The 57,671-nt window shown below is 51.8% G+C and carries 49 protein-coding genes and 2 tRNA genes (1 of these 51 cut by a window edge); 26 read left to right on the forward strand and 25 right to left on the reverse strand.

Features of this window, described 5'->3' with window-relative positions; genetic code table 11:
* Together kdsB and HV346_RS07550 are read left to right on the forward strand one after the other, a co-directional pair.
* Positions 1–276, forward strand: partial view of a 3-deoxy-manno-octulosonate cytidylyltransferase gene (gene kdsB / locus HV346_RS07545; protein ID WP_181622908.1) — the 3' end only. 471 nt of this gene lie to the left of the window's left edge; only the last 276 of its 747 coding nucleotides appear in the window; its start codon lies off the left edge, out of view; the stop codon is at positions 274–276.
* Positions 277–422: 146 nt separating this feature from the next.
* Entirely contained in the window at positions 423–1,316 is an 894-nt protein-coding gene (locus HV346_RS07550; RefSeq protein WP_181622909.1) for a YcbJ family phosphotransferase, read from the forward strand.
* Here HV346_RS07550 and elyC read toward each other — a convergent pair.
* Entirely contained in the window at positions 1,293–2,072 is a 780-nt protein-coding gene (elyC, locus tag HV346_RS07555; protein ID WP_181622910.1) for an envelope biogenesis factor ElyC, read from the reverse strand. The genes HV346_RS07550 and elyC overlap by 24 nt on opposite strands.
* 124 nt (positions 2,073–2,196) lie before the next feature.
* On the opposite strand from elyC, the gene cmoM reads away from it, so the two are divergent.
* The 7 genes from cmoM (at position 2,197) to HV346_RS07590 (ending at position 12,835) form a co-directional block, all read left to right on the forward strand.
* Positions 2,197–2,976, forward strand: a complete 780-nt coding sequence (cmoM, locus tag HV346_RS07560) for a tRNA uridine 5-oxyacetic acid(34) methyltransferase CmoM (protein ID WP_181622911.1) — start codon at positions 2,197–2,199, stop codon at positions 2,974–2,976.
* A 3-nt stretch (positions 2,977–2,979) separates the two neighbouring features.
* Positions 2,980–4,302, forward strand: a complete 1,323-nt coding sequence (mukF, locus tag HV346_RS07565) for a chromosome partition protein MukF (RefSeq protein WP_181622912.1) — start codon at positions 2,980–2,982, stop codon at positions 4,300–4,302.
* On the forward strand, positions 4,283–4,987 hold the full coding sequence (gene mukE / locus HV346_RS07570) for a chromosome partition protein MukE (RefSeq protein ID WP_181622913.1): 705 nt from the start codon (positions 4,283–4,285) through the stop codon (positions 4,985–4,987). Before mukF ends, mukE begins: the two co-directional genes overlap by 20 nt.
* Positions 4,987–9,435, forward strand: coding sequence for a chromosome partition protein MukB (mukB, locus tag HV346_RS07575; RefSeq protein ID WP_181622914.1), 4,449 nt, complete (start codon positions 4,987–4,989; stop codon positions 9,433–9,435). Before mukE ends, mukB begins: the two co-directional genes overlap by 1 nt.
* 181 nt (positions 9,436–9,616) lie before the next feature.
* Complete coding sequence (gene ldtD, locus HV346_RS07580; protein ID WP_181622915.1) at positions 9,617–11,440, forward strand: L,D-transpeptidase; 1,824 nt, start codon at positions 9,617–9,619, stop codon at positions 11,438–11,440.
* A gap of 175 nt (positions 11,441–11,615) precedes the next feature.
* Entirely contained in the window at positions 11,616–12,167 is a 552-nt protein-coding gene (locus HV346_RS07585; RefSeq protein WP_181622916.1) for a YcbK family protein, read from the forward strand.
* Between the two features lie 20 nt (positions 12,168–12,187).
* Positions 12,188–12,835, forward strand: coding sequence for an MBL fold metallo-hydrolase (locus tag HV346_RS07590; protein WP_181622917.1), 648 nt, complete (start codon positions 12,188–12,190; stop codon positions 12,833–12,835).
* Between the two features lie 50 nt (positions 12,836–12,885).
* Here HV346_RS07590 and HV346_RS07595 read toward each other — a convergent pair whose 3' ends face one another.
* The 4 genes from HV346_RS07595 to pncB all read right to left on the reverse strand — a co-directional run bounded on the left by HV346_RS07595 (position 12,886) and on the right by pncB (position 18,758).
* Positions 12,886–14,076, reverse strand: a complete 1,191-nt coding sequence (locus tag HV346_RS07595) for an amino acid aminotransferase (protein ID WP_181622918.1) — start codon at positions 14,074–14,076, stop codon at positions 12,886–12,888.
* 184 nt (positions 14,077–14,260) lie between these two features.
* Positions 14,261–15,379 (reverse strand): porin, encoded by a 1,119-nt coding sequence (locus HV346_RS07600; protein WP_275943330.1) that lies wholly within the window; start codon positions 15,377–15,379, stop codon positions 14,261–14,263.
* Between the two features lie 608 nt (positions 15,380–15,987).
* The gene (asnS, locus tag HV346_RS07605; protein ID WP_181622919.1) at positions 15,988–17,388 is read right to left on the reverse strand and encodes an asparagine--tRNA ligase; all 1,401 of its coding nucleotides are present in this window, start codon (positions 17,386–17,388) and stop codon (positions 15,988–15,990) included.
* A gap of 167 nt (positions 17,389–17,555) precedes the next feature.
* The gene (gene pncB, locus HV346_RS07610) at positions 17,556–18,758 is read right to left on the reverse strand and encodes a nicotinate phosphoribosyltransferase (protein WP_181622920.1); all 1,203 of its coding nucleotides are present in this window, start codon (positions 18,756–18,758) and stop codon (positions 17,556–17,558) included.
* A 265-nt stretch (positions 18,759–19,023) separates the two neighbouring features.
* Here pncB and pepN point away from each other — a divergent pair, with 265 nt between their 5' ends.
* Positions 19,024–21,636 (forward strand): aminopeptidase N, encoded by a 2,613-nt coding sequence (gene pepN / locus HV346_RS07615; protein WP_181622921.1) that lies wholly within the window; start codon positions 19,024–19,026, stop codon positions 21,634–21,636.
* 115 nt (positions 21,637–21,751) lie between these two features.
* Here the strand turns inward: pepN and ssuB are convergent, their stop codons facing one another.
* Genes ssuB through ssuE form a run of 5 tightly spaced genes read right to left on the reverse strand, consistent with a single transcriptional unit; the run spans position 21,752 to position 25,992 of the window.
* A complete protein-coding gene (gene ssuB, locus HV346_RS07620) occupies positions 21,752–22,522 on the reverse strand; it encodes an aliphatic sulfonates ABC transporter ATP-binding protein (RefSeq protein ID WP_181622922.1) in 771 nt (256 codons plus the stop codon).
* Positions 22,519–23,310 (reverse strand): aliphatic sulfonate ABC transporter permease SsuC, encoded by a 792-nt coding sequence (ssuC, locus tag HV346_RS07625; protein ID WP_181622923.1) that lies wholly within the window; start codon positions 23,308–23,310, stop codon positions 22,519–22,521. The genes ssuB and ssuC overlap by 4 nt, the downstream gene beginning before the upstream one ends.
* Before the next feature lie 9 nt (positions 23,311–23,319).
* On the reverse strand, positions 23,320–24,465 hold the full coding sequence (ssuD, locus tag HV346_RS07630; protein WP_181622924.1) for an FMNH2-dependent alkanesulfonate monooxygenase: 1,146 nt from the start codon (positions 24,463–24,465) through the stop codon (positions 23,320–23,322).
* Positions 24,462–25,424, reverse strand: a complete 963-nt coding sequence (locus tag HV346_RS07635) for a sulfonate ABC transporter substrate-binding protein (protein WP_181622925.1) — start codon at positions 25,422–25,424, stop codon at positions 24,462–24,464. Before HV346_RS07635 ends, ssuD begins: the two co-directional genes overlap by 4 nt.
* The gene (gene ssuE / locus HV346_RS07640) at positions 25,417–25,992 is read right to left on the reverse strand and encodes an NADPH-dependent FMN reductase (RefSeq protein WP_181622926.1); all 576 of its coding nucleotides are present in this window, start codon (positions 25,990–25,992) and stop codon (positions 25,417–25,419) included. The genes HV346_RS07635 and ssuE overlap by 8 nt, the downstream gene beginning before the upstream one ends.
* A 248-nt stretch (positions 25,993–26,240) precedes the next feature.
* Between ssuE and pyrD the strand changes: the two genes are divergently transcribed.
* Together pyrD and zapC are read left to right on the forward strand one after the other, a co-directional pair.
* Positions 26,241–27,251 carry a quinone-dependent dihydroorotate dehydrogenase gene (pyrD, locus tag HV346_RS07645; RefSeq protein ID WP_181622927.1) on the forward strand — a complete coding sequence of 337 codons (1,011 nt, stop codon included), beginning with the start codon at positions 26,241–26,243 and terminating at the stop codon, positions 27,249–27,251.
* 166 nt (positions 27,252–27,417) lie between these two features.
* Positions 27,418–27,960, forward strand: coding sequence for a cell division protein ZapC (gene zapC / locus HV346_RS07650; RefSeq protein WP_181622928.1), 543 nt, complete (start codon positions 27,418–27,420; stop codon positions 27,958–27,960).
* Here the strand turns inward: zapC and HV346_RS07655 are convergent.
* Entirely contained in the window at positions 27,957–29,066 is a 1,110-nt protein-coding gene (locus HV346_RS07655; RefSeq protein ID WP_181622929.1) for a YcbX family protein, read from the reverse strand. The two genes, zapC and HV346_RS07655, sit on opposite strands and share 4 nt — an antisense overlap.
* Positions 29,067–29,169: 103 nt before the next feature.
* On the opposite strand from HV346_RS07655, the gene rlmKL reads away from it, so the two are divergent.
* The 6 genes from rlmKL (at position 29,170) to rmf (ending at position 37,095) form a co-directional block, all read left to right on the forward strand.
* Complete coding sequence (rlmKL, locus tag HV346_RS07660) at positions 29,170–31,278, forward strand: bifunctional 23S rRNA (guanine(2069)-N(7))-methyltransferase RlmK/23S rRNA (guanine(2445)-N(2))-methyltransferase RlmL (protein ID WP_181622930.1); 2,109 nt, start codon at positions 29,170–29,172, stop codon at positions 31,276–31,278.
* A 12-nt stretch (positions 31,279–31,290) separates the two neighbouring features.
* A complete protein-coding gene (locus HV346_RS07665) occupies positions 31,291–33,198 on the forward strand; it encodes an ABC transporter ATP-binding protein (protein WP_181622931.1) in 1,908 nt (635 codons plus the stop codon).
* 13 nt (positions 33,199–33,211) lie between these two features.
* Positions 33,212–34,465, forward strand: a complete 1,254-nt coding sequence (pqiA, locus tag HV346_RS07670) for a membrane integrity-associated transporter subunit PqiA (RefSeq protein ID WP_181622932.1) — start codon at positions 33,212–33,214, stop codon at positions 34,463–34,465.
* 4 nt (positions 34,466–34,469) lie between these two features.
* The gene (pqiB, locus tag HV346_RS07675) at positions 34,470–36,110 is read left to right on the forward strand and encodes an intermembrane transport protein PqiB (RefSeq protein ID WP_181622933.1); all 1,641 of its coding nucleotides are present in this window, start codon (positions 34,470–34,472) and stop codon (positions 36,108–36,110) included.
* A complete protein-coding gene (pqiC, locus tag HV346_RS07680) occupies positions 36,107–36,673 on the forward strand; it encodes a membrane integrity-associated transporter subunit PqiC (RefSeq protein WP_181622934.1) in 567 nt (188 codons plus the stop codon). The genes pqiB and pqiC overlap by 4 nt, the downstream gene beginning before the upstream one ends.
* Positions 36,674–36,927: 254 nt before the next feature.
* Positions 36,928–37,095 carry a ribosome modulation factor gene (gene rmf / locus HV346_RS07685; protein ID WP_181622935.1) on the forward strand — a complete coding sequence of 56 codons (168 nt, stop codon included), beginning with the start codon at positions 36,928–36,930 and terminating at the stop codon, positions 37,093–37,095.
* A 76-nt stretch (positions 37,096–37,171) separates the two neighbouring features.
* On the opposite strand, the gene fabA is transcribed toward rmf, so the two are convergent.
* Both fabA and HV346_RS07695 read right to left on the reverse strand, forming a co-directional pair.
* Positions 37,172–37,690: a bifunctional 3-hydroxydecanoyl-ACP dehydratase/trans-2-decenoyl-ACP isomerase gene (gene fabA, locus HV346_RS07690; RefSeq protein ID WP_042319996.1), complete on the reverse strand. Its 519-nt coding sequence runs from the start codon at positions 37,688–37,690 to the stop codon at positions 37,172–37,174.
* A gap of 68 nt (positions 37,691–37,758) precedes the next feature.
* Complete coding sequence (locus HV346_RS07695; RefSeq protein WP_181622936.1) at positions 37,759–39,519, reverse strand: Lon protease family protein; 1,761 nt, start codon at positions 39,517–39,519, stop codon at positions 37,759–37,761.
* Positions 39,520–39,705: 186 nt separating this feature from the next.
* On the opposite strand from HV346_RS07695, the gene matP reads away from it, so the two are divergent.
* Positions 39,706–40,158: a macrodomain Ter protein MatP gene (matP, locus tag HV346_RS07700; protein WP_181622937.1), complete on the forward strand. Its 453-nt coding sequence runs from the start codon at positions 39,706–39,708 to the stop codon at positions 40,156–40,158.
* Positions 40,159–40,222: 64 nt separating this feature from the next.
* On the opposite strand, the gene ompA is transcribed toward matP, so the two are convergent.
* Together ompA and sulA are read right to left on the reverse strand one after the other, a co-directional pair.
* Complete coding sequence (gene ompA, locus HV346_RS07705; RefSeq protein ID WP_181622938.1) at positions 40,223–41,278, reverse strand: porin OmpA; 1,056 nt, start codon at positions 41,276–41,278, stop codon at positions 40,223–40,225.
* A 354-nt stretch (positions 41,279–41,632) separates the two neighbouring features.
* On the reverse strand, positions 41,633–42,142 hold the full coding sequence (gene sulA, locus HV346_RS07710) for an SOS-induced cell division inhibitor SulA (protein WP_181622939.1): 510 nt from the start codon (positions 42,140–42,142) through the stop codon (positions 41,633–41,635).
* 217 nt (positions 42,143–42,359) lie between these two features.
* Here sulA and HV346_RS07715 point away from each other — a divergent pair, with 217 nt between their 5' ends.
* Positions 42,360–42,986, forward strand: coding sequence for a TfoX/Sxy family DNA transformation protein (locus tag HV346_RS07715; RefSeq protein ID WP_181623718.1), 627 nt, complete (start codon positions 42,360–42,362; stop codon positions 42,984–42,986).
* Here HV346_RS07715 and yccS read toward each other — a convergent pair.
* Together yccS and HV346_RS07725 are read right to left on the reverse strand one after the other, a co-directional pair.
* Positions 42,943–45,105 carry a YccS family putative transporter gene (yccS, locus tag HV346_RS07720; RefSeq protein ID WP_181622940.1) on the reverse strand — a complete coding sequence of 721 codons (2,163 nt, stop codon included), beginning with the start codon at positions 45,103–45,105 and terminating at the stop codon, positions 42,943–42,945. The genes HV346_RS07715 and yccS overlap by 44 nt on opposite strands.
* 18 nt (positions 45,106–45,123) lie before the next feature.
* Entirely contained in the window at positions 45,124–45,570 is a 447-nt protein-coding gene (locus tag HV346_RS07725) for a YccF domain-containing protein (protein WP_181622941.1), read from the reverse strand.
* Positions 45,571–45,693: 123 nt separating this feature from the next.
* Here HV346_RS07725 and helD point away from each other — a divergent pair, with 123 nt between their 5' ends.
* Positions 45,694–47,748, forward strand: coding sequence for a DNA helicase IV (helD, locus tag HV346_RS07730; protein WP_181622942.1), 2,055 nt, complete (start codon positions 45,694–45,696; stop codon positions 47,746–47,748).
* A 41-nt stretch (positions 47,749–47,789) separates the two neighbouring features.
* On the opposite strand, the gene mgsA is transcribed toward helD, so the two are convergent.
* Both mgsA and HV346_RS07740 read right to left on the reverse strand, forming a co-directional pair.
* On the reverse strand, positions 47,790–48,248 hold the full coding sequence (mgsA, locus tag HV346_RS07735) for a methylglyoxal synthase (RefSeq protein WP_181622943.1): 459 nt from the start codon (positions 48,246–48,248) through the stop codon (positions 47,790–47,792).
* 80 nt (positions 48,249–48,328) lie between these two features.
* Positions 48,329–48,991: a DUF2057 family protein gene (locus tag HV346_RS07740; protein ID WP_181622944.1), complete on the reverse strand. Its 663-nt coding sequence runs from the start codon at positions 48,989–48,991 to the stop codon at positions 48,329–48,331.
* A 173-nt stretch (positions 48,992–49,164) separates the two neighbouring features.
* On the opposite strand from HV346_RS07740, the gene HV346_RS07745 reads away from it, so the two are divergent.
* Positions 49,165–49,578 carry a CoA-binding protein gene (locus HV346_RS07745; protein ID WP_181622945.1) on the forward strand — a complete coding sequence of 138 codons (414 nt, stop codon included), beginning with the start codon at positions 49,165–49,167 and terminating at the stop codon, positions 49,576–49,578.
* Positions 49,579–49,616: 38 nt separating this feature from the next.
* On the opposite strand, the gene hspQ is transcribed toward HV346_RS07745, so the two are convergent.
* Together hspQ and rlmI are read right to left on the reverse strand one after the other, a co-directional pair.
* Positions 49,617–49,934: a heat shock protein HspQ gene (gene hspQ, locus HV346_RS07750; RefSeq protein WP_181622946.1), complete on the reverse strand. Its 318-nt coding sequence runs from the start codon at positions 49,932–49,934 to the stop codon at positions 49,617–49,619.
* A gap of 60 nt (positions 49,935–49,994) precedes the next feature.
* Positions 49,995–51,185, reverse strand: coding sequence for a 23S rRNA (cytosine(1962)-C(5))-methyltransferase RlmI (rlmI, locus tag HV346_RS07755; protein ID WP_181622947.1), 1,191 nt, complete (start codon positions 51,183–51,185; stop codon positions 49,995–49,997).
* Between the two features lie 95 nt (positions 51,186–51,280).
* Between rlmI and yccX the strand changes: the two genes are divergently transcribed.
* A complete protein-coding gene (yccX, locus tag HV346_RS07760; RefSeq protein WP_181622948.1) occupies positions 51,281–51,562 on the forward strand; it encodes an acylphosphatase in 282 nt (93 codons plus the stop codon).
* On the opposite strand, the gene tusE is transcribed toward yccX, so the two are convergent.
* Positions 51,559–51,888: a sulfurtransferase TusE gene (tusE, locus tag HV346_RS07765; RefSeq protein WP_181623719.1), complete on the reverse strand. Its 330-nt coding sequence runs from the start codon at positions 51,886–51,888 to the stop codon at positions 51,559–51,561. The two genes, yccX and tusE, sit on opposite strands and share 4 nt — an antisense overlap.
* 87 nt (positions 51,889–51,975) lie before the next feature.
* Complete coding sequence (gene yccA / locus HV346_RS07770) at positions 51,976–52,635, reverse strand: FtsH protease modulator YccA (RefSeq protein ID WP_154127877.1); 660 nt, start codon at positions 52,633–52,635, stop codon at positions 51,976–51,978.
* A gap of 270 nt (positions 52,636–52,905) precedes the next feature.
* Here yccA and HV346_RS07775 point away from each other — a divergent pair, with 270 nt between their 5' ends.
* The 3 genes from HV346_RS07775 to HV346_RS07785 all read left to right on the forward strand — a co-directional run bounded on the left by HV346_RS07775 (position 52,906) and on the right by HV346_RS07785 (position 54,987).
* Entirely contained in the window at positions 52,906–54,534 is a 1,629-nt protein-coding gene (locus HV346_RS07775; protein ID WP_181622949.1) for an ABC transporter substrate-binding protein, read from the forward strand.
* Between the two features lie 145 nt (positions 54,535–54,679).
* Positions 54,680–54,767, forward strand: a tRNA-Ser gene (locus HV346_RS07780).
* A 132-nt stretch (positions 54,768–54,899) separates the two neighbouring features.
* Positions 54,900–54,987, forward strand: a tRNA-Ser gene (locus tag HV346_RS07785).
* Between the two features lie 56 nt (positions 54,988–55,043).
* Here the strand turns inward: HV346_RS07785 and HV346_RS07790 are convergent.
* Together HV346_RS07790 and HV346_RS07795 are read right to left on the reverse strand one after the other, a co-directional pair.
* Entirely contained in the window at positions 55,044–56,477 is a 1,434-nt protein-coding gene (locus HV346_RS07790) for a DUF2272 domain-containing protein (protein WP_181622950.1), read from the reverse strand.
* A gap of 99 nt (positions 56,478–56,576) precedes the next feature.
* Positions 56,577–57,500 (reverse strand): hypothetical protein, encoded by a 924-nt coding sequence (locus HV346_RS07795; RefSeq protein WP_181622951.1) that lies wholly within the window; start codon positions 57,498–57,500, stop codon positions 56,577–56,579.
* Positions 57,501–57,671: the final 171 nt, after the last annotated feature.

The following is a 57,671-nucleotide window of genomic DNA, read 5'->3' on the forward strand; positions in this document are numbered from 1 at the left end:
GCGACAATTCCCTGGGATCGCGATCGCTTTGCCGTTTCAAAAGAGACTATTGGTGATACCTTCCTGCGCCATCTGGGGATCTACGGTTACCGTGCTGGCTTTATTCGCCGCTATGTGACCTGGACGCCAAGCCCGCTGGAACATATTGAGATGCTCGAACAGCTTCGTGTTCTGTGGTACGGCGAGAAGATTCACGTTGCCGTTGCACAGGAAGTCCCTGGTACAGGGGTGGACACACCTGAAGATCTTGAGCGCGTTCGCGCGGAGCTGCGTTAGTTTCATTTCTATCCCCTCTCGTCTGGGGGGATAGCCATTCCTCCGGTTTTTTCGCCACTTTCTTTTCTCTAATTGATCTCTTCGGGTGACATCTGCACCCCGCACGCTCATTATAAAAGCAGTAGTCTTGATGGGGGTAATCTCATATGGAACAACTGCGTGCCGAACTAAGCCATCTGCTCGGTGAGAAATTAAGCCGGGTTGAATGCGTGAACGAGAAGGCGGATACCGCACTGTGGGCGTTATATGACAGCCAGGGAAACCCGATGCCGTTGATGGCTCGAAGTTTTACCTCGCCTGGCGTTGCACGGCAACTGGCATGGAAAATGTCAATGTTGGCGCGGGAAGGGACGATCCGTATGCCCACGGTTTATGGTGTGATGACGCATGAGGAACACCCCGGTCCGGATGTGCTCCTGATTGAACGTTTACGGGGGGTATCAGTTGAAGCGCCAGCACGGACCCCCGATCGCTGGGAGCAACTGAAAGATCAGATTGTCGAGGCTCTGCTGAGCTGGCATCGTCAGGACAGTGGTGGGCTGGTGGGCCCGGTTGATAGCACGCAGGAGAATCTCTGGCCCCTCTGGTATCGCCAGCGGGTTGAGGTCCTGTGGGGAACACTCAACCAGTTTAATAACACCGGGTTAACGATGCAGGACAAACGCATCTTGTTCCGTACTCGGGAGTGTTTACCTGCACTGTTCGAGGGTTTTAACGACAACTGTGTATTGGTGCACGGTAACTTTACCTTGCGCAGTATGTTGAAGGACTCGCGCACTGACCAGTTGCTGGCAATGGTTGGGCCGGGCATTATGCTTTGGGCGCCGCGCGAGTATGAACTTTTCAGGCTCAGTGACAGCGCGTTAGCGGAAGGGCTACTGTGGCACTATCTGCAGCGTGCGCCGGTTGCAGAGGCATTTCTCTGGCGGCGCTGGCTCTACCTGCTCTGGGATGAAGTCGCGCAACTGGTGAATACGGGACGTTTTAATCGTAGCAACTTCGACCTTGCTGCAAAATCACTCATGCCCTGGCTCGCCTGACGAGCCTTTAATCCACTGCCAGAAACGCCCAAGCATCTCATAGCCCACGCGATCGCTGTGCATCAGCCACACTGGCGACGGAATAGCCCGCTCCCAGGGATTCAGGGGAGCGGTAACCGCCAGTTGATTCGCCGGAGCAGGGAGCGGGTGTAGCCCTTGATGCTCAAAGAAAATCATGGCGCGAGGAAGATGTGCGGCGGAGGTCACCAGCAAAAACGGTGCATCACCAATCGCGTGTTTTACGGCGATGGCTTCTTCCTCGGTATCTTTTGGGTTGTCCAGCGTAATAATGGCTGAGCGGGGGACTCCCAACGATTCAGCCACCCGCGCACCCGCTTCGGCAGTACTCACGGGGTTTGTTTTCGCTGCCGCTCCAGTGAAGATCAGTTTAGATCCCGGATTTGCCAGCCATAGTCGAATACCTTCGTTAAGCCGGGGCAGACTGTTACTGATTAAATTTGAGCTAGGGGCCCACTGCGGATCCCAGGTATACCCGCCACCAAGCACCACGATGTACTCTACTTTCTGATTTCCCTGCCAGGTCGGGTACTTATCTTCAACAGGACGTAATAACCCGTCCGCGACAGGCTGCAGACTCAACAAGAGTAAGACAACCCACCCTGTCGTGATAAGCGTTTTACCACTTCTCTGAAAGCGGGTGAACCATACCAGCAGCAGCCCCAGAGCAATGACCGAGAGCAACAGAGGAAGGGGAAGCATCATGCCGCCAATCACTTTCTTTAGGGTGAAAAGCATCCTTTTTGGTTCCTTTTTTAACCATACAGCAGGCGATTGATAGTGATATTACACCAGAGAGGTTCATTCTCCGCGTGGGTGTGACAAAATAGCGGTTTTGCTGTTAGCGGGTGGAGCTCTCCCAATGCGGGATCGCAATTTTGATGATATCGCGGAAAAGTTTTCGCGAAACATTTATGGCACGACCAAGGGGCAGTTACGTCAAACGATCCTTTGGCAGGATCTGGACAAACTGCTTGCCTCTTACGGAAGCCAAAAATTGCGTGTTCTTGATGCTGGCGGTGGGGAAGGCCAGACTGCGATTTTAATGGCAGAGCGCGGTCATCACGTCACACTGTGCGATCTTTCCGCCGAGATGGTCGGTCGCGCTAAGCGTGCAGCAGAAGAAAAAGGTGTGAGCGACAACATGCATTTTATACATTGCGCCGCTCAGGACATTGCGCAGCATTTGGAAACACAGGTTGATCTGATATTGTTTCACGCTGTGCTGGAGTGGGTTGCTGAACCACAAGACGTATTAAAAACACTGTGGTCGGTGCTGAACCCCGGCGGTGCGCTGTCGCTGATGTTCTACAATGCAAACGGTCTGTTGATGCGTAATGTGCTTGTAGGCAATTTTGGCTATGTGCAGCAGGGAATGTATAAAAAGAAACGGCGCACGTTATCTCCTGATTTTCCGCGCGATCCTCAGCAGGTCTATGGCTGGCTGGAAGAGATCGGATGGGAGATCACCGGGAAAACGGGTGTAAGAGTGTTTCATGATTATCTGCGTGATAAACAAAAACAGCATGACTGTTTTGACGCCTTAACAGAAATAGAAACGCGGTATTGCCGTCAGGAGCCCTATGTCAGCCTTGGCCGTTATATTCACGTCACTGCGCGCAAACCGCAGATGCAAGGATAACCTATGAGTGAGTTTTCCCAGACAGTCCCCGAACTGGTTGCCTGGGCCAGGAAAAATGATTTCTCTATTTCGCTGCCCGTCGATCGCCTCTCTTTCTTGCTGGCGGTAGCGACGCTGAACGGTGAGCGTCTGGATGGAGAGATGAGCGAGGGTGAACTGGTGGACGCGTTCCGCCATGTCAGTGATGCGTTTGAGCAAACCAGCGAAACCATTAGCGTGCGTGCCAACAACGCAATCAACGAGATGGTGCGTCAACGTCTGCTGAACCGCTTTACCAGCGAACAGGCGGAAGGAAACGCCATTTATCGCCTGACACCACTGGGCATTGGGATCACTGATTACTATATCCGCCAACGTGAATTCTCTACGCTGCGCTTGTCTATGCAGCTATCTATCGTGGCGGGTGAGTTGAAGCGAGCTGCCGACGCAGCAGATGAAAACGGTGATGAATTCCATTGGCATCGTAACGTCTATGCACCCCTTAAGTACTCGGTGGCGGAAATCTTCGACAGTATCGATCTGACTCAGCGTCTGATGGACGAGCAGCAGCAGCAGGTAAAAGATGATATTGCTCAGTTGCTGAATAAGGACTGGCGCGCAGCCATTTCTAGCTGTGAACTTTTACTGTCAGAAACGTCCGGTACGTTACGTGAACTGCAAGATACGCTGGAGGCTGCAGGAGATAAGCTGCAGGCCAACCTGTTACGTATTCAGGATGCCACACTGGCTCATGACGATCTGCATTTTGTCGACAGGCTTGTCTTTGATTTACAAAGTAAACTCGACCGCATTATCAGTTGGGGACAGCAGTCTATTGATCTGTGGATCGGCTACGACCGCCATGTGCACAAATTTATCCGTACGGCGATTGATATGGATAAAAACCGCGTGTTTGCTCAGCGCCTTCGCCAGTCTGTGCAGAGTTATTTTGATGCGCCGTGGGCGCTGACCTACGCGAATGCCGATCGCCTGCTGGATATGCGCGACGAAGAGATGACGTTGCGTGATGAAGAGGTGACGGGTGAGCTACCACCGGACCTGGAATATGAAGAGTTCAACGAAATTCGTGAACAACTTGCAGCAATGATCGAAGAGCAATTGGCCGTGTACAAATCCAGACAAGTGCCTCTGGATCTCGGCATCGTGGTGCGCGACTATCTGGCGCAATATCCCCGTGCGCGTCATTTCGATATTGCACGTATTGTTGTCGACCAGGCCGTACGCCTGGGCGTAGCGCAAGCAGATTTCACCGGCCTGCCGCCGAAGTGGCAGCCGATTAACGATTACGGAGCCAAGGTACAGGCGCATGTCATTGACAAATATTGAACAAGTGATGCCAGTGAAGCTGGCACAGGCGCTGGCGAATCCGTTGTTTCCGGCGCTGGACAGCCAGCTGCGTGCCGGTCGTCACATTGGCCTTGACGAGCTGGATAATCACGCCTTTTTGATGGATTTCCAGGAATATCTGGAAGAGTTTTATGCGCGTTATAACGTTGAGTTGATTCGTGCCCCGGAAGGTTTTTTCTACCTGCGCCCACGTTCCACAACGCTGATCCCACGTTCTGTGCTCTCTGAACTGGATATGATGGTAGGTAAAATACTTTGTTATCTCTATCTCAGCCCTGAGCGTCTGGCAAATGAAGGTATTTTCACCCAGCAGGAACTCTACGATGAGCTGTTAAGCCTGGCAGATGAATCCAAACTGCTTAAGCTGGTGAACAACCGTTCAACCGGATCGGATCTCGATCGTCAGAAGTTACAGGAAAAAGTTCGCTCTTCCCTGAACCGCTTACGCCGACTGGGGATGGTCTGGTTTATGGGCCATGACAGCAGCAAATTCCGCATCACCGAATCAGTCTTCCGCTTTGGCGCTGATGTGCGTGCAGGCGATGATGCGCGTGAAGCGCAACTGCGCATGATCCGTGATGGTGAAGCAATGCCGGTGGAAAACCATTTGCAGCTCAATGATGAGCATGAAGACAACCAGCCGGATAGCGGGGAGGAAGAGTAATGATTGAACGCGGTAAATTTCGCTCACTAACGCTGATTAACTGGAACGGCTTCTTTGCCCGAACCTTCGATCTGGATGAGCTGGTCACGACGCTTTCCGGCGGTAACGGTGCGGGTAAATCCACCACCATGGCGGCATTCGTTACGGCGTTGATCCCCGATCTGACTCTGTTGCACTTCCGTAATACCACCGAAGCGGGGGCGACAAGCGGTTCCCGCGACAAAGGCCTGCACGGTAAACTGAAAGCAGGCGTCTGCTATTCCGTGTTGGATGTGATCAACTCCCGCCATCAGCGTGTGGTTGTCGGGGTGCGCTTGCAGCAGGTCGCGGGGCGCGATCGTAAAGTTGACATCAAACCGTTTGCTATTCAGGGGTTACCAACTTCGGTTCAGCCAACCGCATTGTTAACGGAAACCCTGAATGAACGCCAGGCGCGTGTACTGTCGCTACAGGAGCTGAAAGACAAGCTCGAAACCATCGAAGGTGTGCAGTTCAAGCAGTTCAACTCGATTACTGACTATCACTCCCTGATGTTTGACCTGGGCGTGGTGGCGCGTCGTCTGCGTACCGCATCTGACCGTAGCAAATATTATCGTCTGATTGAAGCGTCCCTCTACGGGGGTATTTCCAGTGCCATCACCCGCTCATTGCGCGACTATCTGCTGCCAGAGAATAGCGGTGTGCGTAAGGCTTTCCAGGATATGGAAGCGGCGCTGCGTGAAAACCGCATGACGCTGGAAGCGATCCGGGTCACTCAATCTGATCGCGACCTGTTTAAACACCTGATCAGTGAAGCCACCAATTATGTGGCCGCAGACTATATGCGCCACGCCAACGAGCGCCGCATTCATCTGGATCAGGCGCTTGAGTTCCGTCGTGAACTGTTCACCTCCCGCAAACAACTGGTGGCAGAACAATATAAACACGTCGAAATGGCACGCGAACTCGGCGAACAGAATGGTGCGGAAGGTGATCTGGAGGCGGACTACCAGGCTGCCAGCGATCATCTGAATCTGGTGCAGACCGCACTGCGGCAGCAGGAAAAAATCGAGCGCTACGAAGCCGATCTTGATGAGCTGCAAATTCGCCTCGAAGAACAAAATGAAGTGGTGGCTGAAGCTGCCGACATGCAGGAAGAGAACGAGGCGCGTGCAGAAGCTGCTGAACTGGAAGTGGATGAGCTGAAGAACCAGCTTGCTGACTACCAGCAGGCGCTGGACGTACAGCAGACGCGTGCAATCCAGTACACCCAGGCGCTGCAGGCATTGCAGCGCGCAAAAGAGCTGTGTCATCTTCCGGATTTAACGCCTGATAGTGCTGAGGAGTGGCTGGAGACTTTCCAGGCAAAAGAGCAGGAAGCGACAGAAAAACTGCTTTCTCTTGACCAAAAAATGAGTGTGGCGCAAACCGCACACAGCCAGTTTGAACAGGCTTACCAGCTGGTGGTTGCCATTAATGGCCCTCTGGCGCGCAGTGAGGCCTGGAACGTGGCTCGCGAATTGCTCAGGGATAGCGTGAACCAGCGTCATTTGGCGGAGCAAGTTCAGCCGCTGCGTATGCGTCTGAATGAACTGGAACAGCGCCTGCGTGAACAGCAAGAAGCTGAGCGTTTACTGGCAGAGTTCTGCAAGCGCCAGGGGAAACAGATCGATATTGACGATCTCGAAACCCTGCATCAGGAACTGGAGGCGCGAATCGCTTCTCTGTCCGATAGTGTTTCAAACGCCAGCGAGCAGCGTATGGTTCTGCGCCAGGAGATGGAGCAACTCCAGTCGCGTTCGCAAACCTTGCTGCAGCGTGCGCCTGTCTGGCTGGCCGCGCAGAGCAGCCTGAATCAGCTCAGCGAGCAGTGCGGTGAAGAGTTCGAATCAAGCCAGCAAGTGACTGAATACCTGCAACAATTGCTGGAGCGTGAACGTGAAGCCATTGTTGAGCGCGATGAAGTCGGTGCGCGTAAACGTGACGTTGACGAAGAAATTGAACGCTTAAGCCAGCCGGGAGGTGCAGAAGATGCGCGCCTGAATACCCTGGCGGAGCGGTTTGGCGGCGTGCTGTTGTCTGAAATTTATGATGATGTTGGTCTGGATGATGCGCCTTACTTCTCAGCGCTGTATGGACCTTCACGTAACGCGATTGTGGTTCCGGACCTCTCGTTGATTGCCGATCAACTTGAGGGGCTGGAAGATTGCCCTGAAGATCTCTACCTGATCGAAGGCGATCCGCAGTCGTTCGATGACAGCGTATTTAGCGTCGACGAACTGGAAAAAGCGGTGGTGGTGAAAATCGCCGATCGCCAGTGGCGTTATTCCCGCTTCCCGTCTCTGCCATTGTTCGGCCGCGCGGCGCGTGAAAACCGTATCGAGACGCTTCACGCCGAACGTGAAACGCTTTCCGAACGTTTCGCAACATTGTCGTTTGACGTCCAGAAAACGCAGCGTCTGCACCAGGCCTTTAGCCGCTTTATCGGTAGCCATCTGGCAGTCGCATTTGACGCTGATCCAGAAGCGGAAATTCGCAAACTTAACACCCGTCGTGGTGAGCTGGAACGTGCCATTGCCAATCATGAAAATGATAACCAGCAAAGCCGCGTGCAGTTTGAGCAGGCAAAAGAGGGCGTTGCTGCTCTCAACCGTATCCTGCCGCGTCTGAACCTGCTGGCGGATGAGACGCTCGCCGATCGCGTGGATGAAATTCAGGAACGTCTGGACGAGGCTCAGGAAGCCGCGAGATTTGTTCAGCAACACGGTAATCAACTGGCAAAACTGGAGCCACTGCTTTCTGTCCTGCAAAGCGACCCGGAACAGTTTGAACAGTTAAAAGAAGATTACGCGTATTCGCAACAGGTTCAGCGTGATGCTCGCCAGCAGGCGTTTGCCCTGACAGAAGTGGTTCAGCGTCGTGCCCATTTCGGTTATTCCGATTCTGCTGACATGCTGAGTGGTAACAGCGATCTGAACGAGAAACTGCGCCAGCGTCTTGAACAGGCTGAAGCTGAACGTACTCGTGCGCGTGAGGCGATGCGCAGCCATGCCGCACAACTGAGTCAGTACAGCCAGGTAATGGCCTCGCTGAAAAGCTCGTTTGATACCAAGAAAGAGCTGCTGAACGATCTGCATAAAGAGCTGCAGGATATCGGTGTGCGTGCTGACAGTGGTGCGGAGGAGAGGGCGCGGATCCGTCGTGATGAGCTGCATAGCCAACTCAGCAATAACCGGGCGCGCCGCAACCAACTGGAAAAAGCGCTGACCTTCTGCGAAGCGGAAATGGATAACCTGACCCGGCGTCTGCGTAAGCTCGAACGTGATTATCACGAAATGCGTGAGCAAGTCGTGACCGCAAAGGCGGGCTGGTGTGCCGTGATGCGCATGGTGAAAGACAATGGTGTTGAACGCCGTCTGCATCGCCGTGAACTGGCCTATCTGTCTGCGGATGAACTGCGTTCGATGTCGGATAAGGCCCTGGGGGCGTTGCGTCTGGCCGTAGCGGATAACGAGCATCTGCGCGATGTGCTGCGTATGTCGGAAGATCCGAAGCGTCCTGAGCGTAAAATTCAGTTCTTCGTGGCTGTTTACCAGCACCTGCGTGAACGTATCCGTCAGGACATAATCCGTACCGACGATCCAGTTGAGGCCATCGAACAGATGGAAATCGAACTGGGTCGTCTGACGGAAGAGCTGACCTCGCGCGAGCAGAAGCTGGCGATCAGTTCACGTAGCGTGGCGAACATCATTCGTAAAACCATTCAGCGTGAACAGAACCGTATTCGCCAACTGAACCAGGGTCTGCAAAGCGTATCCTTTGGCCAGGTTAACAGCGTGCGTCTGAACGTGAATGTGCGTGAAGCGCACTCCACGCTGCTGGAGGTGCTGTCTGAGCAACATGAACAGCATCAGGATCTGTTCAACAGCAACCGTCTGACCTTCTCTGAAGCGCTGGCAAAACTGTATCAACGACTGAATCCACAGATTGATATGGGACAACGTACACCGCAAACCATCGGTGAAGAGCTGCTGGATTACCGTAACTATCTGGAAATGGAAGTTGAGGTTAACCGTGGTTCGGATGGCTGGCTGCGTGCGGAATCTGGCGCTTTGTCAACCGGTGAGGCGATCGGTACAGGGATGTCGATTCTGGTGATGGTGGTACAGAGCTGGGAAGATGAAGCACGCCGTTTGCGCGGAAAAGATATCTCTCCATGCCGTTTGTTGTTCCTTGATGAAGCCGCTCGTCTTGATGCTCGCTCCATTGCCACGCTGTTTGAGCTTTGCGATCGTCTCGATATGCAGTTGATCATTGCAGCGCCGGAGAACATCAGTCCGGAAAAAGGGACCACCTATAAGCTGGTGCGTAAAGTTTACCAGAACAGTGAACACGTCCACGTGGTTGGCCTGCGAGGTTTTGCGCCGCAACCTCCGGAGTCGTTACCTGGCACGGCTGACGCTTCGTAAAGCATTTTGTTACACAGAGCGGCGCAACAGCGCCGCTTTTTTTATTCACTTAACTTGTGTTTACGGCTGCGTTATCTTTAAACTTCTTTACATAAGGTAAGGCAACAGCGTCTGCGCCTTTCTATAATGAAGTAAAGCCCCAGAGTGATGGGCATGTCGTAAAGAAAACAGGGGGCAAGGGATGTTGCTAAAGAAAATGCGTGGTCGTCAACTGTCGGCGCTGAGTTTGTGCCTGGCAGTGATGTTTGCTCCACTGTTTACTGTGCAGGCCGATGAGCCTGAAATTGTTCCGACTGACAGTTCCGCAACAACGGGGGCACAGCCAACGTCGCTGTCGCAACCGTTGGATCAGTCTCCAGCCACGGCCATTATGGCGGGCATTAAGCCATTGCCTGAAGGCATCAACACGGAAACACTCCGTCAACAGCTGCAATCCGGGCTGCCATCCGGTTACACGCCTGCGTACATTAATCAATTGACGCTGCTGTATGCTGCGCGCGATATGAAACCGATGTGGGAAAATCGCGATGCTGTGCGTGCTTTCCAGCAGCAACTGGCAGAAGTCGCTATTGCCGGATTCCAGCCACAGTTTACAACTTGGGTTGAATTGCTTACCGATCCGACAGTGACAGGGCAGGCACGCGATGTGGTGCTTTCTGATGCCATGATGGGTTATCTCCAGTTCGTTGCAGGCATCCCGGTTAATGGCAACCGCTGGTTGTACAGCGACAAGCCTTACAAACTGGCAACCCCCGCGCTCTCGGTGATTAACCAGTGGCAATTGTCTCTGGATAACGGTGATTTGCCGCGTTTTATTACAAGCCTGGCGCCCGCACATCCGCAGTATGGCGCGATGCACCAATCACTGCTCGCGCTGGTTTCGGATACTCGCCCGTGGCCGCAATTACGCGCAGCAGGATCGCTGCGTCCTGGTCAGTGGAGCAGTGATGTTCCTGCTCTGCGTGAGATCCTCAAACGTTCCGGCATACTGGATGGAGGGCCTAAAATCGCGCTTCCTGGCGATGACCTGCAAAGTGTGGTCGTGAGCCCTTCTGCTCCTGTAAAAGAGAAGAAGACGCTGGCGATCAGTGACAAACCTGCTTCCTACGATCGTGAGCTGGTGGCCGCGGTTAAGCAGTTCCAGACGGCGCAAGGACTGGGGGCGGACGGTGTTATCGGGCAGTCAACGCGTGACTGGTTGAATGTTACACCCGCACAGCGAGCAGGCGTGCTGGCCTTAAATATCCAGCGTCTACGACTGCTGCCGGGTACGTTGTCGACCGGTATCATGGTGAATATCCCGGCATACTCGCTGGTCTATTATCAGAATGGCAGTGAAGTACTGGCATCACGCGTTATCGTCGGTCGCCCAGATCGTAAAACGCCAATGATGAGTAGCGCCCTGAATAATGTGGTGGTTAACCCTCCATGGAACGTTCCGCCGACGCTGGCACGCAAAGATATTCTGCCAAAAGTATGGAACGACCCCGGTTATCTGGAGCGTCATGGTTACACAGTGATGCGTGGCTGGAACAGCAAAGAGGCGATCGATCCGTATCAGGTTGACTGGGCGACGATTACCCCGTCGAATTTACCGTTCCGTTTCCAGCAAGCTCCGGGTGAACATAACTCGCTTGGTCGGTATAAGTTCAATATGCCGAGCTCAGATGCGATTTATCTGCACGATACGCCGAATCATAACCTGTTCCAGAAAGATACTCGCGCACTGAGCTCGGGTTGTGTGCGTGTGAATAAAGCCTCAGAACTGGCAAATATGTTGCTACAGGATGCTGGCTGGAATGACACACGGATTTCAGACGCATTGAAACAGGGTGATACCCGCTACGTTAATATCCGGAACAACATTCCAGTGAATCTTTACTATCTCACAGCGTTTGTTGGCGAAGATGGGCGTACGCAATATCGTACAGATATTTACAATTACGATCTCACCGCGCGATCGGGTGCACAAATTTTGCCAAAAGCTGAACAATTAATCAGGTAAATGAAGTAGTTCGGGAAAATTGGTTGTCGTAAGTGATGGTGAGTACGCAGCAATATGGCTACAAGCCGCGTATTTACTGGGGTCGGGCGCCTTGACGCAGGTTGTTTTGCCAGTTAAGGTGCCCTTCGTGCGCTAAGCATATATACGATAACATTGACCTGTAGACCTGATTATCATGGACAAATTTGACGCTAATCGCCGCAAACTGCTGGCGTTAGGTGGTGTTGCGCTTGGCGCGGCGGCCATCTTGCCTACGCCAGCATTTGCCACCCTCTCGACACCTCGTCCGCGTATTTTGACGCTCAACAATCTTCACACTGGAGAGTCGCTCAAAGCGGAGTTTTTCGATGGCAGAGGCTATATTCAGGATGAATTAGCAAAACTAAACCATTTTTTCCGTGACTTCCGCGCGAATAAAATAAAGACCATCGATCCAGGATTATTTGACCAACTCTTCCGCCTCCAGGGACTGCTTGGAACCAGCAGGCCTGTGCAGCTTGTTTCCGGTTATCGTTCAATTGATACCAATAATGAACTGCGTGCCCATAGCCGTGGCGTAGCCAAAAAAAGCTACCACACGAAAGGGCAGGCGATGGATTTCCATATTGAAGGTGTTTCGTTAGCCAATATTCGCAAAGCTGCGTTATCTATGCGCGCAGGTGGTGTAGGATATTACCCAAGTAGCAACTTTGTGCATATTGATACCGGGCCAGTTCGGCACTGGTAATAACAAAACACAGGAGCAGTATGAACTATCGTATTATTCCGGTTACCGCGTTTTCCCAGAACTGTTCGCTTATCTGGTGTGAACAAACCAAACTGGCCGCGCTTGTTGATCCCGGTGGTGACGCCGAGAAAATCAAGCAAGAAGTCGCCGCAAGTGGTGTGACGCTGATGCAAATCTTGCTGACCCATGGTCATCTTGATCATGTCGGAGCAGCGGCGGAGCTGGCGCAACACTACGGTGTGCCAATCATCGGCCCGGAAAAAGAAGATGAGTTCTGGCTGCAGGGGTTACCGGCCCAAAGCCGCATGTTTGGTCTTGATGAGTGTCTTCCCTTGACGCCCGATCGTTGGTTGAATGAAGGAGAGAACGTCAGCGTAGGGAATGTGGCCTTACAGGTACTGCATTGTCCGGGACATACGCCAGGACATATCGTCTTCTTTGATGATAAGTCGCGTTTGCTGATCTCCGGTGACGTGATTTTCAAAGGTGGCGTAGGACGCAGCGACTTCCCGCGTGGCGACCACGGCCAGTTGATCCAGTCGATTAAACAGAAGTTATTACCGTTAGGTGATGATGTCACGTTTATTCCGGGTCATGGCCCAATGTCGACGCTGGGATATGAACGTACACATAACCCGTTCCTTCAGGATGAAATGCCTGTCTGGTAACTCACATTAAAAAAGCCCGCATCAGCGGGCTTTGTTTTTTTATATCGTACTTACAGTACGGCGACAATGGCTTCGCACAGCGGCGCCATGTTGTCCGGCGTCATTCCTGCAACGTTAACACGGCCGGATGCGACAGCGTAAACACCAAACTCTTCACGCAGACGCAGAACCTGTTCTTTCGTCAGACCGCTGAATGAGAACATACCGTTCTGTTTGATAATAAAGCTGAAGTCGCGATCAGCGCCTTTCTCAGCCAGGGTACTTACAAACAGCAGGCGCATGCGTTGAATGCGTTGACGCATATCGTTCAGCTCCTGTTCCCAGATAGCACGTAATGCATCATTGCTCAAAATAGTGGCAACGACAGATGCACCGTGTGCTGGTGGGTTGGAGTAGTTTGCGCGGATCACGGATTTCATCTGGCTGAACGCACGATCAACGGTCTGCTCATCAGCGGCAACCAGAGTACAAGCACCAACACGCTCATTGTACAGACCGAAGTTCTTGGAGTACGAACTTGCCACAATCAGTTCCTGATGCACGGCAGCGAAGGCGCGCAGGCCTTCAGCATCTTCTTCCAGGCCACGGGCAAAGCCCTGATAAGCGAAGTCGAACAGCGGCAGCCAGCCTTTTTCAACGGACAGTTTGGCTAAGGTTTCCCACTGTTCCAGCGTTGGGTCGATACCTGTTGGGTTGTGGCAGCAGCCGTGGAACAGAACAACGTCTCCGGCCTGAGCGTCGTTCAGGCTCGCCAGCAGGCCGTCGAAGTCCAGTGCGTGTTTGGATGCGTCGTAGTACGCGTATTCACACACTTCCAGGCCCGCAGAGTTAAAGACACTTTTATGGTTTGGCCAGCTTGGGTTGCTTACCCATACGCGCTTAACGGAGGTGTTTTTCGCAAGGAAATCCGCCGCAACACGCAGCGCGCCAGTACCGCCAGGGGTTTGCGCTGTGCGGGCGCGTTTATCGCTAATGATCGCGCTGCCTTTTCCGAACAGCAACTCCTGAGTACAACGACCAAATTCCGGGATACCGTCGATACCGAGGTAGTTCTTGGTGGTTTCATTTTCCAGCAAATACTGCTCAGCTTTTTTAACGCTGGTCAGTACCGGTGTTTTGCCGGTTTCATCTTTATATACACCAATACCGAGGTTGATTTTTCCAGGGCGGTCATCGGCACGAAACAGATCGGCCAGGCCCAGAATAGGGTCGGCAGGGGCGGCGGTAATGTTCTCAAACATGACGAAGTTCCATTGTGATTACAGAAGTGAAATCCGCTATCAGGTTAACGGTAGATTTACAAAATGCCAACCGTTTGCGACAAAAAGCGTGCGCCTTTTCAAAAGTCGCCATTTTTTGCTTTCAGACATAAAAAAACAGGGCCGAAGCCCTGTTTTTTAAGCATATAACAAAGTGGTGTACTGATTAGAACTGGTACGTCACACCAACAGCAGCCATGTCGTCGTTGCCGTTCAGGCCGCCAACGGTTTCAGCGTATGCAGTGTCTTTATCCAGCAGGTTGATGTAGTAGTCAGCCCACACGTTGAAGTTTTTGTTGAAGTAGTAAGTTGCGCCAACCTGGATGAATTTAGCCAGATCTGCATCGCCACCTTTGAAAGTACCTTTAGAGTTGGTCACGCCAACCAGGTCTTTACCTTTGGTCTGAACATAGGAGATTGCTGGACGCAGGCCGAAGTCGAACTGGTACTGAGCAACAACTTCGAAGTTCTGGGTTTTGTTAGCAAAACCAGCATCACCGCTGCTACCGGTACGGGTAGTGTTGCGGGTTTCTGCATAGGTGGTTGCCAGGTAGATGTTGTTTGCGTCGTATTTCAGACCCAGACCCCATGCTTCAGCTTTGTCACCTTCGCCGTCTTTTTTCTGATCCAGAGTACGGTTAGCGTTGCTGTAAGATGCGATTGCACCGAAGCCTTCGCCGAAGTCATAACCCAGAGAGTAACCTACACCGTCACCGTTAGCGGTTTTAACGTCAGAGCGGTCGTTTTTGCCCTGATACTGTACGCCCAGGCTCAGACCATCAACCAGACCGAAGAAATCGCTGTTACGGTAGGTCAGCAGGCCGGTGCTACGGCTGGTCATAAAGTTATCAACGTAGTTACCGCCCCAGGTCATACCGGAGAAGGACGGAGCCATATCGGTGTAAGATTCTACGTCGTATACGATACCGTAGTTACGACCGTAGTCGATGCTACCAGCGTCGCCAGCTTTCAGACCTGCAAATGCCAGACGGTTTTTGTTAGTCTGGTTGCCACCTTCAGCCTGGTTAGCTGCAAAACGGTATTCCCATTGACCGTAACCGGTCAGTTGGTCGTTGATCTGAGTTTCGCCTTTGAAACCGATCTGCGCATAAGTTGCGTCGTTGTTGTTGGTTTCTTCACCAGACGTCACGAAGTCGTGCTCGGCGTTAACTTTGCCGTAGAAGTCCAGTTTGTTGCCGCTTTTGTTATAGATTTCTGCAGCGTTAGCTGCACCGGCTACCAGCAGAGCAGGGATTACCACTGCCAGAATATTGCGCTTCATCATCATTTATTACCCTCATTGGTTTTTTTTTATGACACTCGCCACTGCCGCCAATAAATTCTGTCAATAAATATTTCCGGAACTATTGATGAGAGTTTGGTGTCTTTATGTATCTGACAGGCATCTTTCCATTCATATAACCGTTTCGCTAGCCTGAAAGTGCTACAAAGATAAAGATTGGGTAACAAAAAGAAATAATGTGTAAGAATTTGTGTATTTTGAGGAACTTTGTGAACCATCTCATATTTCAGAACTGATTGGCGAATTAAAACGCTAACCCATTCCTATATATATGAATTGCTTATATTTAATTTCGATAAAGGCATTTCATATAAACAGAAGTTAAACAGCTCATTTTTTCTTATGTTGGCGTTCAGACTTCCAGACACCTGTTTTGTTGGTTGAAATTTGTGCTAAAGCTTAAGATTTGTATTAGGTGCAATAAAGGTGCGGTTTATTTTTTGTTCGTAGATATTTCGTGGAAACAAAACGTAACAGGTAGTGGTTATGACGGGGTTGTAGTTTAAAGATGCTGACTTTGAACTGACGAAAGCTGACAATGCAGAATAAAATAATGGCCAGCAGATGCTGGCCATTATGAATTATGTGGATTAGAAGCTTGCGTTACGTGGTGTACGTGGGAATGGAATAACATCACGCACGTTCTGAACACCGGTGACATAAGCGATCAGACGTTCGAAGCCCAAACCAAAACCGGAATGTGGGACCGTGCCGTAACGGCGTAGATCACGATACCAGCTGTAGTCGGCTGGGTTTAACCCCATCTCTTCCATACGGGCGTCAAGTACGTCCAGACGCTCTTCACGCTGAGAACCCCCGATGATTTCGCCAATACCAGGGGCAAGTACGTCCATCGCGGCAACGGTTTTACCGTCTTCGTTAAGGCGCATATAGAAGGCCTTAATGTCTTTCGGGTAGTTTTTCACGACAACTGGTGCTTTAAAGTGTTTCTCAGCCAGGTAGCGTTCATGCTCAGAAGAGAGATCAACACCCCAGTAAACCGGGTTCTCGAATTTCTCACCGCATTTTTCGAGGATCGCCACCGCATCGGTGTAGTCCACTTGTGCAAAGTCAGCAGAGACGAAACGCTCAAGACGAGCAATCGCATCGCTGTCTACACGCTCGGCGAAGAATTTCATGTCGTCGGCACGTTCTTCAAGCACAGTTTTAAACACGTATTTCAGCATTGCTTCCGCCAGACCTGCCACATCGTTCAGATTAGCGAAGGCAACTTCAGGCTCCAGCATCCAGAACTCAGCAAGGTGACGGCTGGTGTTGGAGTTTTCCGCACGGAACGTTGGACCAAAAGTATAAACTTTTGACAGCGCACAGGCGTAAGTTTCACCGTTAAGCTGGCCGGATACGGTCAGGAAGGCCTCTTTACCAAAGAAGTCTTTGTCATAATCCACTTTGCCTTCTGGCGTGCGCGGCAGGTTTTCCATATCCAGTGTGGATACACGGAACATCTCGCCTGCACCTTCAGTGTCTGATGCGGTAATAAGCGGAGTCGAAACCCAGAAATAGCCTTGCTCGTCGAAGAAACGATGCAGCGCCTGCGCCAGAGTATGGCGAACACGGGCAACAGCACCGATCAGGTTCGTACGTGGACGCAGGTGCGCAACTTCACGCAGATATTCGATGCTGTGGCGTTTAGCCGCCATTGGATAGGTATCTGGATCGTCAACCCAACCGGTGACTTCAATTGCCGTTGCCTGAATTTCGAAGCTTTGGCCCTGGCCCGGGGAAGCAACCACCACACCGGTCACGATAACGGAGCAACCGGTAGTCAGGTGCAGGACGTCGTCATTGTAATTGGGCAGAGAATTATTAATGACGGCCTGTACAGGATCAAAGCAGGAACCGTCATAGACGGCAAGGAAGGAGATGCCAGCTTTAGAATCTCGGCGAGTACGCACCCATCCGCGCACGGTGACTTCTTGGTCAACGGCGACACGGCCCTGGAGTACGTCGGCTACAGGCACAACGCTCATAATATTCTCTCTGTTAATAGTCGGAAAAAATAAACACTTGTCCGCCCTCATAGGGGGGATATCTATGTTACCTGGCATCCGCCGTCAGACAAGCAGATTTCGCAGTCAAAAGAGAAGAAATCGGAAATAAATAGGAAGGAGGGAGCTGGTCAGGCTCCCGAAAGCGGTTAACTGGCTTTTTTAACCTGCGGCAAATCGAAGGCTTTACGTAATGCACGCACAAACGCTTTGTCATGGCAGATGGTTTTGCCTGGGCTGTCAGAAAGTTTCGCGACCGGCTTACCGTTACATTCCACCAGTTTTATGACGATGTTCAGTGGTTTCACCTGAGGGATATCGCAGGTCAGTCGTGTCCCGATCCCAAAACTCAGGTTAACTCTGGAGGAAAACTGGCGATAGAGATCGACAGCTTTCGGCAGATCAAGGTTGTCAGAGAAGACCAGCACTTTGCTCAGCGGGTCGATACCCAGTTTTTCATAGTGCGCGATAGCTTTCTCACCCCATTCTCCTGGATCCCCTGAATCATGACGTAATCCCTGATAGCGTGTGGCGAATTCGGGCCCAAAGTCACGCAGGAAGGCATCCATGGTAATGCAGTCAGTCAGTGCGATACCGAGCTGATCTGGATATTCATCGAGCCAGGCGGCCAGAGCCGCACGCTGGCTGGTTGCCAGATCGGGGCTGATTTGTTGATGCGCCTGGAACCACTCGTGAGCCTGAGTGCCCATCGGGGTCAGATCCAGACGACGGGCCAGATCATAGTTACTCGTGCCGACAAACCAGGACTCTTTTTGCAGGCGCTCAACAATGGCCTGCTGTACTTCGCGGGAGAAACGACGGCGCGTGCCAAAGTCCATCAACCGGAAGTGAGACATATCCAGTGTTTCGGTCAACTGAGTAAATTCAGCCAGTTTATGTTCCAGTGACGCTACGGCCTGTTCGACACCGGTTTCCGGTGAGCGGTAGCGGTGAACCAGTTCGCTAATGACCGCCAGAAGCGGGACTTCCCACATGATCACTTCGCGCCACGGACCTTCCAGGCGGATATGCAGCTTACCGTTGTTGTTGGTAACGGTCACTTGTTCCGGGTTATAGCGGAAATCACGTAGCCAGTTCAGGTAGTCTTGTTTAAAGAAAGGTAGCCCTGAAAGCCACTGATATTCATCGTCTTGCAGCGTCAGATGCCGCATAGCATCGACCTGTTCGCGGATGGAATCTGCGTAGATACCCAGCAAGTCATCACCCCGGCAGCGAAACTCAGCCGCGACATGGACATCGTAATAGTGGTGAAAAACGGCTTGCTGCATATGCAGTTTATACGCATCGGTATCCAGCAACGTATGCAGAACCGGAGAAGCGAATTGAGTCATAGGTGCGCAGTAGCATCCTCTCACAGGAGCGTTTAGTACAATAAACAACTACAGAAACCGCTGGAGTATACCTTGTTTAGCGATTTATTGAACCCCGATCACAACATAAGCTCACGTTATGGTCGAGGGCATTTTGTGCCGCGTGTTATACAAATGTAGCGAAAAAGGTGTTTGTAACTGAAAAGATGAACATTCTGCATAGCGCGATCTACACAACAGGAATAGACTGGATTCGTTATTCGACAAACGATGCATAAGGTTTTCTATGACACAACAGCCACAAGCCAAATACCGCCACGACTATCGTGCGCCGGATTACCTGATTAGCGATATCGATCTGACTTTTGACCTGGATGCCACTAAAACCGTTGTGACGGCGGTGAGCCAGGTATCGCGCCAGAGCGCGACTGCAGTACCGCTGCGTCTTGATGGTGAAGACCTGACGCTGGTCTCCGTGCATATTAATGATGAAGTGTGGTCTGACTATAAAGAAGAAGGCAACCAACTGGTCATTAACAGCCTGCCTGAACACTTCACGCTGCGCATCGTGAACGAAATTAGTCCTGCGGCTAATACCGCGTTGGAAGGGCTTTACCTCTCTGGTGTTGCGCTTTGCACCCAGTGCGAAGCGGAAGGTTTTCGTCACATCACCTGGTATCTCGATCGTCCGGATGTTCTGGCTCGTTTCACCACCAGAATTATCGCTGATAAGGCCCTCTACCCATTCCTGCTCTCTAACGGCAACCGTGTAGGTGAAGGCGAGCTGGAAAATGGCCGTCATTGGGTGCAGTGGCAGGATCCGTTCCCGAAACCGTGCTATCTGTTTGCGCTGGTCGCGGGTGACTTTGATGTACTGCGCGATACCTTCAAAACCCGTTCAGGTCGTGAAGTCGCGCTGGAGCTGTTTGTTGACCGTGGCAACCTTGACCGTGCTCCGTGGGCAATGACCTCCCTTATCAATTCGATGAAGTGGGATGAAGAGCGCTTTGGTCTTGAATACGATCTCGACATTTATATGATCGTTGCAGTCGACTTCTTCAACATGGGCGCAATGGAGAACAAAGGCCTCAACGTCTTTAACTCCAAATACGTACTGGCGCGAACTGATACCGCAACCGATAAAGATTACCTCGACATTGAGCGCGTTATTGGTCACGAGTATTTCCATAACTGGACAGGTAACCGTGTGACCTGTCGTGACTGGTTCCAGTTGAGCCTCAAAGAGGGCTTAACGGTCTTCCGCGATCAGGAGTTCAGCTCCGATCTGGGTTCGCGCGCGGTTAACCGTATCAACAACGTGCGTACGATGCGTGGTCTGCAGTTTGCGGAAGATGCCAGCCCAATGGCACATCCGATCCGTCCGGATAAAGTGATTGAAATGAACAATTTCTACACCCTGACGGTGTATGAGAAAGGTGCTGAAATCATTCGCATGATCCATACGCTGCTCGGTGAAGAAAACTTCCAGAAGGGGATGCAGCTTTACTTTGAACGTCATGATGGCAGTGCGGCCACCTGTGATGATTTTGTGCAGGCAATGGAAGACGCCTCTAACGTCGACCTGTCCCATTTCCGTCGCTGGTACAGCCAGGCTGGTACGCCGGTTGTCACGGTCAAAGACGATTACAACCCGGAAACGGAGCAGTACACCCTGACCATCAGCCAGCGCACACCACCGACGGCTGAGCAGGAAGAAAAACATCCTCTGCATATTCCGTTCAGTATTGAACTGTATGATAACGAAGGAAAAGTGATCCCACTGCAAAAAGGCGGTCACCCGGTACATCATGTGCTGAACGTCACACAGGCCGAGCAGACGTTCATCTTCGATAACGTCTACTTCCAGCCGGTTCCTGCTCTGCTGTGTGAATTCTCTGCGCCAGTGAAGCTGGAATACAAATGGAGCGATCAGCAGCTCACGTTCCTGATGCGTCATGCGCGTAATGACTTCTCTCGCTGGGATGCCGCACAAAGCCTGCTGGCAACCTACATCAAGCTGAACGTTAATCGTCATCAGCAAGGACAACCGCTGTCTCTGCCGGTTCACGTGGCTGATGCGTTCCGCGCGATCCTGCTTGATGAAGCGATCGACCCCGCGTTGGCCGCAGAAATTCTGACGCTACCTTCGGCAAGCGAGATTGCTGAACTGTTCGATATCATCGATCCAATTGCTATCGTGGCGGTGCGCGAAGCGCTAACCCGCACACTGGCAACCGAGCTGGCGGATGAGTTCCTGGCCATATACAACGCCAACAAGCTTGACGCGTATCGTGTGGAACATGCGGATATCGGCAAACGCTCTCTGCGTAATACCTGCCTGCGCTATCTGGCCTTTGGCGAAGTGGAACTGGCCGACACGCTGGTTAGTACGCAGTATCACCAGGCTGACAACATGACGGATGCGCTCGCTGCGCTTGCCGCAAGCGTTGCCGCTGAACTGCCGTGTCGTGATGCGTTGATGCAAGAGTATGACGACAAATGGCATCAGGATGGTCTGGTTATGGATAAGTGGTTCATTTTGCAATCCACCAGCCCGTCTGCGGATGTGTTGAAAACTGTGCGTGGATTACTGACGCACCGCTCCTTTACCATGAGCAACCCGAACCGTGTTCGTTCGCTGATTGGTGCATTTGCCAGCAGCAACCCGGCGGCGTTCCATGCTGAAGATGGCAGTGGCTACCAGTTCATGGTTGAAATGCTGACTGAACTGAATAGCCGTAACCCGCAGGTGGCCTCACGCCTGATTGAGCCGCTGATTCGTCTGAAACGCTACGATGCGAAACGCCAGGCGAAAATGCGCGCCGCGCTCGAGCAGTTAAAAGGGCTGGAAAACTTGTCTGGCGATCTGTACGAGAAGATTGCTAAGGCGCTGGCGTAATATGAAAAAGCCCGGTAGCGCTATGCTTACCGGGCTACGATGTTCTCTCGCCCCGTGTTAGACCGGGTCATCGGTTTTTTCCCTTTCCCTTCAGGGGAGGGCCGGGATGAGGGCATCAGCCATTAGCTTTAATTAATGCTCTTTCACTCACATCACGCTTCATTACCCGATCCAGCACTTCCGCTTCCAGCTCTGCCAGTTTTGCAGAGCCGACACGTCTCGGGCGTGGAATATCAACCGTCAGATCAAGACCAATCTTACCTTCTTCTATGAGTAACACGCGATCGGCCATTGCCACGGCTTCGCTCACGTCATGAGTTACCAACAGTACCGTAAAGCCATGCTCCTGCCACAGGGTCTCGATGAGATCCTGCATCTCTATTCGTGTCAGGGCGTCGAGTGCACCGAGCGGTTCATCGAGCAGCAGCAATCCGGGGCGGTGAATCAGTGCCCTGGCCAGCGCCACGCGCTGTTTCTGTCCGCCTGAAAGCGCGGCAGGCCATTCACCGGCGCGGTTTTCCAGACCCACAGCTGCCAATGCCTGATGCGCGTTGCCCCGCCAGTTACCTTTCAGACCCAGGCCGACGTTATCAATCACCGTTTTCCAGGGCAGCAGGCGAGCGTCCTGAAACATCATGCGGGTATCATCCTGAATAGTTGCCAGCGGTGTTGTACCTGCCAGAATCTCGCCGCCACTGGGAGATTCCAGCCCTGCTAAAAGACGCAGGAGGGTACTCTTGCCGCCGCCGCTACGACCCACAACGGCCACAAATTGCCCGGCGGGGATATGCAGATCCAGCGCATTAAGAATGGTGTTTTTACTGTAGCGTTTAGTGACGCCGCTCAGTAGCAGCGGTGTCCCCTGGTTCAGTCGGGCGGTATTCATGCTTTAACCTCCTGAGTCGTGTAGGCCGGGTTCCATCGTAACCAGCTTCGTTCCAGCCACTGGGCGCTGACATCTGCCAGTTTACCGAGCAGGGCGTAAAGAATGATGGCCACCACCACCACGTCGGTTTGCAGAAATTCACGGGCATTCATGGCCAGATAACCAATTCCGGCGTTAGCTGAAATAGTCTCGGCGACAATTAATGTCAGCCACATCAGACCGAGAGCAAACCGGACGCCAACCATGATGGAGGGCAGGGCGCCCGGCAGGATCACATTGATAAAAAGAGAAAAGCCAGATAACCCGTAGCTGCGCGCCATCTCCACCAGACCACGATCGATGTTGCGGATCCCATGCCAGGTATTAATGTAAATCGGAAACAACGTTCCCAAAGCCACGAGGAAAATCTTGGCGCTTTCATCGATGCCAAACCACAAAATAACCAGCGGAATTAATGCCAGATGTGGCACGTTGCGTAGCATCTGAATTGAGGTATCCAGCAACCGCTCGCCCCAACGGGATAAGCCACTAATCAGGCCGAGCGTCAGGCCAATACTTCCGCCAATCGAAAAGCCAATCACTGCACGCCAGGAGCTGATCGCGAGATGTTGCCATAATTCACCGCTCACGCTGAGTGACCAGAATGCTTCAACGACCCCTTCCGGAGAGGGCAGAATGCGGCTCGACAGCCAGCCCGCAGAAGAGGCGAGTTGCCAGACGATGACGATCCCGACGGGTAAAAACCAGGGGGCAGCACGCAGCAGCCATTTTTGCGATGTGGCAGACATGGTGGCTCCTTAGCTTTGCGCGACTTTCCGGGGAATAAACTCGTTAGCCACGGCTTCGCCCTGTAGCTGTAATGTCCGGGGTTGTGGAATTTCCGGGATGGCAACATCCAGATGCGGGAATAACAGTTCACCCACTTTGTACGCTTCTTCCAGATGCGGATATCCGGACAAAATAAAGCTGTCGATCCCAAGCGCCGCATATTCATTAATACGCGCCGCGACGGTTGGACCATCCCCAACCAGTGCAGTCCCTGCGCCACCACGAACCAGGCCGACACCCGCCCACAGATTCGGGCTGATCTCCAGGTTTTCGCGTTTACCATTATGCAGTGAGGCCATCCGGTGTTGCCCAACGGAATCCGTTTTGGCAAACGCCGCCTGGGCTTTCGCGATGGTGTTATCATCCAGATGTGAAATCAGACGGTCAGCAGCCTGCCAGGCTTCTTCATTGGTTTCGCGCACAATGACATGCAAGCGAATGCCAAAACGCACGCTACGACCCAGTGCCGCAGCTTTGGCGCGCACCTGGGCAATCTTCTCTTTTACCAGCTCAGGCGGTTCGCCCCACGTCAGATAGAGGTCAACCTGTTCTGCGGCCAGATCCTGCGCGACATCGGATGACCCACCAAAATAGAGAGGGGGGCGTGGCTGCTGTACCGGAGGGAAATAGAGCTTCGCATCACGGACGTGAACATGTTTTCCTTCAAAGGTGACGGTTTCGCCTTCCAGCAAACGACGCCAGACGCGGGTGAATTCAGCAGAGGCTTCATAACGTTCTGTGTGATCAAGGAACACGCCATCGCCCGCTAATTCTTGTGGATCGCTGCCTGTCACCAGGTTAAACAGGGCTCGTCCGTTTGAAAGCCTGTCAAGGGTTGCCGCCTGGCGCGCAGCCACGGTAGGGGAGACAACGCTTGGGCGCAACGCCACGAGAAACTTCAGACGTTGGGTGACCGGGATCATCGACGCGGCCACCAGCCACGCATCTTCGCAGGAGCGTCCTGTTGGGATCAGTACTCCGGTAAAACCGATCCTGTCTGCAGCCTGCGCAATTTGTTGCAGATAGCCGTGGTCAACCGGGCGGGAACCTTCTTCTGTGCCAAGATAGTGTCCATCACCGTGGGTGGGTAAAAGCCAGAAAAGATTCAGACTCATGATTTCGTTCCTTCTTTGCTTGCGGGTTGCCAGATACGGTCACGAATGTTTACCTGCTTTGGTACAAGGCGATTTTGATAAAAGAGATCTGCAGTCTGTTGCTGAAGTGCCGCAACATGTTCATTCAGCGGGGTAATCGTGGTCGGTGGACGGTGATCGAGATAGCTGGCGATAACAGGCTCAGGTAACCCCATTGTTTTTGCCAGTAACGTAATGCTTTCCTGACGCTGGCTCTGGGTTAACGCATCTGCCTGAGTAAAGGTGTCGAGAACGCCCTGAATAAATGCTCCGTTTTTTTCCGCATATGGACGCGCTGCGAGATAGAACGAACCGGTCTGTTTCAGCGTTGTGCCATCTTTTAATACTCTTACGCCACCCTGTAGTAACGCTGCGGAGTAGTAAGGATCCCAGATAGCCCATGCGTCAACATTTCCTTGCTGGAACGCAGCTCGCGCATCCGCCGGAGTCAGATAAACAGGCTGAATATCAGTGAATTTAAGCCCCGCTTCCTGTAAGGCTCTCAGCAGCAGATTGTGTGAACTGGAGCCTTTCTGGAACGCCACTTTGTGACCTTTTAGCTCAGCCACGTTCTTAATGGCACTGTTTTCAGGAACAAGGATGACTTCGGCTTTGGGTTTTGCCGGTTCAACGCCAACGTAAACCAGATCCGCTCCGGCAGCCTGCGCGAAGATAGGTGGAATATCGCCAGTACTGCCGAGATCAATACTGCCGATATTGAGCGCTTCCAGCATTTGTGGTCCGGCAGGAAACTCTATCCATGAGAATTTTGTCTCCGGATAGCGTTTTTCCAGCAGCTGGTGGCTTTTTGCCAGAACCATACTGACGCTGCCTTTTTGGTAGCCAATTCGCAGGCTTTCTGGTGCATTCTCCGCCGCCTGAGCCAGGGCTGAAATCGCCATCAGCCCTGCCAGCCCAATACGGGTCAATGTTTTAAACATGTGCAACCCCCTGTGGTTGAGTCAATGTAGGAACCTGAGCATCTTTGCGGTGCAAGGCCTGCCAGAAGGTTTCCAGTGCGCTGTCGAGACGGGTTTGCAGATTCGGCGTGAAGTGCGGTTTATGCTGATAATCAATAACCTGCGAGTCATCAGCAAAGACGCCGTGCAGGATCTCCTGCGCCTTTAAGGCACTGAGGACAGGTTTCAGGGCGTAATCGACAGCCAGTAAATGGGCTACTGTACCGCCGGTTGCCAGCGGCAAAACCACTTTGCCGTCCAGAGCGCGTTCCGGTAACAGATCAAGCAAGGTTTTTAATGCGCCAGAAAAAGAAGCCTTATAGATGGGGGTCGCCACGATTAACCCGTCAGCCTCTTTGAGCTGTTCAATCAGGGTGTTGAGCGCCGGGCTATCGAATCGGGCGTAGAGCAGATCTTCCGGTTCAAAGTTGTGCAGATTCCAGTGGCACACTTCAATATCCAGAGCGTTAAGTTTTTCACGGGCATATTCCAGTAATGCGCTGGAACGAGAAGGGAAGCGTGGACTTCCAGCCAGAGTGATGACGCGCATGTATGCTCCTTATAACCAATTGTTTGCTTTTATCTAACATTAATAACAATTTTCAGGAGTGTGACATTGCGGTGTTATTCCACTAAATGATTTATCTGCAATTAAAATGCAGAAAATTGCATAAAGAGAGGGCTGCGAAGTAAACGATTGCGTTTTACGCGTCTTTTTTGCCGCAGGTCAATTCCCTTTCTTGAGACAATCGCAGATAATACGCCCCCGGTTTGCACACCGGGAATCCAGGAGAGTTCATGTACTACCCCTTCGTTCGTAAAGCCCTTTTCCAGCTCGATCCAGAGCGCGCTCATGAATTTACATTTCAGCAATTACGCCGTATCACGGGTACGCCACTGGAAGCACTGGTGCGTCAGAACGTGCCAGAAAAACCTGTGCAATGCATGGGACTGACCTTCAAAAACCCACTGGGTCTGGCGGCGGGTCTGGATAAAAATGGCGAGTGCATTGATGCACTGGGTGCGATGGGGTTCGGCTCCATCGAAATCGGGACGGTGACACCGCGTCCGCAACCAGGTAATGATAAACCGCGTTTGTTCCGTTTGGTGGAAGCCGAAGGGTTGATCAACCGGATGGGCTTTAATAACCTTGGTGTTGATCATCTGGTTGTGAACGTTAAAAAAGCACATTTTGACGGCGTGTTAGGCATCAATATTGGCAAGAATAAAGACACGCCAGTAGAGCAGGGCAAAGACGACTATCTGATTTGTATGGAAAAAGTCTACGCTTATGCCGGTTATATTGCGGTGAATATTTCCTCACCGAATACGCCGGGGCTGCGCTCTTTGCAATATGGTGAAGCACTGGACGATCTGCTGAGTGCCATTAAAAATAAACAAAATGAGCTGCAGGCGATCCACCATAAATATGTTCCTGTCGCGGTTAAGATCGCTCCGGATCTTTCTGTCGAAGAATTGATCCAGGTGGCAGATAGTTTAGTTCGGCATAATATCGATGGTGTTATTGCAACCAATACCACCCTCGATCGTTCCCTGGTTCAGGGAATGAAAAACTGTGACGAAACGGGTGGTTTGAGTGGTCGTCCGGTACAATTAAAAAGTACAGAAATTATTCGTGCTCTGTCTGCCGAATTAAAAGGACAGCTTCCCATTATTGGTGTGGGTGGAATTGATTCTGTCATTGCTGCACGTGAGAAGGTTGCTGCCGGAGCATCTCTGGTTCAGATCTATTCTGGCTTTATTTTTAAAGGCCCGCAGTTGATTAAAGAAATCGTCACTCATATCTAATCTTTTCTCGTAATCAGACAACCAGGGCTTTATTTCCAGCCCTGGTTGTTTTATATTCCGTCACTGTTGCTTATTTAGACATTATGGTCTTTTATTATTGATGTTATAAACGAAGCGACAATCAGGACATTTTTAGAACAGGATGTTTCGGGGACGGGAGAGACAAATGCGAATTAAACCTGACGATAACTGGCGCTGGTATTTTTGCGACGAACATGATCGCATGATGCTGGATTTAGCCAATGGCATGTTGTTTCGCTCTCGTTTTGCACGCCGTATGCTTACTCCGGATGCGTTCGCCCCTTCAGGCTTTTGCGTCGATGATGCTGCGCTTTATTTCTCATTTGAAGAGAAATGCCGTGACCTTGAGCTGTCTAAAGAACAGCGTGCTGAACTGGTGCTAAACGCCCTGGTTGCTATCCGTTTCCTTAAACCCCAGATGCCTAAAAGCTGGCATTTTCTGGCGCACGGTATCAGCTGGATGCCGGTGACAGGTGATGCTGCCAGTGTGAGTCTTAGCGATACGGCGGAAGAGGTGAGTTTGCTGGTGGTTGAACCCGGTGAAAATGCAGCCTTGTGTTTGCTGGCGCAACCCGGTGTGACGATTGCCGGACGCATGATGCAGTTGGGTGATGCGATTAAAGTGATGAATGACAGGCTGAAACCACAGCTACGCGCAGATGCTTTCAGCCTTGAGCAAGCTGTTTAAGGTGCTAGCTGTAATGACGTTTTAGGCACACAGCTACAACAAAGGATTGTACCATCGTCCCCAATGGCTGATTTCTTCAGCGCAGTGACTTCCCCTTCAACCAGCGTCACGCGGCAACACCCGCAGATCCCCGCGCGACATGAATACGGAACGCGAATACCTGCCTGTTCGAGTTGCTCAAGCAACACCTGCTGATTATTCCCGCGCAGCGTTTGCCCTTGCCACTGAAGCGTCACTGCACGTGTTGGGTGAACTTCCACCTTGACCGTTTCTTCTGTCACTCCGGTCCCATACGCTTTGCCAGGACCTGTTGCGAGGATCTCGACTTCATCACCCACGCGAATCATGCCGCTGTTACGCGGGATCAGATTCTGTCCAAAATCAACATCGCCGTTATCCTGCGCTGTCCGGAAAGATTGCAGTGTTTTAAGTGGCTCGCCGGACGGGTGTTTTTGGCCTTTCTCGGGGCTGACCGTGGTAAAGATGCAGCGACTACAGGGCTTCACTACATCAAAAATCACGCTACCGATACGAATGACTTTCCAGGTGTCCTCTTCCCACGCCTGTGCTCCTGTAACGACCAGGTTAGGACGGAACTGTTCCATTTGAACGCTCGCTTTGCATCGGTTTTGCACATCACGCAGAGATGCTTCACTGGTAAGCAGGAACGGGAATCCATCAGCGAAGGAGAGTGGAACCGCTTCATAGCGCTTCACTCGCCGGGTCAGTTCGGGGCCGACCCAACGTAGCTGGACGCTACGGGAGAAAAAGCCACTCAACCACTGATTGATCTCATCAGGCGCGATACGGGCAGTGAAATGGTTACCCCAGACTTCGGTCGGCGCATCGACAGGCGCAAAATCACTAAAGCGGACGACGACGCTGGAATCATCGGGGGCAGTCAGGTGTAAACCATCATACAAAGGGGATGGTGTAAAGCGCACCATTTGTGGAAACTGACGTGCCGTAATAAAGGTTCCGTCTGGTTCAGTTACCATGAAAATGCGATCAAAGGCGAAACCGCTGACGTCAGCAAGCGCATGAGTCAGGCCAATGCCGCGCATTGATTTGACCGGATGAATAAAAAGCCTGGATAACGTCACCACTGTTCATACCCTCGAACGAATGAAAATAAGCCCTCAACTTTATGACATACACTCCATATTAGCTATAATGCGCAGCAATTTTCTTAGAGTAATAAGTGACGATATGAATTCTCTGTTTGCCAGTACGGCCCGTGGGCTGGAAGAGCTGTTAAAAACTGAACTTGAAGGCCTGGGGGCGCAAGCCTGTCAGGTGGTTCAGGGTGGTGTCCACTTTGAGGGCGACACGCGGCTTATTTACCAGAGCCTGATGTGGAGTCGCCTGGCGTCGCGCATCATGCTGCCTCTGGGCGCATGTAAGGTGTATAGCGATCTTGACTTGTACCTTGGCGTACAGGCCATTGACTGGACAGAGATTTTTGCACCAGATGCAACTTTCGCCGTGCATTTTAGTGGGCTGAATGACGAAATTCGTAACAGCCAGTACGGTGCGCTGAAGGTAAAAGATGCGATTGTCGACAGCTTCACCCGTAAAAACCTGGAGCGTCCGAATGTCGATCGTGAAAATCCCGATCTGCGCATTAACGTGTGGCTCAACAAAGAAACGGCGAATATCTCCCTGGATCTGTGCGGAGAAGGTCTCCACCAGCGTGGTTACCGCGATCGTGCGGGTATCGCGCCGATCAAAGAGAACCTGGCAGCAGCAATAGTGATGCGTTCAGGCTGGCAGGCCGGTACACCTCTGCTCGATCCGATGTGTGGCTCTGGCACGTTACTCATTGAAGCGGCAATGCTGGCAACAGACCGGGCTCCGGGTCTGCATCGTGGACACTGGGGTTTTAGTGGATGGGCGCAGCATGACGAGGCCATCTGGAAAGAAGTCAAAGCCGAAGCGCAGGTTCGCGCTCGTAAAGGGCTGGCGGATTACACGTCGCATTTCTATGGTTCAGACAGTGATTCTCGGGTCATTGAGCGTGCGCGCAGCAACGCCCGTCGCGCAGGTATCGCCGATCTTGTCACCTTTGAGGTGAAGGATGTGGCGCAGCTCAGCAATCCTCTGCCAAAAGGCCCCTACGGAACGGTAATCAGTAACCCGCCGTACGGTGAACGTCTTGATAGTGAACCTGCGCTGATTGCCCTGCATAGCTTGTTGGGTCGCACGATGAAAGACGCTTTCGGTGGCTGGAATTTGTCACTGTTTAGTGCCTCCCCGGAGCTGCTGAGTTGCCTGCAACTGCGTGCTGAGCGTCAGTTCAAAGCCAAAAATGGTCCACTGGACTGCGTGCAGAAAAACTACCATCTGACGGAAAAAGAGGGTGATAGTAAGCCATCATCTGTGGCGGAAGATTATGCTAACCGCCTGCGTAAGAACCTGAAAAAATTTGAAAAATGGGCGAAGCAGGAAGGAATCGAATGCTACCGCTTATATGATGCAGACCTGCCAGAATATAACGTTGCCGTTGACCGCTATGCGGACTGGATTGTGGTGCAGGAGTATGCTCCACCAAAAACCGTTGATGCGCAGAAAGCACGTCAGCGTCTGTTAGATATTATTGCTGCCACTATCAGTGTGCTTGGTATTGCGCCAAACAAGCTGGTTCTGAAAACCCGTGAGCGCCAGAAAGGGAAAAATCAGTATCAGAAGATGGGTGAAAAAGGTGATTTTATCGAAGTGGGCGAATACAACGCTCGCCTTTGGGTCAACCTGACTGATTACCTGGATACAGGTCTGTTCCTTGACCACCGCATCGCACGTCGTATGTTGGGTCAGATGAGTAAAGGTAAAGATTTCCTTAACTTGTTCTCCTATACCGGCAGCGCCAGCGTGCATGCTGGGCTTGGTGGCGCACGCAGCACGACCACCGTGGATATGTCCCGCACGTATCTGGAGTGGGCAGAGCGCAACCTGCGTCTGAATGGGCTTACCGGTCGCCCACATCGTCTGCTTCAGGCGGATGTGCTGGGTTGGCTGCGTGAGACAGATGAGCAGTTTGATCTGATCTTCATCGACCCACCGACATTCTCTAACTCCAAGCGAATGGAAGATACCTTTGACGTCCAGCGCGATCATTTGCGTCTGATGACCGATCTAAAACGTCTGCTGCGTAAAGGCGGCACGATTATGTTCTCGAACAACAAACGCGGCTTCCGCATGGATAATGACGGGCTGGCAGCACTGGGATTGAAAGCACAAGAAATTAGCCAAAAAACGCTGTCTCAGGACTTTGCCCGTAATCGTCAAATCCACAACTGCTGGTTGATTACCGCAGTCTGAAAGGAAAAATAAATGTCACTAATTAGCATGCACGGCGCCTGGCTGTCTTTCAGCGATGCGCCCCTTCTCGATGATACTGAACTGCACATCGAAGATAATGAACGAGTCTGTCTGGTAGGCCGTAACGGTGCGGGTAAATCCACGCTGATGAAGATCCTTAACCGTGAGCAAGGTCTGGATGACGGACGTATTGTATACGAGCAGGATCTGATTGTTTCCCGCTTGCAGCAGGATCCGCCGCGCAATGTTGCGGGTAGCGTGTATGACTTTGTCGCAGAAGGGATCTCTGAACAGGCGGAATACCTGAAGAGTTATCACGACATCTCACATCTGGTGATGACCGATCCAAGCGAGAAAAACCTCAATGAGATGGCGCGCTTACAGGAACTGCTGGATCACCACGGACTGTGGCAACTGGAAAGCCGCATCACCGAGGTTCTGGAGCAGTTGGGCCTGGAAGCTGATATGGAACTGGCGTCTCTCTCTGGTGGCTGGTTGCGTAAAGCGGCACTGGGCCGCGCGCTGGTAAGTGGTCCGAAAGTGTTGCTGCTGGACGAGCCAACTAACCACCTGGACATTGAAGCTATCGACTGGCTGGAGGGGTTCCTGAAGACCTTTAACGGCACGATTATCTTTATCTCGCATGACCGTTCGTTTATTCGCAACATGGCGACCCGTATTGTCGATCTCGATCGCGGCAAGCTGGTCACCTATCCAGGTGATTACGATACGTATCTGCTGGAAAAAGAAGAGAACCTGCGCGTTGAAGAACTCCAGAATGCTGAGTTTGACCGCAAGCTGGCGCAAGAAGAAGTCTGGATCCGTCAGGGGATCAAAGCGCGTCGTACCCGTAATGAAGGCCGTGTCCGCGCCCTGAAAGCGATGCGTAATGAACGCAGTGCGCGCCGTGAAGTGATGGGCAGCGCGAAGATGCAGGTTGAAGAGGCGTCCCGCTCCGGAAAAATTGTCTTTGAAATGGAAGACGTTAACTATCAGGTGGACGGAAAAGTGTTGGTCAAAGACTTTTCTGCCCAGGTACAGCGTGGCGATAAAATTGCCCTGATTGGCCCTAACGGCTGCGGTAAAACTACGCTACTCAAACTGATGTTAGGCCAGTTACAGGCTGATAGCGGACGCGTGCATTGCGGCACGAAACTGGAAGTGGCGTACTTCGACCAACACCGTGCTGAGCTGGATCCGGACAGAACGGTGATGGACAACCTTGCCGAGGGTAAACAGGAAGTGATGGTGAACGGGAAGCCACGCCATGTACTGGGCTATTTGCAGGACTTCCTGTTCCATCCTAAACGTGCCATGACGCCTGTCCGTGCTTTATCCGGTGGTGAGCGTAACCGTCTTTTGCTGGCCCGTTTATTCCTGAAACCAAGTAACCTGTTGATTCTTGATGAACCGACGAACGATCTGGATGTCGAAACCCTGGAACTGCTGGAAGAGCTGATCGATGGTTATCAGGGTACGGTGATGCTGGTGAGTCACGATCGTCAGTTCGTTGACAACACCGTAACCGAGTGCTGGATTTTTGAAGGTGAAGGGCGTATTGGTCAGTACGTCGGCGGGTATCACGATGCACGCGGACAGCAATCTCAGTCGCTCATACAAAAACAGTCAAAACTCAAAGTGGGAACGGAACCTGTTGTCGCAAAAGCAGAAACTGTTAAAAAACCGACTGTGAAAATGAGCTATAACCTGCAACGCGAACTCGAAGGGCTGCCTCAGCGTCTTGAGGAGCTGGAAGCGTCACTCGAAGCTCTGCAAATTCAGGTAGCAGATGCCTCCTTCTTTACGCAGTCGCACGACTATACTCAGAAAATATTGGCAGAGCTTACCCAGGCTGAACAGGCACTGGAGGAAGCATTTGAACGCTGGGAGTACCTTGAGTCTCTGAAAAACGGCGTATAAACAGGGATAACATATGTGTGACCAGCACCATGCCGACCGGCATATATTATGCTCGCAATGCGATATGCTCGTGGCGCTGCCAGAGCTGGGTCACGGACATAAAGCTCTCTGCCCACGTTGTGGCGCTACGCTGACAACAGAGTGGGACGCGCCAAGGCAGCGTCCCACTGCTTATGCTATTGCTGCCTTGTTCATGTTGTTGCTCTCGAATCTCTTCCCCTTCATTTATATGAAGGTGGGAGGGATAACCAGCCAGGTTGATTTACTCGAAATACCTGGCGTGATGTTCTCAGAAAATTACGCCAGCCTGGGCACGTTTTTTCTCCTGTTCGTCCAGATTGTTCCGGCTTTTTGTCTGGTGGTGATCCTGCTGCTGGTTAATCGTGTGCGGATGCCTGCTGCTCTCAAAATAAAACTCGCGCGGATCCTGTTTCAGCTGAAAAGCTGGGGAATGGCGGAGATTTTTCTGGCGGGGATTCTGGTTAGTTTTGTGAAGCTAATGGCGTATGGCGATGTAGGAATCGGTAGCAGTTTTGTTCCCTGGTGCTTGTATTGTGTACTACAGTTACGGGCTTTTCAGTGCGTAGACAGACGTTGGGCGTGGGATGACATTGCGCCAGCACCGACATTCCCACAGACGGTAAAAGTGGGAGTGCCGGGGATCCGCCAGGGGCTACGTTCATGTTCCTGCTGTACCGCGGTTCTGCCTGCCGGGATGGATGTGTGCCCGCGCTGTGGCACAAGAGGTCATGTACGGCGTAAGAATAGTCTCCAGTGGACGATGGCCCTGCTGGTGACATCCATCATGCTTTATCTACCTGCCAACATATTGCCCATTATGATCACCGATTTGCTCGGCGATAAAATGCCATCAACAATTATGGCGGGTGTCATATTGTTATGGGGGGAAGGGTCGTATCCCGTAGCACTGGTGATTTTCATTGCCAGCATTATGGTTCCCACATTAAAAATGATCGCGATCGCCTGGCTTTGCTGGGATGCGAAGGGACACGGTAAGCGCGACAGTGAGCGCATGCACCTGATTTATGAAGTTGTTGAATTTGTCGGTCGCTGGTCAATGATTGATGTTTTTGTCATTGCCGTCCTGTCGGCGCTGGTGCGTATGGGAGGACTGATGAGTATTTATCCCGCTATGGGGGCGCTGATGTTTGCGCTGGTCGTTATTATGACCATGTTTGCGGCCATGACCTTCGACCCTCGTTTATCGTGGGATCGTGAGCCAGAGTCAAGCCATGAGGAAGAGTAAGAGCATGGAAAATAAGAGTGGAGAGGCTAAAGTGCAGAAGGTCAAAAACTGGTCTCCGGTATGGATCTTCCCAATCGTAACTGCACTGATTGGTGCATGGATACTGTTTTATCATTACAGTCACCAGGGGCCGGAAGTCACGCTTATCACCACAAATGCAGAGGGAATTGAAGGGGGTAAAACCACCATCAAAAGCCGTAGCGTAGATGTGGGGGTCGTGGAAACGGCAACCCTGACTGATGATTTGACCCATGTTGAAATCAAGGCTCGTCTGAATGCTGGAATGGAAAAACTGTTGCACAGTGATTCCGTATTCTGGGTTGTAAAACCACAGATTGGTCGTGAGGGTATCAGTGGTTTGGGGACGTTACTTTCCGGGGCTTACATTGAGCTGCAGCCGGGAAACAAGGGCAACGCACCCGGAAAATATAATCTTCTGGATTCACCGCCACTTGCTCCGCCGGATGCAAAAGGTATCCGCGTGATCCTCGACAGCAAAAAAGCCGGTCAGTTAACGGCGGGTGATCCCGTATTGTTCCGCGGCTATCGCGTTGGCTCTGTTGAGACGAGTTCGTTTGACCCGCAAAAAAGAACCATCAGTTATCAACTGTTTATCAATGCACCTAACGACCGGCTGGTGACCAGTAACGTCCGTTTCTGGAAAGACAGCGGGATCGCGGTGGATCTGACATCGGCAGGTATGCGTGTAGAAATGGGATCCTTAACCACGCTCTTTGGCGGTGGTGTAAGTTTTGATGTACCGGAAGGCATGGATCTCGGTCAGCCTGTTGCAGAAAAGACGCCGTTCAGGCTGTTTGATGATCAGAAAAGCATTCAGGATGCTCTCTATACCGATCACATTGACTACCTGATGTTCTTTAAAGACTCTGTTCGCGGTTTGCAGCCGGGAGCGCCTGTTGAGTTCCGTGGCATTCGTCTGGGGACCGTTGGGCAAGTTCCGTTCTTTGTTCCTGGACTTCGTCAGGTCCTGGATGATGATTACCGTATCCCTGTTCTGATCCGTATTGAACCTGAGCGTCTCATCAACCAGATTGGTGAAAATCAGGATATTGGCGCGCACATCACTGAATTAATGAACCGTGGCCTGCGCGGGTCGCTGAAAACCGGTAACCTGGTAACGGGGGCACTGTATGTGGATATGGACTTCTATCCGAAAGCACCTGCAATTACCGGTATCCGCGAATTTGGCGGCTACAAGATTATCCCAACTGTGAGTAGCGGCCTTGCGCAGATCCAGCAGCGTCTTATGGAAACACTGGATAAGATTAATAATCTGCCACTGAATCCGATGATTGAAGCCGCAACAAGCTCGCTGAGTGAGAGCCAGGCGACGATGCGCCGTCTGCAGACCACGCTGGATAATATCAACAAGATCACTGCAAGCCAGTCTATGCAGCAATTGCCGCAGGATATGCAGAAAACATTGCGCGAGCTGAATCGCAGTATGCAGGGCTTCCAGCCGGGCTCGGCTGCCTATAACAAGATGGTGGCAGATATGCAACGTCTTGATCAGGTTTTACGTGAACTGCAGCCTGTGCTTAAAACGCTCAATGAGAAGAGCAATGCGCTGGTGTTTGAAGCGAAAGACAAAAAGGATCCTGAGCCGAAGAGGGCAAAAGAATGAAAAAGTGGCTATTGATTGTTGGCGCTCTGTTTTTAACGGCCTGCAGTTCTGGTGTCGAAAATAAGAGTTACTATCAGTTGCCCCTCTCGACGCAGACAGGGGGGCAAAGCACGGCCAGCCAGGGTAATCGCCTGCTATGGGTAGAGCAAGTCGCTGTGCCTGATTATCTCGCCGGTAATGGTGTGGTCTATCAGACCAGCGATGTGCAGTACGTTATTGCCACGAATAACCTGTGGGCCAGCCCGCTTGACCAGCAGTTGCGTAATACGCTGGTTGCCAATCTTGGGAGCCAGCTCCCAGGCTGGGTTGTCGCCTCACAGCCTCTGGGAAGTGATCAGGACACCCTGAATGTTACCGTGACAGGATTCCATGGCCGCTATGATGGCAAAGTGGTGATAAGCGGTGAATGGCTATTAAACCATCAGGGGCAGTTGATTAAACGTCCTTTCCATCTTGAGTTGAAACAGCAAAAAGATGGATACGACGAGATGGTGAAAGTGTTAGCGCAAGGGTGGGCGCAAGAATCGGCCAGTATCGCTCGTGAGATTTCGCCGCTTCCATAAGTAAAATTCATCGACATAAGGCGCGGTCAGCAACACGCTGATTGCGCTTTTTTTTTCGTTTTGACTTCAGCTTGTTACCTGTGCCGCGTCACATTTTTTGTACAAATGGTTTTTTGTATAGCTCACAAATATGACACTGGCGTGAATTTTGCGCATTGACGCTGAGAGTGATTCGGGTTATTCGTTATCTGTGGTTGCACATTTTGCAGCCACTGTTTTCTTTCCACCAGACCAAAGAATGAGGGAAACGAGGCATGAAGAGACAGAAACGAGATCGCCTGGAACGGGCTCATCAACGTGGTTATCAGGCGGGCATCGCCGGACGCTCAAAAGAAATGTGTCCTTATCAGACGATAAATCAAAGGTCACAATGGTTGGGAGGCTGGCGAGAAGCCATCGGAGACAGGGTAATTCTTGCTTGATGACGTCTCTTTAGAAACAGAAACCTCCGCAATGCGGAGGTTTCGCCTTTTCTGGTGATGTAAAACAGAAAAGTAATTAGAAAGCAGACGTATCCTGGAACAAGCCAACTTTCAGATCGTTTGCGGTGTAAATCAGGCGGCCATCAACCAGCACTTCGCCATCCGCCAGGCCCATAATAAGACGACGGTTAACAATGCGTTTGAAGTGAATACGGTAGGTGACTTTCTTCGCAGAAGGCAGAACCTGACCGGTGAATTTCACTTCACCTACACCCAGTGCGCGGCCTTTGCCTTCGCCGCCGAGCCAGCCCAGATAGAAGCCAACCAACTGCCACATTGCATCAAGGCCCAGGCAACCTGGCATTACCGGATCGCCAATAAAGTGGCAACCGAAGAACCACAGGTCCGGATTGATATCGAGTTCCGCTTCTACGTAGCCCTTATCGAAATTGCCGCCTGTTTCGGTCATTTTCACGACACGGTCCATCATCAGCATGCTCGGAGCCGGTAACTGTGGGCCTTTAGCGCCAAACAGTTCACCGCGACCAGAGGCAAGAAGGTCTTCTTTTGTATAGGATTCGCGTTTATCTACCATGTTCTCAGTAAGCCTTATTTTAGTGAAGCACGCAGGATAGCTAACACGTGTACGCTGAACAAGTCCGATCAGTTCGGATTAAACCAGCCTAGCCAGCGTAACGGCCATGGATAACGATGACGAGCGTCCTGCTGTGTTGCCTGAGCGATACGTTCCTGTATCGTCTGCATCAATGTTGTTTGACCTTCACCATCCCATACCAGATTAGTCAGTAAAGGAAGAGCATCCTCAATGCCTTCAATGGCCCAGATAGCGAATTGCTCCTGTTCCACGGCGTTAAGAAGCTCCTGGCTCAGACTCAAGTGGCGAGCGTTGGCCGCAGGGACAATGACACCCTGTTTGCCATTAAGACCACGTTGCTGGCAGATAGAGAAGAAACCTTCAATTTTTTCATTCAGCCCGCCAACAGGCTGCGCACGACCAAATTGATCGACGGAACCAGTGATGGCGATATTCTGGTTGATTGGCACTTCAGCCAGGGCGCTGATGAGCGCGCACAGCTCAGCCATTGAGGCGCTGTCACCATCGACTTCACTGTAGGACTGCTCAAAAGTCAGTGAAGCAGAGAAGGGGATTTGCTGCTCAAGTTGCAGCTCCGACATCAGGAACGCCTGCATGATCATCATGCCTTTAGCATGAATATTGCCGCCAAGTTCTGCTTTACGTTCGATGTCTGTAAATTCACCGTCACCAACATGCACGACGCAACTGATACGTGAAGGTTCACCAAACGCACGAGGATGGCCTGGGAACTCAATGACCGACAGGGCATTGATTTGGCCGATGCGCTCGCCTTCGGTTTCTACCAGAATCTGTTCGAGCAGAATTTCATCCTGCATACGATCAGCGAGATAGCCTTCACGCCACTCGCGCTGTGCAAGCATTTGGGTAAGCTGCTCCCCTGTAAAGGAGCCTTCTCCGCTTATGACTCCCACTTCGCGAAGTTGTTTGCTGATCCACAGTGGGCAAAGCGGCAATGTTTCCTGATCGCCTGTATAGCGGACTGCCTCACGAATTAAGCCAGGCCAGGCGTCAGTCGCCGGTGTCGGTAATTGATAGCGTGTTGCAACGGACATCACCCATTGACACCACTGGGCCATATCATCACCGTCGGCAATCTGAAGATTGTCTTCGTATTCGGTGTAGACGGCGAGATCGGCTAGTTCTGGCTCCATCTCCTGAAAATCGGCCAGCGATTCACGATCGCCTGTCAGTACCACTGTGAGTGACAACGGCATTGATGGGATAGCAACGGGTAATGGGCGAGACTCATCATATCCGACCCAGTCAAAACGTTGCTGGCTGACAATCGTTTTCAGGCGCATCCATAGCAGCGGTTGGGCAAGAAGCGTGCGCAGAGCGATGATTAGCACACCACCGTTCGCTCGATGTACGAGACCAGGCTGCAGTGATAATTCGCCGTTGAACTGGCGCAGACAGCCAAACAGTTGTTCAGCTTCGACCCAATTAGCGGTGATCACTTCGCCTTTTGCCGCAAAGCGGTCATCAGCCTGCAAAGCGGGTTCGAAAGTAACATCACGCCCAGCGATACGATATTGACCACCATAGACTGAGTCCGTTTCTGGCTGCAACTGACGCATTGCATCACCCAGAAGTGTCAGGTACTCGGCTTCTTCCGGAGCTTTGAGCAGCATGAAAGGAGATGTTGCCCATGGGCTTAACACCTGCTCCAGCGCATAATGCAAACGTGGTTGTGTCTCGCTGAGTATGAATTCGTTTTCTTTGGTGAGTTCTGGCTGTGCAAACAGTTCCTGATAGCTCTCGGTATCTGGAACCAGGTCACGCCATGCAAGTTTCGTAATGGTCAAAGTTGATGTTTTTTAGTCAGATGTAAAACCGTGGAGTATACCGTAAGCGGTGGATTCTGCCCATGCGGTATTCTGCATTTCCGGCAGCGAAAGCACCGTATCGATTCACAGGATATGATTTCTTTTCAGCAGATTGCCAAAAAACTGATATTCTGAACAGAGTTACGTGGTAACACTGAGAACGCAATGAAATATCAACAACTGGAAAACCTCGAAAGCGGATGGAAATGGAAGTACCTGGTCAAAAAGCATCGTGAAGGCGAGCTGATCACCTGCTATATCGAAGCCAGCGCGGCGAAAGACGCAGTGGATATTTTGCTGACCTTAGAAAATGAACCGGTGAAGGTTAATAGCTGGATAGAGAAGCATATCAATCCGGCGTTACTGAACCGGATGAAGCAAACTATCCGCGCTCGCCGTAAACGGCATTTTAATGCTGAGCATCAGCATACCCGCAAAAAGTCTATCGATCTGGAGTTTATGGTCTGGCAGCGACTGGCAGGGCTTGCTCAGCGGCGTGGAAAAACACTATCTGAAACGATTGTGCAACTGATTGAAGATGCCGAGCACAAAGAAAAGTATGCGAGCCAGATGTCGACACTGAAGAACGATTTACAGGCGCTGCTGGGTAAAAAATAGCGTTTCACTTTTCTTTGGACAATAAAAAACCCCGCTATGCGGGGTTTTTTTTAAAGACGATAACTTATGCCGCTGGCTGAGTTACAACGTCTTTGATGCCTTTAACTTCGATCTCAACGCGACGATCTGGAGCCAGGCAATCGATCAGTGCAGCGCGAGCTTTCACGTTGTCACAGGTAGAACCGGTAACTGGGTTAGATTTACCCATACCACGTGGAGAGATCTTGTTAGCTGGGATACCTTTAGAGATCAGGTAATCAACAACAGACTGAGCACGTTTTTCAGACAGATTCTGGTTGTAAGCGTCAGAACCGATACGGTCAGTGAAGCCCAGAACTACTACAGAACCATCTTTAGGATCCAGGTTGCTCAGCTGAGAGTACAGCTGATCAAGCGCCTGCTGACCTTCTGGTTTCAGAGTTGCTTTGTTGAAGTTGAACAGAACGTCAGACTTCAGAGTGAAGTGCTTGGTCTGTACTTCTGGAGCTGGAGCTGGAGCCGGAGCAACTACTGGCGCTGCTTCTTCCTGCTGGCCGAAACGGTAGGAAACACCTACGCTCAGCATGCCGTTGTCTGGACGAACACCAACGGTGTTGCCGTCGCCAATGTTGTTAACCCACTGGTATTCCAGACGAGTAGCGATATCACGGGTCACAGCCCACTCAACACCACCAGCGAATACTGGGGAAACACCAGTGTCGTGGTTGTCACCAGCAATGTTGTTGCTGGAGTCAGCGCGCCATACCATGCCGCCCAGACGGGTGTACACGTCCAGATCGTCAGTTACTGGGTAACCCAGTTTAGCGGTCAGCTGAACGCCTTGAGCTTTGAAAGCGCCATTTACGGTGTCGCCTTTGTATGGCATACGACCTAACCAGTCGTAACCCATTTCAAAACCAACATACGGGTTAACCTGATAGCCACCGAACGCACCTGCACCGAGCTGGCTTTCGTGAGTTGGGCCGTCGTTGTTCAGGGAGCTGTTGTACCAGCCAGTGTCATGGAACTGAGACCAGCCCAGTTTACCACCTGCATACCAGGTATTATCTTTCGGAGCGGCCTGCGCTACGGTAGCGAAGCCAGCCAGTGCCACTGCAATCGCGATAGCTGTCTTTTTCATTTTTTGCGCCTCGTTATCATCCAAAATTTGCCATGAAAATCTCAAGGAGAAATCACGGTTAAATCCTTCACCTGGGGGCGTGGTCAAATATAAGTCTACCGATATCTTCGGCTTAGGCCGAGCACCCCTGGCGATGTAAAGTCTACAACGTAGCTAGAAACTTACAAGTGTGAACTCCGTCAGGCATATGAAAAAAAAAGTTCCGTATACCTATTATTTAACATTTTTTGAACGGATTTTGTGCAGTAAAATTAATGAGAACCGCACCAGACAAGCCTTGCCGCAGTTTTACCGCATTGAACTAATTGCGCGTCTTGTGGTCGAAAAAAATTCCAGGAAAAATCTCAATTTTACTCAATGATACAAATTAGAGTGAATTTTTAGCCCAGACAGGTGTCCTTTGCCGTGAGGAACAGGGCGAATAGGTCTCATGATAAAACCGATCGCATCACCTTCTTCTGCAGCTTCAGCCAGCCGATAATGTTCTTCTTCCGTCAATTCTTCCGGCAACCAGCCAATTACCACACTGTAGTTTCCGGTACGTAATGCCCGGATCATCGACTCAACTGTATCGCACGGCGAGAGTTGATTAATCTGCATCACCTTTGTCAGCGGGAGTCCTGCTGATTGAACCCATTCGCGGCTCAATTTTTGCTGGGGTGTTAGCCAAAGCTGCCAGCGAGATTGTTGACCAAGCTGCTGCAATAACGGCAGCAATAAGAGTTGCGTTAACAGGGGCTGGTCTTCACGGTAAACCACTTCGCTGATAAGCCCTGTTGAAACGCGCTCGACGGATTTCTGCGCGACATTGCCTGCGGTAGAAGAGAAAGATGTTGAGCGATTTGCATAGCCTGAAGTGTACATAATCATTCCAGCCCTGTAGTTACTGTATGAATATACAGTAACTCCTGTGTGCCTAAAGATCAACCTCATTTTCGGAAAGCAACTCGCAAATTTTGTTTGTTGTTGGCATGTTGTGAAAAATCATCTTGCTCAAGAAGAAGAAGTTGCCTATTTTTCTGCTACTGGATCCGGTAGTAAGAAAAAGCGTTGTTACTTGATGATTTTAAAGGGAAATATCATGAAAAAGATATCTTATGAACGGATTTATAAATCACAGGAATATCTCTCCTCGTTAGGCGATATCCAGCATCGTGCACTTTTTGGCGGTTATACCCTTGCGGTTGACGATGCCGTATTTGCCATGGTTTCCGAGGGTGAGCTCTATCTTCGCGCCTGTGAGCAAAGCACCAGGTACTGTGTAAAGCACTCTTCTTCTTTTCTGACTTTATTGAAACGGGGGCGTCCAGTCCTTCTCAATTATTACCGGGTGGATGAGGGGCTCTGGCAGGACAGGGAAAGGTTACTTCAGCTCTCTTCCTTTGCACTGGAATCGGCAAGGAAGGAGCGACATCAGCGACATCAACGAAACCGACTGAAAGATCTTCCGAACCTGACGTTTCAGATCGAAGTACTGCTCTATGAAGCGGGTATCACAAATGAAGAAACGCTACGAGGGCTTGGTGCAAAGACAAGCTGGCTGAAAATAAGAAAGAACAACAAACAACTGGGTATTAAAGTGCTGTTTGCGCTGGAAGGTGCAATCGAGGGGCTGCATGAAGCGGCGCTCCCGACGCCTATTCGCCGGGAGCTAACAGAATGGTTTAATGCGCTGACTGAGCCACGTGAGAACCATTCCGCCAGGTAGCAATTTGCTGCTGCAGTCGGCAAATTTCCGGCAGCAAAGCAATAAGCAGGCCGACTTGCTGGAGGACCAGTGGCGCTTTGTTGTCGGAGCCAGGATCCAGGTGAGCAATACGTTGAGCAAGTTCGTCCAGAGACTGTTGAACTCGTGGCTCATCTGATGGGCGGTGGTGCAGGGCATCGTCAACGTAACATACCGCATCATCCAGCAGGGTAAGGATGCCGGGGTTGGTCAGCTTCTCACGGTGCGCACCCAGTGTAGAGATATAGCTTGTGAATGTGTGGTTGAGACACAAAAGACGAAATGCGGTTTCCCGTATCTCAGTTGTTGCTCGTGGCTCCGTTGACATATTGGATACAACCGAAGCTAATTCTGCATCACTGTTATGCGCATCGCGCCGGGCGATACGATAGGCCAGACGGTTATCACGTCCCTGATGGTACTGCTCAAGAATGGCATCAAGGTATCGACAGTTGGCATTCATTGCCCGATCCAGCACGCGTGGTAAATTGCGAAAGCGCCAGTCAGGCCAGATAAAACTCACAGCCGCCCAGGCAATAGCACAGCCAATAAGGGTATCGATGACGCGGGGAAGTGCGACTTCAAACCCTTCCCCTAGCAGGTTGAAGCACAGTAATACCAGCAGTGTGATGAACATGGTCGCATGTGCATACTGCACATTACGGAATGCGAAGAAGAGTACGCCAGTAATCACAATAAGGATGAGTTGCCCTTCGAGTGAGGGAACGAAATACAGCAAGGGTAATCCGACGGCAACCCCCACCAGTGTCCCGATGATTCTCAGCGCCAGTCGGTGGCGCGTGGCGTTATAGTTTGGCTGGCAGACAAACAGACTGGTTAGCAGTATCCAGTAACCATGGTGCAATCCGGTGATCTGGATAAAGGCGTAGCCTACACAGAGCACGAGTGACATCCTGACCGCATGGCGGAATAACGCGGATTCTGGCGTAAAGTTGCGGCTCAAACGCAACCACATATCGCTAAAGCTGTGCACGCTATCATCAGCCAACTGGTTTTCTGCGTCGTTTCCTGGCATTGCCATTGCTTGTTCGGACTCAATGGTCGCCAGTTGGGCATCAATCGCACGCAAATTATTGAGCAGGAAACCCAGGGCTTTTATTTGCTCCGGAGATGTTCCGCTGGCCTGAACGCGGTCGAGTGCTGCGTCAAGATGGCTGAAGGCTCGCTCGAAGCGCGAGTCGTGCTGATAGGGCGTGCGCAACAAAATGGACCTTGCCAGTTGCTGACAAGCCTGAGATTGCATTGAGAGTAAGCGCTGGAAGCGGAACATAACATCGCTATAGCGAAACTTCTCACGCAGGGCGGCGTACTGAACGTGTGATGAACTTGCACGTTCATGAATATCCTGTGCAGCAAAGTAGTAATGTAATGTGCGGCGCGTCCCTCGCTGTCCACGATCGCCGCGCAGGCGCGTGAGCAGGGAGGCTTTCGTCTGATTTAACATCGCGACAAGCTGCCCGTTTGCCAGGGCGAGATCGTAAAGCGGGGCCTGGCTCTCTTCTTCTATATCCGGGTCAAATAACCGGGATTTGAGCTCCAGGTATTGGGCCAACAGTTCGTAGCTGCGGGCGAGGTTATCCTGCAATGCCCGAACCGGAAAAATAAGATGCCCGGTTAGCGTGAGCAGGTTGTACCAGATTGCACCCAGCAACAGCAGCAGAGGCTGTTGATACCACTGGTCATAGAGTGACACGCCCAGCATGGTATAGATAGCAATCAGTAGTGCACCAAACGCGATGGTGGCATAACGCTGGCCCAGCCCGCCCAGCAGAATAAAACCGCTGGTGGAGAGTGTCAGTCCCAACGCGAACAGCCATGGCCACGGGAACAGCAGTTCGACCGATGAAGAGGCGATGAAAAAACAGAGTAATGTAATAACCAGATTTCGCAGACGTCCGGTCAGGCGATCGTCCAGATCGGCCAGCGCCCCGGCAACAACGCCAAGGGTGAGTGGGATGGTCAGTTTGACGTCATTCAACCACCAGGGCAGGGCGACAGTACCGCACAGTGCGATAAAAATCCTGGCGTTATAAAGCCAGGTGCTGTTCCATGTATAGCGGCGAAATAATGGGCTTAGCATCAGCAGGGCCAGTCCTTATTACTGAAAACGACGACGGGCATTTGCTTCACGTGCAGCCTGCGCGACTTCTACCGGGACAACCCGACGCCCGACTGGCCACAGCGCGATAGCGGCAATTTTGAAATTAGCGAGACCCACCGGAATGCCAATGATCGTGATGCATTGTGCAATGCCAGCAAAGATGTGCATCAGACACAGCCACCAGCCAAAGAAAATCAGCCACAGGATATTCAGTACGGTTCCGCCTGTATTCATCAGCGAATTTTTTCCGTCCGGGTTCAGTTCATCAACATGAATGGCTTCATTACCATATGGGATAAAGGACAGTTTGGTTATTTCCCAGCAGGAGCGTGTCAGTGGCAGGGTAAAAATGAGCACAATGCTTACCAGAGTGGCAAAAAGCCAGGAAAGTGTGGTGGCAAAACCGCCAAGGACAAAATTCAAAACATTCAGAACGGTACGCATAAATCCTCAGTTCCTTTCGATATGATTAACGCTAAGTGATTGTAACGTTTTTTTAGGCTGGAGCACCTTAAAACTGGCAGTTAAACTGTCAGGTAAATTATCTCTTCGTGGATTCGGCTGGACATGGAACTGAAAGCAACTTCTTTGGGCAAACGCCTGGCGCAGCACCCGTACGACAAGGTTGTGCTGCTTAATGCAGGGGTTAAAGTCTCTGGTGAACGTCACGAATATCTCATTCCGTTTAATCAACTTCTGGCGATCCACTGCAAGCGAGGGCTGGTATGGGGCGAACTGGAGTTCGTACTTCCGGCGGGAAAAGTGGTACGACTTCACGGGACGGAGTGGGCTGAAACGCTGCGTTTTCATCATCATCTGAATACGCTCTGGCAGCAGTGGAGTGGCGATATGAGCCTCGTCGCGGCACAGGTTTTGCACCAGGTTCTGGATGAGATCGCGCAAAGCAGTGAGCAGCAGAAATGGCTTACCCGCCAGCAAACCGCGGGTTTGCAGCAAAAAATAAGCCGGGCGCTTGCCGCACTTCCCATTCCCGTTTCACGTCTGGATGAGTTTGATAATTGCCGGGACGCCTGGCGTCAATGCCAGGCGTGGTTGAATGATGTTGACCAAAGCCGGCTTGCCCATAATCAGGCATGGACCGAGACCATGCTTACGCAGTACGCCGATTTCTTCAGCCATATTGAATCGTCACCTTTGAATCCTGCGCAGGCTCGTGCGGTGGTCAACGGTGAGCAATCGCTACTCGTGCTGGCGGGTGCAGGGAGTGGTAAAACGTCGGTGCTGGTTGCTCGCGCGGGATGGTTGCTGACGACAGGTGAAGCTACTGCCGACCAAATTCTGCTGCTGGCATTTGGCCGCAAGGCAGCACAGGAGATGGATGAACGTATCCAGACGCGGCTACATACTCGCGATATCACCGCCAGGACGTTCCATGCACTGGCGTTATCAATAATCCAGCAGGGCAGCAAAAAAGTCCCCTCTATTAGTAAGCTGGAAAATGATACTCGGGCCCGTCAGGCACTTTTTATCAGCGCCTGGCAGCAACAGTGCAGTGAGAAAAAAGCGCAGGCAAAAGGGTGGCGGCAGTGGCTGGAAGAAGAGTTGAACTGGGAGATCCCTGAAGGCAGCTTCTGGCAGGATGAAAAACTGGCACGCCGCTTAGGTTCGCGTTTTGACCGTTGGGTAAGCCTGATGCGTATGCATGGCGGCACTCAGGCAGAGATGATTGAGAGTGCGCCGGAAACGATCCGTGCACTGTTTTCAAAACGCGTCAAACTGATGGCTCCGCTGCTGAAAGCCTGGAAAACGGCGTTGAAGGATGAAAACGCGGTCGATTTTTCCGGACTTATCCACCAGGCCATTATTATTCTGGAAAAAGGCCGCTTTGTGAGCCCCTGGAAGCATATCCTTGTGGATGAGTTTCAGGATATCTCCCCGCAGCGTGCGGCACTGTTATCGGCCTTGCGCGCGCAAAACAAACATACCTCGTTGTTTGCCGTCGGTGATGACTGGCAGGCAATTTACCGCTTCAGCGGGGCGCAACTTTCATTGACCACTGCGTTTCACCACTACTTTGGTGAAGGTGACCGCAGCGATTTAGATACAACTTATCGTTTCAATTCGCGGATTGGCGAAATAGCCAACCGCTTTATTCAGCAAAACCCGCATCAACTGGTTAAACCACTCAACAGCCTGACAGTGGGAGATAAGAAAGCCGTCATGTTGCTGGCTGATGACCAGCTTGAACCGCTTCTCGACAAACTGAGTGGCTACGCTAAACCGGACGAACGTATTCTGGTACTGGCGCGATACCACCATCTCAAACCTACTTCGCTTGAAAAAGCAGCAACCCGCTGGCCGACGCTCCAGATCGATTTCATGACGATCCACGCCAGTAAAGGGCAGCAGGCAGATTATGTCATTGTAGTGGGACTAAAAGACGGAAGTGACGGTTTCCCAGCGCCAGCGCGTGAGTCGGTGATGGAGCAGGCATTATTGCCCACACCTGAAGACTATCCGGATGCAGAGGAGCGTCGTTTGTTGTATGTCGCACTCACGCGTGCGCGCCATCGTGTATGGCTACTGTTCAACAAAGATGAGCCGTCAGGGTTTGTTGAGGTGTTGAAGGGGATAGATGTGCCCGTGGCGAAAAAACCCTAGTCTGATTGCCGGGTGGGTATTCATCCCACCCGGCACGACCTCTATTTCAGTCGTTCTGCCAGATAACGCGGATAATCCGGGATCAGGATCTCCACCGGCGTGTTGAATTGTGGCGAGTCAATAATAAAGTCCGCTGTTGAGAGATTGGTTGCCACCGGGATATTCCATACAGTGGCAAGACGCAGCAACGCTTTGACGTCCGGGTCATGTGGCACGGCATTAAGCGGGTCCCAGAAGAAAATCAGAACATCAATTTTACCTTCCGAAATTTGTGCGCCTACCTGTTGATCGCCACCCAGCGGGCCACTCAACATGGCATTGACGGCTAATCCTGTTTCGCGACTGATCAGATTGCCGGTTGTGCCCGTCGCAGAGAGTGTGTGTTTTTCCAGCTGCGCCTGATGGCGGCGAACCCAGTTAAGAAGCATCTGTTTGCAGTGATCGTGCGCCACCAGCGCAATGTGTTTGCGTTCCGGGAGCGTGCGTGTTGTCAGTTCCATAATCTTTTCCGTCAGGTTAACTGGCTACAAGATGACGGGAAGCGCCTGATGCTGCAAGAGAAAGGGCAAAAAAATGTGGCTTAGGACGAAGGTTGTTGTTTCGCCCATTGCAGAAACCGGGCACGTGTATCGGGGTCAGCCTGCTGGAACCAGAATTTAAGGCGTTGTTCGGTGAGTGTCTGAGATTGCGGTGGAATAACATCCAGTTCCGATACACCGGAGAGCAGCGTGCTGTCATCAGCCATCATTGTGGCAAACTGCGGTAGCGAAGCACGTTTCCCTGCTTTGTTGTAGATCTCAGTATCGGCTTCGTAATCAGGACCTTTTGGCGTTTTCGTCAATGCCAAAATATCCAGTTTTACCGGTATAGGCATCGCGTCACCATCAAGCAGTTCAAGGCGAGGGGCTGATTCGAAAGCCTGTGACTCTTTTTCTGTTTCCAGACGGGGCAGACTAAAATTAACCTGGCTGATGCGCTGAGTGTTAAAGCTGGCGATAAGCGGCGGAGAGATGTACATCCGCTGCTCGTGGTTTGCGAGGCGGATTGTTTTTTCGATCCGAAACACAAGCTGGTGCGGGCCATTATCGAGTTCAATACTGTCTGCACCACGGAGTAGCGAGCTGGATACTTTTTTACCGTCCAGCACCAACAGGTCAATATCGGTAGAGAGCCGAAGCGTGGTCGCAAATACGCAGACTGGCATCACTAAAGCAATTACAGCAGAGGCAATGCCGGTTCTCATAGGGTGCTCCTGTTGAAAATATCTTTTTCGCAATAATGTATCTAAATTTTTCGGTTATCACGTTTACTAACATATAGACATATTCCGCTATTTTGCCCTCATACATCTGTATGGGATGGATGGTTGCGATGTCCGGTTTGACGTACACTTTAGAAAAAGCCAGGAGGAAGACCATGAAAGAGAACGATATTGCGGACATTCTGACGTCGACTCGTACTATTGCGCTGGTGGGGGCGAGCGATAAACCCGATCGCCCAAGCTATCGGGTGATGAAATATCTCCTGGATCAGGGATACCATGTCATTCCGGTGTCGCCAAAAGTCGCCGGGAAGACGTTGTTAGGCCAGCAAGGGTATGCCACGCTGGCCGACGTGCCTGAAAAAGTCGATATGGTGGATGTCTTTCGCAACTCAGAGGCGGCATGGGGCGTAGCACAAGACGCTATCGCCATTGGCGCGAAAACGCTATGGATGCAGTTAGGCGTGATCAATGAACAAGCTGCGGTGCTGGCACGTGAGGCGGGGCTGAAGGTGGTGATGGATCGCTGTCCGGCGATTGAACTTCCCCGTCTGGGACTGGCGAAGTAACAAAAAAAGCCCGGCGGATACCGGGCTTTTTAACATTATCAGTTCCGCAGGCGAGGGGCCTGCAACTGTTTGCGGATGGTCTGGGCAAGCTCATCCATTGTGGGTTGTTCCGGATGTTCTTCCTGCAACTCGCCGCTTAGCTGGGCTTCCGCAAGATACGTATGCACAGGCTGTCCATCGTCATCTTCCATCACCACATGATACCAGGGCGCAGCGCGAAGTTCTGCATTGACCGCCAGTTCATCTGCTGACGGTTCATCGAGGGAATATTCCGGGTCGATATCCACGACCACACCCAAATACCCTAGCAAGGTGTGGCGGACCTGCTGGCCGATACCGAATTTGCTGGCAATCATAGTCACCTCCCGGGAAACATTACATACACTCAATGTGTGGGCAACATCTCTCTTTTCAAGTTACATGACGCGACAGGCAAACCCTTTCAGATACAGCCCTTCCGGGTAGGTAGCGATCACCGGGTGATCGGCTGCCTGACGGAACTGCTCTATAAATTGTATATCACGGCCAGCATCTATTGCGGCGTCAGCGATGATTTTCTGAAATAAATCTGTGGTCATCAGGCCAGAGCAGGAGAAGGTCAGCAGTACACCGCCTGGATTCAACAGCTGGATAGCCAGCATATTGATATCTTTGTAACCGCGGCATGCCCCCATCAGTTGGCTTTTGTTTTCGACAAACTTCGGTGGATCCATCACGATCACGTCGAACTTTTCACCTTGATCGCGGTATTTGCGCAGTAGCTTAAAGACATCGTCTCGGACGAACTCGGCTTTGCTCAGATCCAGCTTGTTCAGCTCGACGTTTTGTTTGGCCACATCGAGTGCCTCCTGGGAGGTATCGACGCTCACGACCTGGCTGCAGCCCCCCATCAGTGCGGAAACCGCAAACCCGCCGGTATAGGAGAAGCAGTTGAGGACGCGCTTGTTTGCAACGTACTGACGTGTTGCGAGACGGCTGTCACGTTGATCGAGGTAATAACCGGTTTTGTGACCGCCCTGAATATCCACCAGCAGTTTCATGCCATGTTCTTCAATAGGCAGCAGGGCGGGTGGCAGTTCGCCTGTTACCGGGCCTTGTGTCAGCTCCATACCCTCTTTTTTACGAACCGCCACATCACTACGATCGTAAATCGCGCATTCCGGGTAGAGGGATTGCAGGGCGCTAATCAGCGCCGCACGCTGGTATTCCGCGCCCGCGCTCAGCAACTGAAGCACCAGGAAGTGACCGAAGCGATCGATTGTCACGCCTGGCAGCCCGTCCGACTCACCGGCAATCAGGCGGTAGCTGTCCAGTCCGTCACGCTTTGCCAGCCATTCACGCCACTGCTGGGCTTGCTGCAGGCGGCGGGTGAAGAAGGCAATATCAATCGTTTCGTCTTTATCGAATGTCCAGACACGGGCGCGGATTTGGGATGCAGGCGAGTATGCGCCGCGCGCTAACCATTTTCCCTGGTGGTCAACGATATCGAGGGTTTCACCGAGGCTGGCTTTGCCTTCCATGCGGGCAACTGCGCCGGAAAAGACCCAGGGATGGCGGCGCAGTAATGACTTCTCGCGGCCTTTGGCTAACACTAAACGTACACTCATAATTTGCTATTCTGTCGATTCCAATGAAATGGCCGCCATTTTCCCGAGTTCAGTGAGGAAATGCAACGCGCCAGGCACGGATAAGGAAAATGAAGATGTCAAAAGTCTGCACAATGGCCTGGGTTTACGGCATGGTTCAGGGCGTTGGGTTTCGCTACAGCACGCAGCGCGAGGCGATCCAGCTTGGTTTAACGGGGTATGCGCGCAATATGGATGATGGAAGCGTGGAGGTGGTTGCCTGTGGTGATGCGGAACAGGTCAGCAAGCTTGTGGCATGGCTGAAAGCCGGTGGGCCACGCAGCGCACGGGTCGATAACGTTCTGACAGAACCCCATCAACCCGGCCGGGAATACGTTAATTTTGGTATTCGCTATTAAATGCATTTCACTGGTTTTGGCAGACCGGCGATTTTGGTCGCCTGTTTTGCCGGGCCTTTCGGGAACAGACGATACAGATAGCGGCTATTGCCTTTCTCTTCGCCAAATTTGTTCGCCATCGCCTTTACCAGCATGCGAATAGCAGGAGATGTATTAAATTCCAGATAGAATTCGCGCACGAATCGCACCACTTCCCAGTGTTCTGGCGACAGGACAATCGCCTCTTTCTCTGCAATCACCTCTGCCAGCGCTTCGCTCCACTGGCTGCTTTCTTTCAGATAACCGTCGTTGTCGGTTTCGATCTCTCTACCTTCAAAGCTCAACATAGTCATTCACACGTCAGTCAAAAACCGGTGCAGTGTAGCAAAAAACAAAGCCCCGCATAAGCGGGGCCTGTTTCAGCTCAGTATGAGTTAATCGCGGCTGGCGAAGCCCAGGATGCTCAACAGGCTGACGAAGATGTTGTACAGTGACACATACAGGCTCACGGTTGCGCGGATGTAGTTGGTCTCGCCGCCGTGAATGATATTGCTGGTTTCATACAGGATTGCACCTGAGGAGATCAGGATGAACACAGCGCTAATCGCCAGGTGCAGGGCAGGCAGTTGCAGGAAGATATTCGCAACCATGCCGACCAGCACAATCACAATACCGGCCATCAGCATACCGCCCAGGAAGGACATGTCTTTGCGCGTGGTCAGTACGTAGGCCGAGCAGCAGAAGAACACCAGCGCCGTTCCGCCCAGAGCCATGCCGATCACATCACCCATACCGGCAGACAAATACGCATTCAGAATGGGCCCCAGAATGTAGCCCAGGAAGCCGGTGAAGGCGAATGCAGACAAAATACCAACCGGTTTATCCGCCGTCTTATAGGTCAGGAACATCAAACCATACATACCGACGAGCGTCAGGATCAGCCCCGGCGAAGGCAGCATCAGTACAGTACTGGCCGTCGCGGTGATGGCAGAAAACGCCAGCGTCAGGCTGAGCATGAAATAGGTGTTACGCAGCACTTTGTGGGTGCTGAGCAGCGATGTGCGGTCGCGTGAAGAACTAATAATACGATCCATGAGTCACTCTCTTATGACAGATGTAATTAACGGCAAGAATAGAAAACAGCGCGTCAGTAACAAAGTGGTTTTACCCATCTTTACTCAACACCTTAGGCTAAGGGGTGGTTGTTTCTTCTACAGAAATACTTTTCCGCAGAATGAACAGCGGTTTAGCGAGTTTATTCAGATCAACATCTTATAGGTTACTGAAAAATATTGCGTTCTTTCACTTTGGACGCTAAGAGTAATTCCCGGATCGTCAAAAAAACAGACAATAAGGCGAAGGAAATGAAACCACAAACACGCACTAACTTTACACTCTCTTTGTTAACCGCAGGCATCCTGTGCGCCAGCACAGCGACGTGGGCGGCTAATGTGCCGGCAGGAACCCAACTGGCAGAGAAACAGGAACTGGTCAGGAATAATGGTAGCGAGCCCGCTTCACTCGACCCGCATAAAGTCGAAAGCGATGTCGAATTCAATATTATCAGCGATTTGTTCGAAGGGCTGGTGAGTGTATCCCCTACAGGTGAGATACAGCCTCGTCTGGCTGAAAAGTGGGAAAATAAAGACAATACGGTCTGGACATTCCACCTGCGTCCGGGCATTACCTGGAGTGACGGAACCGCCATTACCGCACAGGATGTGGTGTGGAGCTGGCAGCGTCTGGTTGACCCGAAAACCGCGTCTCCGTATGCCAGCTACCCGGGCAATATGCACATCACCAATGCGGCGGATATCGCACAAGGGAAAAAAGCCCCTGATTCGCTGGGCGTAAAAGCCATTGACGACACCACACTGGAAGTGACGCTCACCCAGCCAAATGCGGCATTCCTTGCGATGCTGGCGCACCCGTCACTGGTTCCCGTCGATAAAGTGTTGATTGGCCGCTATGGTGATAAATGGACCAAGCCGGAACACTTTGTGAGCAGCGGAGCTTACACATTATCGCAGTGGGTGGTCAACGAGCGGATAGTTGCCGAGCGTAACCCGCGCTACTGGGACAATGCGCACACCGTGATCAACAAAGTGACCTACCTGCCGATCACCTCTGAAGCATCCGATGTAAACCGTTATAAGGCCGGGGAAATTGACATCGTCTATACCGTGCCTATCAATCAGTTTGCGCAGTTGCAAAAAACCATGGGCAAAGAGCTGGACGTTTCCCCGCAGCTTGCCACTTACTATTATGAATTCAACACCACGCGGCCTCCCTTCAACGACGTGCGTGTACGTAAAGCGCTGAACATGGCACTTGATAAAGACATCATTGCTGAAAAAGTGTTAGGGCAGGGGCAGCGTCCGGCGTGGCTTATCAGCCAGCCTGAGATTGGCGGCGTGACGCTGCACAATCCTGGTTACGCCAGTTGGCCGATGGACAAACGCATTGCCGAAGCCAAAAAGCTGCTGAATGAAGCTGGTTTCAATGCGGGTCATCCTCTGAGCTTTAATCTGCTCTACAACACCTCCGAATCGCATCAGCGTATTGCGATTGCCGCCAGCTCCATGTGGAAGAAAAATCTCGGCGTGGAGGCGAAGCTGCAAAACCAGGAGTGGAAAACCATGCTGGATACGATGCATACCCATAACTTCGATGCAGTGCGTTACGCCTGGATTGCGGATTATGACGATGCGGCGACCTTCCTGAACAACTTCCGCACCGGTGACAGCGAAAACACCAGCCAGTACAGCAACCCGGCCTATGATGAAGCGCTGGTTAACGCCGCAAAAGCGAAAACCACGCAAGAGCGCGGCGCGTTCTATCAGCAGGCGGAAGATCTACTGGGCCGTGATGTGCCGGCAATTCCGGTATATCACTATGTCCGCACGCATCTGGTGAAACCGTGGGTGGGGGGCTTTACTCCGGATAAACTGGGGTATTACTACACCAAAGATATGTACATCAAAAAACACTAAGGCTCAGTGGTACGATTTTATGCTGATAAAATGGCCAATGCGTTGTCTATTCAACCGATTAAACGCGCTTTGGCTATTTTTCAGGCGAACGATTGTGTTCATGCTTTACAGGACGCAATGAGGTGTTTATAGTGCGCCTCACTTAGGAAGCGTGGCCGAGCGGTTGAAGGCACCGGTCTTGAAAACCGGCGACCCGAAAGGGTTCTAGAGTTCGAATCTCTACGCTTCCGCCAAATTCGAAAACCCTGCGATAGCGATATCGCAGGGTTTTTTGCTTTTCTGCGGTGCGAAAACGCAGGAGATGAAAATTAGAAAAATTCCTGCTTTACAAGGCGCTAATAGATGTTTATAGTGCGCCTCACTTTGGAAGCGTGGCCGAGCGGTTGAAGGCACCGGTCTTGAAAACCGGCGACCCGAAAGGGTTCTAGAGTTCGAATCTCTACGCTTCCGCCAAATTTGAAAACCCTGTGATAGCAATATCACAGGGTTTTTTCATTTCAGAATACGATTTACGGAAACCGGTATCCCATCAAAGCGAAAAGCGTTTCGCCACCCTGAACACTGGCAGAGAGAAAGCCCTCATCAGTCAGTGCCAGCGGGCGTCGCGTTACCGAGTTTCCGACATTGCCGCCAATAATCTCGATTTCATCAGCGCTCACGGAAACGACCAAATCCGTATGGCTGTTGTAATGACCCAGATGTTGATGATCGTAATCGACGACTTTATCGCTGTCCCTGTCCCAGCACACCAAATCCCCCACCTGGGGTTTGCGTTCGTTTAGCCTGAATCCCCAATACAGTGCGTTGGTATTCCCCTGGTTTCTGTCCCGGATAGATTTGCTGATGTACGTCGCATGCGAGGCGGAATATGCGAAGCGGTTCTCCGCACCAGACTGGCGCATGATCCAGGAAATAAAGGCTGCCGACCAGGGCCATTCATGATCCCGGCCGTCCAGATCATCTCGTCCAATGTTCTCCCAGTACTGGCCGACCCGTTGCCACCAGCCATCTTCACCCTCTTTATGCCCAATCTGCAGGATAGATCCTTTGCGGTTGTAACGTTGTCCACCAAAGAAGGTCCATTGCTCGATGGCACTGGACGCGACATTGGCTGCAAAGCCTGATGCAAGAGCAACCGCTGGGGAGCTGTTTGTGACGGGAGCGGCGCCGCCACTCCCCGCCGCGGGCGAGCCGATAAACGCGATGGTACTGGCGATAACCGGCTGGGTCGTATTACCCGTCGGGAGCGGTATGGTGGGCGACGGTTCGACAAGGACGCCATGCGCATTAATGGGGATCTGAGAGAGAGCCCAGTTCCCGCGCGCAATTTCGAATCGCAAGCATTTGGTTCGGTAAACGGTAGGGTGGAGCTCAGGGTTGCTGTGTGTCGCTAGCCATGCGTCCCTGACATCAACATACTGGGTAATCCATTTACGTTCATTGCCGCCATTCGCTGGGGGAACTTCCGGAAAGCGGGAGCGCAGGAAGGGGAGAATACCATTGCTATGGATGAAGGAGTCGTAGATGACGAGCATGGAGAGCGCCTCCTGAAAACCGTACTTCTGCGCCCAGTTAAATGCGGGAGTGAAATATCGCGCATCAAAAAATGTATCCTGCACGGACTTCATGACGGGGTCTTTACTGCCAGCCTGCACCAGCAGAGAGATGAACTGGGCATGATCCACCAGGGGGGTTTGCCCAATCAGAGACACGAACGGGGCCAGTGCCGCGCTGAATAGCCCATTCGCGTTGACATACTGGCTAATCAGTTCCTGAAGGTTTCCATATTCCGTTGTTTGCGAACGGCCATAGGTGATTTGTCGAATCCGGTGTGGGCCATCATGGAAGATGGCGATTGCCGCATAATCCCCTCCGGCAGAGCCTGTTTCGAACGCATTCAGAACGCGTTCACACAGGCTTTTTTGTACAGGCGTGAGTATCATAAAACCCCCTTTTCTGAGCATGAGTCGATAAGGCTATCTGCTGAGTTCGTGCCTGACGGCGCTCGCGGAAAAGAGTAAAAGCCCGATATACATCCGGCCTTATGTGTTCTTTTTCCTGGATTTGCCGGGTTCAGGCGGTTTTGGCCCGGTGGAGCGTATCTGCATAACGCGCTGAAGAATGTCGAACCAGAACGGGCCGCCCAGCGAGACGGCGAAGATGGTGATAAGCAAACCAATGGCTTTTGTCAGGTATCCCCATCCGATGGGAAGGGTCTTCCATCCGAGCGAGAAACCAACAGACTGCACAGCCGACATGGCCTGGTTGTAGTCAGTTCTGGCTTTTTCGGCCGGATCGACGGGCGGTGAGCCAGGGTCATTACTGACGCGATGGGGACTCTCTCGCGTGTATTGTTCCGTTATTACCAGCATCTGCTCCCGTGCTACCGGATTGGCTGCCAGCAATGTCGCCAGGTTGATTGTGTCAACGTTTGCACTGCTGACCAGGAAGGCGGCAACAATCAGCGTTATGGTCTGCGTTCGGCGCTTGTACCAGCCGGAAGCACGATCCATTGCAGCATCGAATTGTGCTTCAACCGCTTTACGAAATTTGTCGGTGTCGTTACCTGTCTGCATCACCAGCGTGTCAAGAACACCTTTTATGCGATTATCCTCGACGGAGCCCGGCAGGGCGTTTACCCCAGCGGAGAGTGTCGACATCGCACTCCGCCCAATGACGAGCGCCTGCACGACCTGTCCGACAATTGCCGACGGAATGTAAGAGGGGCGTCCTGCGTTCCCTTTGCTAAGCGACTGGATCAATGGATGGTCAAAAAATTGCGTGACAAATTGCGTATTTGGGGCCAGTTCTCCTGAAAATAACTCGTTAAGCGCAGCTTCCAGATTTTTGCTACGAAAACCCGTTCCGGCAGAAATGGCCTCCACGATGGACGTGCAGGCTATTCCAAACATGAAATAGACGGTCATAAGCCCAATCAGTACATCAAGCATCTCCAGTCCAAACATGTTGTTCCCCTTATTGTCCGCGAAACACGGCTGGTTGCTCCCGGAAACATTGCAGGTTGTAGACTGAGAATATGCACTGAGGGTGAGAGATGAGCGTTAAGAGGTTCGTCGTAATTTGAGGCGGGCAGTCAATCGTTAGTCGCAGTTTTTGGCCATAAAATGAGGCATACA

The organism is Enterobacter sp. RHBSTW-00994 (assembly GCF_013782625.1).
GTDB lineage: Bacteria > Pseudomonadota > Gammaproteobacteria > Enterobacterales > Enterobacteriaceae > Enterobacter.

Bases quoted from the DNA above. Each gene is read 5' to 3' on its own strand.
- asnS (WP_181622919.1), bottom strand. From the start codon at position 17,388: ATGAGCGTTGTGCCTGTAGCCGACGTACTCCAGGGCCGTGTCGCCGTT.
- HV346_RS07590 (WP_181622917.1), top strand. From the start codon at position 12,188: ATGAACTATCGTATTATTCCGGTTACCGCGTTTTCCCAGAACTGTTCG.
- HV346_RS07795 (WP_181622951.1), bottom strand. From the start codon at position 57,500: ATGTTTGGACTGGAGATGCTTGATGTACTGATTGGGCTTATGACCGTC.
- HV346_RS07635 (WP_181622925.1), bottom strand. From the start codon at position 25,424: ATGTTTAAAACATTGACCCGTATTGGGCTGGCAGGGCTGATGGCGATT.
- cmoM (WP_181622911.1), top strand. From the start codon at position 2,197: ATGCGGGATCGCAATTTTGATGATATCGCGGAAAAGTTTTCGCGAAAC.
- matP (WP_181622937.1), top strand. From the start codon at position 39,706: ATGAAATATCAACAACTGGAAAACCTCGAAAGCGGATGGAAATGGAAG.
- HV346_RS07585 (WP_181622916.1), top strand. From the start codon at position 11,616: ATGGACAAATTTGACGCTAATCGCCGCAAACTGCTGGCGTTAGGTGGT.
- yccX (WP_181622948.1), top strand. From the start codon at position 51,281: ATGTCAAAAGTCTGCACAATGGCCTGGGTTTACGGCATGGTTCAGGGC.
- yccA (WP_154127877.1), bottom strand. From the start codon at position 52,635: ATGGATCGTATTATTAGTTCTTCACGCGACCGCACATCGCTGCTCAGC.
- tusE (WP_181623719.1), bottom strand. From the start codon at position 51,888: ATGTTGAGCTTTGAAGGTAGAGAGATCGAAACCGACAACGACGGTTAT.
- zapC (WP_181622928.1), top strand. From the start codon at position 27,418: ATGCGAATTAAACCTGACGATAACTGGCGCTGGTATTTTTGCGACGAA.
- mukB (WP_181622914.1), top strand. From the start codon at position 4,987: ATGATTGAACGCGGTAAATTTCGCTCACTAACGCTGATTAACTGGAAC.
- rlmKL (WP_181622930.1), top strand. From the start codon at position 29,170: ATGAATTCTCTGTTTGCCAGTACGGCCCGTGGGCTGGAAGAGCTGTTA.
- HV346_RS07595 (WP_181622918.1), bottom strand. From the start codon at position 14,076: ATGTTTGAGAACATTACCGCCGCCCCTGCCGACCCTATTCTGGGCCTG.
- hspQ (WP_181622946.1), bottom strand. From the start codon at position 49,934: ATGATTGCCAGCAAATTCGGTATCGGCCAGCAGGTCCGCCACACCTTG.
- HV346_RS07725 (WP_181622941.1), bottom strand. From the start codon at position 45,570: ATGCGTACCGTTCTGAATGTTTTGAATTTTGTCCTTGGCGGTTTTGCC.
- rmf (WP_181622935.1), top strand. From the start codon at position 36,928: ATGAAGAGACAGAAACGAGATCGCCTGGAACGGGCTCATCAACGTGGT.
- pncB (WP_181622920.1), bottom strand. From the start codon at position 18,758: ATGACTCAATTCGCTTCTCCGGTTCTGCATACGTTGCTGGATACCGAT.
- ldtD (WP_181622915.1), top strand. From the start codon at position 9,617: ATGTTGCTAAAGAAAATGCGTGGTCGTCAACTGTCGGCGCTGAGTTTG.
- HV346_RS07775 (WP_181622949.1), top strand. From the start codon at position 52,906: ATGAAACCACAAACACGCACTAACTTTACACTCTCTTTGTTAACCGCA.
- pqiA (WP_181622932.1), top strand. From the start codon at position 33,212: ATGTGTGACCAGCACCATGCCGACCGGCATATATTATGCTCGCAATGC.
- yccS (WP_181622940.1), bottom strand. From the start codon at position 45,105: ATGCTAAGCCCATTATTTCGCCGCTATACATGGAACAGCACCTGGCTT.
- mukF (WP_181622912.1), top strand. From the start codon at position 2,980: ATGAGTGAGTTTTCCCAGACAGTCCCCGAACTGGTTGCCTGGGCCAGG.
- rlmI (WP_181622947.1), bottom strand. From the start codon at position 51,185: ATGAGTGTACGTTTAGTGTTAGCCAAAGGCCGCGAGAAGTCATTACTG.
- HV346_RS07745 (WP_181622945.1), top strand. From the start codon at position 49,165: ATGAAAGAGAACGATATTGCGGACATTCTGACGTCGACTCGTACTATT.
- HV346_RS07600 (WP_275943330.1), bottom strand. From the start codon at position 15,379: ATGATGAAGCGCAATATTCTGGCAGTGGTAATCCCTGCTCTGCTGGTA.
- pqiC (WP_181622934.1), top strand. From the start codon at position 36,107: ATGAAAAAGTGGCTATTGATTGTTGGCGCTCTGTTTTTAACGGCCTGC.
- pepN (WP_181622921.1), top strand. From the start codon at position 19,024: ATGACACAACAGCCACAAGCCAAATACCGCCACGACTATCGTGCGCCG.
- sulA (WP_181622939.1), bottom strand. From the start codon at position 42,142: ATGTACACTTCAGGCTATGCAAATCGCTCAACATCTTTCTCTTCTACC.
- pqiB (WP_181622933.1), top strand. From the start codon at position 34,470: ATGGAAAATAAGAGTGGAGAGGCTAAAGTGCAGAAGGTCAAAAACTGG.
- fabA (WP_042319996.1), bottom strand. From the start codon at position 37,690: ATGGTAGATAAACGCGAATCCTATACAAAAGAAGACCTTCTTGCCTCT.
- helD (WP_181622942.1), top strand. From the start codon at position 45,694: ATGGAACTGAAAGCAACTTCTTTGGGCAAACGCCTGGCGCAGCACCCG.
- ompA (WP_181622938.1), bottom strand. From the start codon at position 41,278: ATGAAAAAGACAGCTATCGCGATTGCAGTGGCACTGGCTGGCTTCGCT.
- HV346_RS07715 (WP_181623718.1), top strand. From the start codon at position 42,360: ATGAAAAAGATATCTTATGAACGGATTTATAAATCACAGGAATATCTC.
- mukE (WP_181622913.1), top strand. From the start codon at position 4,283: ATGTCATTGACAAATATTGAACAAGTGATGCCAGTGAAGCTGGCACAG.
- elyC (WP_181622910.1), bottom strand. From the start codon at position 2,072: ATGCTTTTCACCCTAAAGAAAGTGATTGGCGGCATGATGCTTCCCCTT.
- ssuE (WP_181622926.1), bottom strand. From the start codon at position 25,992: ATGCGCGTCATCACTCTGGCTGGAAGTCCACGCTTCCCTTCTCGTTCC.
- ssuC (WP_181622923.1), bottom strand. From the start codon at position 23,310: ATGTCTGCCACATCGCAAAAATGGCTGCTGCGTGCTGCCCCCTGGTTT.
- pyrD (WP_181622927.1), top strand. From the start codon at position 26,241: ATGTACTACCCCTTCGTTCGTAAAGCCCTTTTCCAGCTCGATCCAGAG.
- mgsA (WP_181622943.1), bottom strand. From the start codon at position 48,248: ATGGAACTGACAACACGCACGCTCCCGGAACGCAAACACATTGCGCTG.
- ssuB (WP_181622922.1), bottom strand. From the start codon at position 22,522: ATGAATACCGCCCGACTGAACCAGGGGACACCGCTGCTACTGAGCGGC.
- HV346_RS07790 (WP_181622950.1), bottom strand. From the start codon at position 56,477: ATGATACTCACGCCTGTACAAAAAAGCCTGTGTGAACGCGTTCTGAAT.
- HV346_RS07740 (WP_181622944.1), bottom strand. From the start codon at position 48,991: ATGAGAACCGGCATTGCCTCTGCTGTAATTGCTTTAGTGATGCCAGTC.
- HV346_RS07665 (WP_181622931.1), top strand. From the start codon at position 31,291: ATGTCACTAATTAGCATGCACGGCGCCTGGCTGTCTTTCAGCGATGCG.
- ssuD (WP_181622924.1), bottom strand. From the start codon at position 24,465: ATGAGTCTGAATCTTTTCTGGCTTTTACCCACCCACGGTGATGGACAC.
- HV346_RS07550 (WP_181622909.1), top strand. From the start codon at position 423: ATGGAACAACTGCGTGCCGAACTAAGCCATCTGCTCGGTGAGAAATTA.